The organism is Streptomyces lothianensis (assembly GCF_047779955.1).
Classification (GTDB): domain Bacteria; phylum Actinomycetota; class Actinomycetes; order Streptomycetales; family Streptomycetaceae; genus Streptomyces.
Map to the genome: position 1 here is coordinate 1 of NZ_JBLMKT010000055.1, position 56,103 is coordinate 56,103.

Sequence of the window (56,103 nt, forward strand, 5' to 3'; positions counted from 1 at the left end):
ACCGCACGGGTGACCAGCCGTCAGCCCCTACGACACCACGAGTTCAACCTCAGTAAGGGCAGCGCCGGGCCGAGTCACCATGCCACCGCCCACCGCCACCGCCCCCGCTACCCGCCGCCCACCGTGGAGCGGGCGGCGAACTCTGGGTAACGAAAACTTCACGCCGAGCAATGGGCGGGATCCAGCCACGCGGGCGCACCGGGCCCTGGCATGAGCCCGGCGGCGCTGCAACCCTGCGAACGCGCGCAGCGGCCAAGCACCTGGTTGCGTCGCTTCCCCCTCAGGAGCCCGGGCGGTCCCCCATGCCGCCCGGGCTCCACCTCGTACACCCGAGGCCAGTGGCACCGGACCAAGCTCCTGGGCAAGGCGAGCGGACGCGTACTCGCTGGGGCGAGGCTCGCACCGAGCTCCGCCGTGGAGCCGGCCGCCGCGGACTCGCCATGACCGACCGCCGCAAGGAACCGGGCCGAACGGATTCAGCCGATCCGCGCGGAGAGTTCACTCGCGGACCGGATTCCACCGGACGCGCAGGTCCGCCCACACGGCCTCACGGGGCAGTGCCCCGACGTCGACGCCCCACCGCTCCGACAGCACGGCCACGGTCATCAGCCAGGAGCCGGGCCAGCCGCACGCCCCTGCGAGTCGAGGAGAAGCACTGGGCGAAGGCGTGAGTGGAGGCATGGGTGAGGGTGTCGAGTCGGCGTGCATCCATGGGCCAAGCTTCCCGGCGGAAGACTCCGACAGCCGACGCCGAGCCGCGTACGCTGCGCGAGCGTACACGCACGCACTGTGGACAGTACGGACCGCGAGCCGTGCCCCTGGGTGACCGGAGGTGGTCACAGTGGACCCAGCACGTACGGAGTGCGGCGAACCCGAGCCGTCGGACGGCATGAAGGCGTTCGGCGCGGTGGTCCAGGCTTTACGGGAGCACGCGGGGCTCAGCCGCGAGGAGTTCGCGCTGCAGGTCGGCTACTCCAGACACACGGTGGCCTCCGTCGAACCGGGGCGCCGCATGCCGGACCGCGACCTCGTCGACCGAGCGGAGGCCGCGACCGGCAACACCGGGGCACTGCGCCGCTCGGCCCAGCACCTGTCCCGCCAACCGGGCCTTGCGGCGTGGTTCCGCCAGTGGGCCCGCATGGAACAGCAGGCGGTCAGCCTGTACACATACGAATGCCGCCTGGTCCCTGGCCTGTTGCAGACCGCCGCCTACGCCAGAACCCTGTTCGTGAACCAGCTCCCACCCCTGGGCGACGAACAGATCGAGGCCCAGCTCCAGGCCCGCCTCGGCCGGCAGCGCCTGCTACGGGAACGGCCGAACACCGCGTACAGCTTCATCCTCGAAGAGCAGGTCTTCGTCCGGCGGACGGGCGGCACGAAGGTGACCCGCGAACTCATCGACCACATCCTCGACCTCGCCGAACTGCGCAACATCGAGGTGCAGTTGATGCCGCAGGTGCGCGAGAGCCATGCCGGTCTCGCCGGACCGATGCAGCTCCTCGAGTCACCCGACAACCGGTGGTTCGCGTACATCGAGGGCCAGAAGACCGGCCAATTGATCTCGGACCGCAAAGAGGTCAGCACGCTCCAGATGCGGTTTGCCAGGATGCGCTCACAGGCCCTGACGCTGGAGGACTCCCTGGGCCTTCTGCGGCGGATGCGAGGAGCGCTATGACCGGCACCGGACTCACCTGGTTCAAGAGCAGTTACAGCGGCGGCGACGGCGACAGCTGCGTCGAGGTCGCCCCCTGCCCCACCGCCATCCACGTACGCGACTCCAAGGACACGACCCTGCCGAGCTTCCACGTGGCCCCAGCGGCTTGGCGCGCCTTCGTCTCAGCCATCCCGCCACAACCCGTGCGGGCGAAGGTCCGCTCGACTACCCACCGGTAGACGCCAGGACCAGTGCCATGGCGGGTGTTTCGTCGGGCGATTGCCCGGACGATGCGGTTCAGAATACCTTTCACCCTGACTTCGGCAAGGGTCAGGCTCAGGTGTGACCTACACCATGATCAGGCCTGCTACGGCGAGGCCTGCAGCCAGAGCGAGCGGGCCATCCACGGACCAGCTGCGGCGAACCCTGCGAGCGACTTTCACGCCCTTTCCATGAACGGTCGGGAGCTTTGTCGCTGCAAGTCCGCTTTGGATCTCTGACGCAGCACGGTCACTTGTTTTGAAGAGAAGGCTGTCCAGCAGCGAACCACCAAAGCCAAAAGGTCGAATTACTTCGCCATGGGACGTCTCGATCTCCAGCGCTCCTCCGGAGTTCGCCATCACGCCGCGCACAGCTTGCTTAGGAATCACGAACGTCATGATGAGACTGTCCACGCGAATAACCCCATCCGCCAGGACCACCTTGCAGCTTCCGATCCTCCGAAAGAGCGCCGTCACAGCCGAAATTACCGCCCCGATCAGGAAGGCGTTACGGTAGTCCTCACGCGCCAGTGCCGCAGCTAGGACTAGAAGGTATAGCCCCCAGAGGGATGCAATCCCTGCCCAACTGACGATGGGCCAGGACCGGCGGCGCAGAACGCGCCGCCGATCCATACTCTGCCTTGACATTAATCCTCAACATCCTCTGCCAGCAAACGCACTGGCGTTGCCAGCGCCACAGAATCCCCATGAGAGCTGCGAGTTCACACCGACGTTCAAGGCTGTCCTACTGCGGTCAACGACGTTGACCGACTGCGTGACCATCCCTTTCCGCCCGCCGCCAACTCCCGTGCCATATCCCATCTTCGTCCTGTACGCCGGAACCTTGACCGTGACTCGCTCGATCGCGTTCCCCGTGAATGCGGAACGCCAATTCCCGGCACCCATCGCGCGGGCTGCACTCACTGCCACGAGGCCACCCCCGACAGTCCAAGCAAGTGTCTTGCCGTATCCGGCCCAGTCCATCTCTCCAGTCTTGAGATAATCGCCAGCATATGCGGCCGTGGCTGCGGCAACCCCGACGACTGTGCACATTCCCGCTGAGACCACCAGGCACGCCCCGAACCCGACAATGGTCATGCCGAGCTTGATTCCCTCCCAGTGATCGCTTGTCCAATCCGCGACCCCTGACACTACCCTGCCGCCTGTACTATCCCATGCGCTCTTCAGGCCGTTACCGACGCTCTCCCAAAAGCCCGCTTCCTTCTTCTCTGCCTCTTGCCGGGCCTTTTCTGCTTCGTATGCGGCTCTGTCGGGCCTGCCCTGAGTTCCGTGGACGTCCGGTATGACCGGATGGCATCGGGGTGCCCGGTGCCGGGAAGGATCATGATGGGCGACAGGAATGAGCCCGGCAAGCGTTCGAGCGTCGTACGTACGGGAGCCGAGTTGACTCAGCGACAGGTACAGGACCAGGAGATCGCGGCAGCTGGTCGAGCGGGCTCGAAGTGAGGGCGTGAGCCTGGTCGGGCAGGACAGCCTGTTCAAGGGGTTGTTGAAGAGTGTGCTGGAAGGCGCGCTTGAGGCGGAGATGACGGAGCATCTCGGCTATGAGAAGGGTGATCCGGCCGGCCGCGGGACGGCGAACGCGCGCAACGGGACAGGCTCGAAACGGGTGCGCACCGACCTCGGCGAGGTGGAGATCGCTGTGCCCCGGGACCGGGAGGGTACGTTCGAGCCGCAGATCGTGGCCAAGCACCAGCGTCGGCTGGAGGGCTTCGACGAGGCCGTGCTCTCGCTCTATGCGAAGGGCCTCACCACGGGTGAGATCCAGCAGCACCTCGCGGAGATCTACGACATGGACGTCTCGCGCGGGCTGATCTCACGGGCCACCGACAAGATCAAGGACGAGGTCGATGCATGGCGGTCGCGTCCGCTGGACGAGATCTATGCAGTCCTGATGATCGATGCGATCGTCCTGAAGATCCGCGACGGGGCGGTCTCCAACCGGCCGGTCTACATTGCGGTCGGGATCAGTCTCGAGGGCGAACGTGACGTGCTGGGCATGTGGGTCGGCACTGGCGGCGAGGGCGCCAAGCAGTGGATGACATGGCTGGCAGAGCTCCGTAACCGGGGCGTCCAGGACGTGCTGATTTCCTGCTGTGACGGGCTGAAGGGACTGCCCGATTCACTCACGGCGATCTGGCCGCAGACCGACGTGCAGCTCTGTGTCGTGCACATGGTCCGCAACTCGCTCCGGTTCGCCTCCCGCGCCCACTGGCAGGCCATCACCAAGGAACTGCGGCAGATCTGCACCGCACCGACCGAAGAAGCGGCCAAGGCCCGGTTCGCCGAGTTCGAGGAGGGTGGGGCAGCCAGTATCCGGCGATGACCGGGCTGTGGCGCAAGAACTGGGTGCACTTCGCCGAGTTCCTGAAGTTCCCGCTCGGCGTCCGCAAGATCGTCTACACCACGAACATGATCGAGTCACTGAACTCGCGGTTCCGGCAGGCCAGTCGCCGCCGCGGGCACTTCCCCAGCGAGGACGCCGCCCTGAAAGTCCTCTACCTCGCGATCCGGCATCGCGAACCCAACCGCCCGAACCCGACCGGCCGGACCCACAACTGGAAAGCCGCCATCAACGTCCTCGTCGGCTACTACGGCGACCGCATCGACCTCGACGGATTCGGCCTGAACACCACCGAGTGATCAACCGCAACTAAACCAGCAACACGTCAAAGAAGCGGCATACACGGAAACCGAGACACGCCCAGGCCAGGAAGCCACAGCTCCCGGCTCCCCTGCCTGGCAACGGCAAGGGGCCGTCCTGTCGCGCGACAGGACGGCCCCTTGCTCAAAAGAACACTCAGGTGTTCACCGGACGTTCACGCCGACCGCCGCACCCGCGCCGCCTTGCGGGCCTCCGCCATCTCGCGGGCCTCGGCCGTGCGGCGGGACGGGGAGCCGGAGCGGGAGCCGCCTGCGCGGGAGCCGCCCGTGCGGCCGCCCGGCTGGCCCGCGCCGGAGCCGCCCGCCTGGCCGCGGCGGGTGCCGCGGCCGCGGAACGGGGCTCCGCCGCGGGGCTGCTTGGGGCGGTCGGCGGGCGGGGCCGCCGTGACGACCGGTATGCCGGAGGGGGTCTGGGCGCCGGTGACGCGGGTGAGTTCGGCGTCGCCGGAGCGGACCTCGGCGGTCTGCGGGCGGATGCCGGCATCGGTCATCAGGCGGCGCATCTCGCGGCGCTGGTTGGGCAGCACGAGGGTGACGACGCGGCCGGACTCGCCGGCCCGTGCGGTGCGGCCGCCTCGGTGCAGATAGTCCTTGTGGTCGCCCGGCGGGTCCACGTTGACCACGAGGTCGAGATCGTCGACGTGGATGCCGCGGGCCGCCACGTTCGTGGCGACGAGTGCGGTGACCTCGCCGTTCTTGAAGCGGTCGAGGGTGCGGGTGCGCTGCGGCTGGGACTTGCCGCCGTGCAGCGCCCCGGCCCGTACACCGCTGGCGAGCAGGTGCTTGACCAGCTTGTCCACGGAGTGCTTGGTGTCCAGGAACATGATCACGCGGCCGTCACGGGCGGCGATCTCCGTCGTCACCGCGTACTTGTCGGCGATCTGGATGTTGAGGAGGTGGTGCTCCATCGTCGAGACCGCGCCCGCGGACGGGTCGACGGAGTGGACGACCGGGTCGGTCAGATAACCGCGGACGAGTTTGTCGACATTGCGGTCGAGGGTGGCCGAGAACAGCATCCGCTGGCCCTCGGGGTGCACCTGGTCGAGCAGCTGGGTGACCTGCGGCAGAAAGCCCAGGTCGCACATCTGGTCGGCCTCGTCGAGGACGGTGATCGTCACCCGGTCGAGGCGGCAGTCACGGCGCTCGATGAGGTCCTTGAGGCGTCCGGGCGTCGCGACGACGATCTCCGCGCCGGAGCGCAGCGCACCGGCCTGGCGGCCGATCGACATTCCGCCGACAACGGTCGCCATCCGGAGGTTCACGGCTGTGGCGTACGGCGCGAGCGCGGCGGTGACCTGCTGGGCGAGCTCACGGGTGGGCACGAGCACCAGGCCGAGCGGCTGCTTGGGCTGGGCGCGGCGGCCCGCGGTGCGGGCGAGCAGGGCGAGGCCGAAGGCGAGGGTCTTACCGGAGCCGGTGCGGCCGCGGCCGAGCACGTCGCGGGCCGCGAGGGAGTTCGGCAGGGTGGCGGCCTGGATCGGGAAGGGGGCGGTGACGCCCTCGGCGGCCAGGGTCTTCAGGAGCGCGGCCGGCAGGTCGAGTTCCTGGAAGGACTCGACGGCGGGCAGCGCGGGTGTCACGGTCTCGGGGAGCGCGAATTCCGCGGGCGGCGTGCTGCGCTTGCGGCCGCGGGAGGCGTTGGGGCCTGCGGCGGCGTTACGGCCCCCGCTCCGGTTGCCTGAACGGTTCGAGCCGCCTGCGCGGCCCTGGCCGGGACCGCCTGCGCGGCCCTGGTTCGAACGCTGGAAACGGTTCATGGAGAACCTCCTCGATGGGGCACGCATCGAGGAATTCACAGCCGCTGGGTGAGCGCCGGGTGAATTGCAAGCACGAGCCGGTAGGTGAAGAAGTGAAGCAGAAACCACGACGCAGCCGGGAATCGTGAGAATCACGATTCCCGGCTGCGTCGCGCGGTGCCTGTGATCAGGCGGGGGTGATGTTCTCCGCCTGCGGACCCTTCGGGCCCTGCGTGACGTCGAAGTTCACCTTCTGGCCCTCGAGCAGCTCACGGAAGCCCTGGGCGTTGATGTTCGAGTAGTGGGCGAAGACGTCGGGGCCGCCACCGTCCTGCTCGATGAAGCCGAAGCCCTTTTCCGAGTTGAACCACTTCACGGTTCCAGTGGCCATGACAATCTCCTTCGATAAAAACAAAAAGGGCCTCGCGGCATCCAGCCGTCGAGGCACCTGAAGTCACTCACCAGGGTAACGCACTTTGCGCCCGTGTCACACCACCTTCTTGTCCGCGCCCTTACGGACCGGTAAGTAACGAAGCGCCGGATGGCCCGTCGACCGGCAGGGGAAGGCCCCGGAGGCGGTGGGAGGCACGGGCTGCACGGGCGGCACGAGCGGCACGGGCGGCCCGCGCTCCCACCGGAGGCCGTCCGCGCCTCAGCGCGAGGAGCCCTTCAGCTCCCCGAGCCCGGCCGGAAGCTCGCCCGTGTGCAGGACGGCCAGCGCACGGGTGGCCCTGGTCAGCGCCACGTACAGATCGCTCGTGCGGCACCGCGCGGGCTCCACGACGATCACGGCGTCGAATTCCAGGCCCTTCGACTGGACGGCGTCGAGCAGCACCACGCCGTGCGTGAGGTCAGGTTCCTCGCCCGCCGTGACGCCGTCGAGGTGCCCGGCGAGCGCGGGGTGCAGTTCGCGCGGTGCGATCACCGCGAGCCGCCCCTCCTGCGGGGTCATCTCGCGGGCGAGCTTCCCGGTCTCCGCCGCGAGCTCGGCGGCCGCGACCCTGGTGATCCGTGGCTCGACGCCCGTGGAACGCACCGAGCGCGGCGGCTCGAAGTCCGGGTTGCCGGCCCGGATGACCGCGGCCGCGAGTTCCATGATCTCGGCGGGCGTGCGGTAGTTGACGCCGAGCCGTACATGCTCGTATCGGTCGCCCACGTACGGCTGGAGGATCGAGGACCACGAGCCGAGCGCCGCCGCGTCGCCGGTCTGTGCCGGATCGCCCACCAGCGTCATCGACTTCGTGGGCGACCGGCGCATCAGGAGCCGCCAGGCCATCGCCGAAAGCTCCTGCGCCTCGTCCACGATGATGTGCCCGAAGGCCCAGGTGCGGTCGGCGGCCGCGCGTTCGGCGGCGGAGCGCAGATCGGCCTCCTCCTGGCGTTCGGCCATCCGCTCGGCGTCGATGATGTCGTGCGCCGAGAGCACCTCGGCGGCGTCTGCGCTGTCGTCGTACAGCTCCTCCTTGTCCTCGAACTCGTAGGTGCGCGAGGCGAAGGACAGATCGAGCACGCCCTGCGCGTATTCGATCCGGCGCTGCCGCTCGGCCTCCTGCCGGGCCCGCTCGGCCGAGTCGTCCACGCCGAGCAGTTCCGCGGCCTCGTCGAGCAGCGGTACGTCGGCACTGGTCCAGGGCCCGGAGGTGCGGCGGATGTGCTCGGCGTCCGCGTCCGGGAGATAGCCGGCCGGGTCGGCGAGGAGTTCCCGTACGAGCTGTTCGGGGCTCAGCTCCGGCCACAGCTCCGCGATCGCGGCGTGCACCTCCGCGCTGGTCGCGACGTCCTTACCGAGCTGTGCCTGGTCGTCGGGGCCGAGCAGGTTGGGGCCGCCGAACGGGTCCGCGCCGATGCGTTCCACGAGCTGCTCGGTGAGCGAGTCGATGATCCGGAAGGCGAAGTAGGGGCGGGCGAGGTTGTGCGGCAGATGCGTCTCGCGGGCCTCGGCGCGCGCCCGCTCGGCCATGTCCCGGTCGAGCAGCAGCGTGCCGTTGTCCTCGTGGTCGATCTCCAGTACCTCGTCGGGCACGGACTGCCGGTCCCGTACGAATTCGGCGAGCACCTCGGCCATCGCGGCCCGGCCCTTCACCTCGGCGGCGGCCCTGCTGTCCTCGCCCTTCGCCTCGACGCCCGGGTAGAGCTCGCCGACGGTCGCGAGGAGCACACCGGTCTCGCCGAGCGAGGGCAGTACCTCGCCGATGTAGCCGAGGAAGGCCGGGTTGGGGCCGACGATCAGGACGGCCCGCTTGGCGAGCAGTTCCCGCTGCGCGTAGAGCAGATACGCGGCCCGGTGCAGCGCCACCGCGGTCTTGCCGGTGCCGGGGCCGCCCTCCACGACCATGACGCCGCGGTGCGGGGCGCGGATGATGCGGTCCTGTTCGGCCTGGATGGTCTGCACGATGTCGCCCATGCGCCCGGTGCGCGCGGCGCCCAGTGCGGCGAGCAGCACCGCGTCGCCGCTCGGGTCCTCGAAGCCGGTGCGCTCCTCGTCGTTCAGGTCGAGGATCTCGTCGTGCAGCGCGAGGACCTCATGCCCCTTCATCGTGATGTGCCGGCGCCGCCGGAGCCCCATCGGGACATGGCTCGTGGCGAGATAGAAAGGCCGCGCGACATCGGCACGCCAGTCGATCAGGAGCGGGGTGCGCTCGCGGTCGTCGGCGCGGATTCCGATGCGTCCGATATGGAAACTGTCACGTTCCTCGATCAGGTCGTCCGGGTGGTTGAGATCGATCCGGCCGAAGACCAGACCGTTTTCCACCCCGTTCAGCTCGGCGACAAGGCGCCCCTTCTCAAGCACGGCGACATCCCGCTCCAGACGCGCCTGCCGCCCGGTCCCCACCTGGTCGAGGGCGCGTTCGGCCGCCCGCTCGGCGGCCTCCTGGAGCTGCCCCAGACGCGCATACACACGGGCGACGCATTCCTGCTCGCTCCGCAGCTCCTCGGACGTTGACAATTCGGCTCCTCGCGCGATATGGTGTCTTCGTTGGGCCTCTTCGAGAGGCCTTTTTTCTTGGGCACAGAAACCCCCAATATACGCGCGGAAATGCCCCGGCTGTCAAACAGCCGGGGCATTTCTCATGACGGACACGCCAAGGGGACCAAGACGCACGGGCCAGTGGGAACTCGGCGCCTCAGCCCGCCACATGCAGCCCGAACCCGCTGCGGCCCGCGGGCTCCAGGCCCTCCTTGAGCTGCAGTGAGGGGATGTCGTAGTCGCCGAAGTTCTGCCGCCGGTACGGGATCGGCTCCGTCGTCTCCAGGGTGAGGAGCCGATCCCGCCAGGCCTTGGCGACATCCGGGTAGGCATCCTCGGTCATCCGGTCGGTGCCGTAGAGGACGAACGGGGGCACGGCCTCGATGCCCGGGTAGAAGAGGATCCCGTGGTGGATCGGGAAGAGCAGGTCCTCGATGGGGCCGTTGATCCCGCGCGGCCCGTAGTGCGATTCGAGGCCGCCGATGGTCACCGAGAGCATCGCCTTCTTGCCGGCGAGGGTGCCCTCGCCGTAGCGCTCCCCGTACTTGACGTCGCTGTGCTCGCCCACCCCGTACGCGAAACGGTAGGTGAACACGCGGTCCACCCAGCCTTTGAGGATGGCCGGCATCGAGTACCACCACAGCGGGAACTGGAAGATGACGTGGTCCGCCCAGAGGAGCTTCTCCTGCTCGGCGCGCACATCCTCGGTGAGTTCGCCCGCGTGGAAGGCGCGGCCGGAGTCGGCGGCGACGCGCAGCGGGCTCGACGCGTGCGGCCCGTAGTCGGCGGCGTCCACGACCGGTTTCCAGTTCATCGCGTACAGGTCGCTGACCCGCACCTCGTGACCGGCCTCGGTGAGGGTGGAGACGGCGAGGTCCTTGAGCGAGCTGTTGAGGGAACGGGGCTCGGGATGGGCGTGGACGATCAGGGTCTTCATGGCAGCCGGCTCCTCGGATCGGTCGACCGGTCGTCGGTCGGTACGGTCTCGATCCTGGGGCCCGTTCGGCTCCCTGTTCAGGGGCGCCGGATCCGTAGGACCGGACTTCCTGGTACTGGCAGGACCACCCTCGTCCCGTACGGCACGGCCATACTCGAAGGCATGGAACGCGGTGACCGGAAGCGCGCACAGGACCGCCCACAGACACAGGACGACCTCGCCGGCTTTCTGCGGACCCGGCGTTCGCGGGTCGACCCGGCCGCCGTCGGTATCCCCACCGACAGCCGCCGGCGGGTCGCGGGGCTGCGCCGCGAGGAGGTCGCGCACCTGTCGGGGGTGAGCGTCGACTATTACGTACGCCTCGAACAGGGCCGCGCCACCCAGCCCTCCGAGCAGGTGCTCGACGCGCTCGCCCGCGTCCTCGGCCTGGACGGCACGGAACGCGAGCACCTCGACCGGCTCGCCCACCGGCCGCGCCGCCGCGCGAAGGCGCCGGGTGTGCGGGTACGGCCCGAACTGCTGCGCGTCCTCGACCTGGTCACCGACGCGCCCGCCCTGATCATGAACCACCGGCTCGACGTCCTCGCGGGCAACCGGCTCGCCGCGCTGCTGCACGGCCGCACCTCGCTGACCGGCCTCAACACGGCCCGGCACGTCTTCCTCGACGAGGACGAGCGCGGGCTGTACGACCAGTGGGAGACGTGCACGCTCGACGCGGTCGGTCATCTGCGCCTGGCCGCCGGCAAGTACCCCGACGACCCCCGGCTCGCCTCCCTCATCGGCGAGTTGGCCATGGGCAGCGAACGCTTCCGCCGCCTGTGGGCCCGCGCGGACGTCCGCGCCCGCACGCACGGCCGCAAGTGCTACCGCCACCCCCTGGTCGGCCTCCTCGAACTCCACCAGGAGAACTTCTCCCTCCCCGACGAGTCCGGCATGGAACTCATCGTCCTCTCCGCCCCGCCCGCGAGCGCGGCCGAGGACGGGCTGCGGCTCCTCGCGCGGATCGGCGAAGGGGAGGGATCACCTCGGCCGGACACCGCCAGAACGGACAGCAACTGAGACAGTCGCCCCCTCCCCCGGCCGGAACGCGGATCTCAAGCGATCTCAGAGGACCGCCTCGGCAAGTTCCGCGAGGAGCTTGCGCTTCGGGCGGGCGCCGACCACCTGCCAGACCGGCTCGCCGCCCCTGAACGCCATCAGCGTGGGCATCGACAGCACGCCGTACGCCGTCGTCGTGCCCGGGTTGGCGTCCACGTCCAGCTGGACCACCTTGAGGCGGTCGGCCTCCTCGCGGGCGATCTCGCTCAGCACCGGCGCCAGTTGGCGGCAGGGGCCGCACCAGTCGGCCGTGTACTCGACCAGTACGGGAAGCTCCGCCTTGAGCACCTCCTGCTCGAAGTCGGCATCGGTCACCTCGGCCACACCTTCGGCCTTCACCACGATCCTCACCCCTCGTCGTCCTGCCTTGTTGTTCTGCTGGTCGTCCTGCGCGGTCACCGTTGCTCTGCTGGTCGTTCTACGCGGTCACCGTTGCTCTGCTGGTCGTCCTGCGCGGTCACCGTTGCTCTGCTGGTCGTCCTACCCGGTCACCGTTGTTCTGCTGGTCGTCCTACGCGGTCATCGTTGCTCTGCTGGTCGTGGTGTCCGCACGCGGTCTCCGCGCCCGGTCGCCCTACGCAGTCGTCTCGCACAGCGGATCCGGCCCGCCGGGCCGCCCGGACTCGGCCGCGAGCCGGGCCCTCGCTTGCTCGGCGCGCTCCAGCTGGCCGCGCACCTTCGCGCGTACGGCGGCCAACTCGCCGATCAGCGTGTCGAGTTCGTCGAGCTTGCGGCGGTAGACGGCGAGCGAGGCGGGACAGGAGTCCCCCTCGGGATGCCCGGCCCGCAGACACTCCACGAACGGGCGGGTCTCCTCCAGGCCGAAGCCGAAGTCCTGCAGCAGCCTGATCTGACGGACCAGCCGCAGGTCGCTCTCGTCGTACGCCCGGTACCCGTTGCCGCCGCGCCGCGCGGGCAGCAGCCCGCGCTCCTCGTAGTACCGGAGCGCCCGCGTGGTGGTTCCGGCCCGCTCGGCCAATTCCCCGATCCGCATGCGTACGAAGGTAATCCTTGACGCCGACGTCAAGGAAAGCGCCGGGGCTCACCCGACCGGGGAGGCGGGCGGCCCGGTGCCTAGGCTGACCGGATGCACCGGATGCAGACGGATCGCGACCAGGAACTGATCGAGGCCGCCGCCGAGCTGGCGGAACGTGCCTGCGGGGGTGACAACCACACCGTCGCCTCGGCGGCCCGGGCCGCCGACGGGCGGATCTTCACCGGCGTCAACGTGTACCACTTCACCGGCGGGCCCTGCGCGGAGCTGGTCGCGATCGGGGCGGCCGCGACGGCAGGGGTGCGCGAGCTGAGTGCGATCGTGGCGGTGGGCGACCGCGGGCGCGGGGTGATCGCTCCCTGCGGGCGGTGCCGGCAGGTGCTGCTCGACTACTTCCCCGGAATCCGGGTGCTCGTGCCGGACGGTGCCGCGCTCGCCACCGTCCCCGTACCGGAACTGCTGCCGCACACGTACGTGTGGAGCGATCACCAGCTCGACGCACACGACGGCTGAACACGCCGGGGCCCGGCACGCGCGGGACCTTCTGGGACGAACAGCTGCCTCCCCGGGCAAGTCCGGCCCGTAGGTTCCTACGACCCGTGATCCTGGGGGAACACACCGTAGCCAGCGGGTCGGGGCGCACCTAGCGTGACGGCCGTGTCTGAGAACTCTCCCCCGTTCAACGCGCTCGCGGCCCGCCGGCTGCGGGAGGCGCTGGGCATGGCGCCCGGTCATGTGGCGTACGGCATCCGCGCCGGCTACGGACTGCCGTACATCACCCCGGACTCCGTCATCGCCTGGGAGCGCGGGCTCGCGGCGCCGAACAACAGCGAGCTGACCGCGCTCGCGGGCGCGTTGTGGTGCACGCCGGGCGAACTGCTCGGCGCGGCACGGACCCTGCGCGAGCACCGGCTCGCGCGCGGGCTCGCCACCGAGGACCTGGCGCGGGCCGTGGGGCTCGACCACCGGGCGTATCTGCGGATGGAGGAGCGTTCGGACTGGCGCGGCAATCCGCGGCAGTCGGCGGCGCTCGCCCAGGTGCTCGCCCTGACCCCCAAGGACTTCACCACGGTCATGGGCCGCGACGAACGGCTCAGGGAGCTCCTCACCAGCGCGGCGACGGCCCGTTGGCAGCCGTATGCGAAACCCGTCGCAAAGCTCGTACCCCTGGCCAACCGCCACATAGAAGGGGCCCTGGAATCCCTCCACGAGGAATACCAGGGCCGCATGGCCTCGACGCTGGCCTGGGGCGAGGGCGGTGACACGGGAGCGGACGGCCGCGAGTTCCTGTCGCGCATCCTGGACCACTTCTGGTCCCGGGTCTGAGACCGGATCAGCATTCCGGACGCACTCAGAACACCGACTCCGCCTCAGCCATCCGGTACTCCGGCACGGTCTTCAGCTCGGTGACCGCATCCGCAAGCGGCACCATCCGCACATCCGTGCCGATCAGCGCCGTGAACTTCCCGAAGTCCCCCCGGTGCGCCGCCTCCACCGCATGCCAGCCGAACCGCGTGGCGAGCACCCGGTCGTACGCGGTGGGCGTGCCGCCTCGCTGGACGTGGCCGAGGATGACCGGCTTGGCCTCCTTGCCGAGCCGGTGTTCCAGCTCGCGGGCGAGCGCCGTGCCGATGCCCTGGAAGCGTTCGTGCCCGTACTGGTCGATCTCCCCGGTGCCGTAGTCCATCGTGCCCTCGGCGGGGTGCGCGCCTTCTGCGACGCAGATGACGGCGAACTTCTTGCCTCGCGCGAACCGCTCCTCGATCATCTTCACGAGGTCCGCGGGGTCGAACGCCCGCTCGGGCAGACAGATCCCGTGTGCGCCGCCGGCCATCCCGGATTCGAGCGCGATCCAGCCCGCGTGCCGCCCCATGACCTCGACGACCATGACGCGCTGGTGCGATTCGGCGGTGGTCTTGAGGCGGTCCATCGCCTCGGTTGCCACGCCTACGGCGGTGTCGAAGCCGAAGGTGCGGTCCGTGGCGTTGATGTCGTTGTCGATCGTCTTCGGGACGCCCACCACCGGCATTCCCGCGTCCGAGAGCATCCGTGCCGCGGTGAGCGTACCCTCGCCGCCGATGGGAATGAGTACGTCGATCCCGAGCTGCTTGGCGAGTGCGGGCGCGTTGGCGACGGCGTCCTCCAGGCGGCCCTTCTCCAGGCGGGTGGAGCCGAGGATCGTGCCGCCGCGGGAGAGGATGCCGCTGACCGCGGTCAGGTCGAGGGGGCGGAAGTGGCCGTCGAGGAGGCCCTTGTAGCCGTCGTCGAAGCCGATGACCTGGTCCCCGTGCCCGGCGACGGCCCGGTGCACGACCGACCGGATCACTGCGTTCAGGCCGGGGCAGTCGCCGCCCGCCGTGAGAATTCCGATGCGCATCGTGCCGTGTCTCCTGCTCGCTAGTCGTACGCGTGGTCGCCCGCGTGAGCCGGGTCCGATTGTTCCATGGGCCCCTTTCCTCCGCTTCCTCCGCTTCCTTCGCCTACGCCGCTGTATCAGGGCTTTCGCCCCCTCGCCGGACCGACCTTCGGAGCTTGCTCCGACGGCACCTCCCCACCCGACAAGCGGGCCCCTATCCACCCGGCAAGGGTATTGTCAAGGGGGGCAAGCGCGCCATAAGAGGCATTTTTTCGGCCGTCGCGCCGCACCGGATGACCGTACAGACTGAAGAGCACACCATCCGAAGCGAAGAACAAAGAACAAAGAACGAAGAACGAGAAGCGAAGAACGGAGAGCACGCGTGACGCGCAGCGTGTACGTGACCGGGATCGACCGGGGGGACGGCCGCCAGGTCGTGGAGCTGGGGGTCATGGAGCTCCTGACCCGCCAGGTCGACCGGGTGGGCGTCTTCCGGCCGCTCGTCCACGACGGTCCCGACCGCATGTTCGAGCTGCTGCGGGCGCGCTACCGCCTGAGCCAGGACGCCTCGACCGTCTACGGCATGGACTACCAGGAGGCCTCCGCCCTGCAGGCCGAGAAGGGCACCGACGAGCTGGTCTCCGAGCTCGTGGACCGCTTCCACCGGGTGGCCCACGCGTACGAGGTGGTCCTGGTGCTCGGCACGGACTTCGCCGCCACCCAGCTCCCCGACGAGCTGGCGCTCAACGCACGCCTGGCGAACGAGTTCGGTGCATGGGTACTGCCCGTGGTCGGCGGCAAGGGCCAGGAGGCGGGTTCGGTGCGTTCCGAGGCGCGCAACGCCTATCGGGCCTACGAGGCGCTCGGCTGCGATGTGCTCGCGCTCGCCGTGAACCGGGTGGCGGCCGAGGACCGCGAGGCGATCGCCGAGAAGCTCGCCGTCCAACTGCCCGTACCCAGCTACGTACTTCCGGACGAGCCGGCCCTCGCCGCACCCACCGTCGCGCAGATCACCCATGCCCTCGGCGGCAAGGTGCTGCTCGGCGACGGCTCCGGGCTCTCGCGCGACGCCCTCGACTTCGTCTTCGGCGGGGCCATGCTGCCCAACCTCCTCAAGGCACTGACCCCGGGCTGCCTGGTGATCACGCCCGGCGACCGGGCCGATCTGGTGGTGGGCGCGCTCGCCGCGCACAACGCCGGAACGCCGCCGATCGCGGGCGTGCTGCTCACCCTCGACGAGCGGCCCGGCCCGGAGATCCTGCGGCTCGCCGAGCGGCTCGCGCCAGGCACCCCGGTGGTCTCCGTGGCCGAGAACTCCTTCCCGACGGCAGCCGAACTCTTCGCCCTGGAAGGCAAGCTGAACGCGGCGACCCCGCGCAAGGCGGAGACCGCGCTCGGCCTCTTCGAGCGCCACGTCGACGGCTCCGGGCTGCTCGCCCGCCTGGAGGTCTCGCGCAGCGGCAAGGTCACGCCGATGATGTTCGAGCACAAGCTGATCGAACAGGCCCGCTCGGACAAGCGCCGTGTCGTGCTCCCCGAGGGCAGCGAGGAGCGGGTGCTGCGCGCCGCCGACGTACTGCTTCGCCGCGGGGTCTGCGAGCTGACGCTGCTCGGCGATGCGGACGCCATCCGCAAGAAGGCCGCCGACCTCGGCATCAATCTCTCGGACGCGCAGATCATCGACCCGGCGACCTCGGAGCTGCGCGCCGTCTTCGCCGAGGACTACGCGAAGCTGCGTGCCCACAAGGGCATGACGGTGGAGCTGGCGAGCGATGTCGTCGTGGACGTCAACTACTTCGGCACCCTGATGGTGCGCAGCGGCCTCGCGGACGGCATGGTCTCCGGTTCGGTGCACTCCACGGCGGCCACGATCCGTCCGGCCTTCGAGATCATCAGAACCAAGCCGGAGGCGAAGATCGTCTCCTCGGTCTTCTTCATGTGCCTGGCCGACAGGGTCCTCGTCTACGGCGACTGCGCGGTCAACCCGGACCCGGACGCCGAGCAGCTCGCCGACATCGCGCTGCAGTCGGCGGCCACCGCCGCCCAGTTCGGTGTGGAGCCGCGGATCGCGATGCTCTCGTACTCCACCGGCACCTCCGGCAAGGGCGCCGATGTGGACAAGGTCCGCGAGGCCACGGAGCTGGCCCGGTCCCTCAACCCGGCGCTGAAGATCGAGGGCCCGATCCAGTACGACGCGGCGGTCGAGCCCTCGGTCGCGGCGACCAAGCTGCCGGACTCGGAGGTCGCCGGGCAGGCGAGCGTGCTGATCTTCCCGGACCTCAACACCGGCAACAACACCTACAAGGCCGTGCAGCGTTCGGCCGGCGCGATCGCCGTCGGGCCGGTGCTGCAGGGGCTGCGCAAGCCGGTGAACGACCTGTCCCGCGGCGCGCTGGTGCAGGACATCGTCAACACCGTCGCCATCACGGCGATCCAGGCGCAGACGCCTGCCACCTGACAGACCCCTCCCGCCCTGGGGGCCGAGCCCTTTTCAAGGCTATCGGCCCCCACTGACAACAAAGCAGAACCGCCCCCACCCAGAAAGCCTCCTTTCGTGACAGCGACCCGCGTACTCGTCCTCAACTCCGGCTCCTCGTCGGTGAAGTACCAGCTGCTCGACATGACCGACGCCTCGAGGCTCGCCGCCGGTCTGGTCGAGCGGATCGGCGAGCAGACCTCCCGGCTCAAGCACACCCCGCTGACCGGCGAGGAGGCCGAGCCCCGGATCACCGAGGGCCGGATCGCCGACCACAAGGCCGCGCTGGAGGCGGTCGCCGCCGAGCTGGACCGGGACGGCCTCGGCCTCGACTCCCCCGAGCTGGCCGCGATCGGCCACCGTGTGGTGCACGGCGGCACGCGCTTCACGCAGCCCACCGTCGTGGACTCCGAGGTGCTCGCCGAGCTGGAGAAGCTTGTGCCGCTCGCGCCGCTGCACAACCCGGCGAACATCACCGGCATCGAGGTGGCCCGTTCGATCCGCCCCGACCTGCCGCAGGTCGCGGTCTTCGACACGGCCTTCCACGCGACGATGCCGGAGGCCGCGTACCGTTACGCGATCGACCGGGAGATTGCCGACGCGCTCTCGATCCGCCGCTACGGCTTCCACGGCACCTCGCACGCGTATGTCTCGCGCGCGACGGCGAAGCTGCTCGGCAAGCGCCCCGAGGACACCAACGTCATCGTGCTCCACCTGGGCAACGGCGCCTCGGCCTCCGCGGTTCAGGGCGGGGTGTGCGTGGACACCTCGATGGGGCTGACCCCGCTCGAAGGCCTCGTCATGGGCACGCGTTCGGGCGATCTGGATCCGGCGGTGATCTTCCATCTGGCGCGGGTGGGCGGCAAGTCGGTGGACGAGATCGACGATCTCCTCAACAAGAGGAGCGGTCTGATCGGCCTGTGCGGCGACAACGACATGCGGGAAATCATGCGCCGCGCGAATGAAGGCGACGAAGCCGCACGCGGCGCCTTCGAGATTTACATCCACCGCCTGAAGAAGTACATCGGCGCTTATACGGCGGTGCTCGGCCGGGTGGACGCGGTGGCCTTCACGGCCGGGGTCGGCGAGAACGCCGCGCCGGTGCGCGAGGCCACCGTCCGCGGCCTGGAGGAGCTCGGCCTGGCGCTTGACGCGCAGAGCAATTCCGTACGAAATGATGAGCCGCGGTTGATTTCTGCCAATTACGCGCGAGTAGCCGTGGCCGTGGTACCGACCGACGAGGAACTGGAGATCGCCACACAGGCTTATGCCCTGGTGAATCCCGCCGCGCCTCCTCTGTGACCCCCCTCACTTGAGCACACATTCGCACATTTGGAGTTTCCACCAGACGGAATATTCCGCGCCGAAACAAAACGATAGGATCCGTCTCATGCGCCGTTCCAAAATCGTCTGCACTCTGGGCCCCGCCGTCGACTCGTATGAGCAGCTGAAGGCTCTCATCGAGGCCGGTATGAACGTGGCCCGCTTCAACTTCAGCCACGGATCCCACGCGGAACACCAGGAGCGTTACGACCGGGTCCGGCAGGCCGCCGCCGACACCGGCAAGGCCATCGGTGTGCTCGCCGACCTGCAGGGGCCGAAGATCCGCCTGGAGACCTTCGCCGAAGGCCCCGTAGAGCTGGTGCGCGGTGACGAGTTCACCATCACCACCGAGGACGTGCCCGGCGACAAGTCGATCTGCGGGACCACGTACAAGGGGCTGCCGGGCGATGTCGCCAAGGGCGACCAGGTCCTCATCAACGACGGCAACGTCGAGCTCAAGGTCGTCTCGGTCGACGGCCCGCGGGTGCGGACCGTCGTCATCGAGGGCGGCGTGATCTCGGACCACAAGGGCATCAACCTGCCCGGCGCCGCGGTCAACGTGCCCGCCCTGTCCGAGAAGGACGTCGAGGACCTCCGCTTCGCACTGCGCATGGGCTGCGACATCGTCGCCCTGTCCTTCGTCCGCGATGCCGCTGACGTCAAGGACGTCCACAAGATCATGGACGAGGAGGGCCGCCGGGTCCCCGTCATCGCCAAGGTCGAGAAGCCGCAGGCCGTCGCCAACATGGAGGGCGTCGTCGCCGCCTTCGACGGCGTGATGGTGGCCCGCGGCGACCTCGCCGTCGAGTACCCCCTCGAAAAGGTCCCGATGGTGCAGAAGCGCCTCGTGGAGCTCTGCCGCCGCAATGCCAAGCCGGTGATCGTCGCGACCCAGATGATGGAGTCGATGATCACCAACTCCCGCCCCACACGCGCCGAGGCCTCCGACGTGGCCAACGCGATCCTGGACGGCGCGGACGCGGTCATGCTCTCCGCCGAGTCCTCGGTCGGCGCCTACCCGATCGAGACGGTCAAGACCATGTCGAAGATCGTCAAGGCGGCCGAGGGGGAGCTGCTGTCCAAGGGGTTGCAGCCGCTCGTCCCGGGCAAGAAGCCGCGTACGCAGGGCGGTTCGGTGGCCCGCGCGGCCGCCGAGATCGCCGAGTTCCTGGACGCCAGGACGCTCGTCGCCTTCACGCACTCCGGCGACACCGCGCGCCGCCTCGCGCGCTACCGTCCCGTCCAGCCGATCCTCGCGTTCACCACGACCGAGGACACCCGCAACCAGCTGGCGCTCAGCTGGGGCGTGAACACCCAGATCGTGCCGCACGTCGACAACACCGACGACATGGTCGAGCTGGTCGACGCCGAGATGATGAAGATCAACGCCTGCAGCGAGGGCGACACCATCATCATCACGGCCGGCTCCCCGCCCGGGGTCCCCGGCACGACCAACATGGTCCGCGTGCACCACCTCGGCGGCGGCCGCCGGGACTGAGCATCGGCCTGTGCCCGTACGGCATCGAGGGCGCCCTCCGCTTGGAGGGCGCCCTCGGCGTTCGTACGGCTACGGGGCTCGGCTTCCGTTCCCCGGGACGGGTCCTACTGCTCGACGTAGTTCTCGAACCCGGGGATCGTCAGCGTGCCGCCGAACTGACCGGCGTTCAGCACGGTGACGTTGGTGAACATCGCGTAGGGGACGTCCAGCGGCGGCGGCGTCTCGGGCGTGAACTCGACGGGGATCAGTCCGAAGAGATTGCCCTTGAGCAGCTCGGTGTACATGGTCACCGTGCCGTTGCGGATCTTCGACGTGGAGCCCTTGGCGCCCTTGATGTGCGCGGCGGGCCCGCCCTTGGGGTCCTGGACGGTCTGGTGCAGGTCCTTGATGTCCACCGAGGTGGCCGTGAACTTCAGGACCGGTTTGACCGTACCGCTCGCCGTCTTGACGTTCACCACACCGTGGTAGTCGAGACCACGCAGCGTGAGCATGCTGGTGTTCAGCTTCCACGGGTAGTCCGGCAGCGCCGGGATCCCGGGCTCCAGATCCGCGGCGGCGAGGGCCGCCGGGTTCTCCTCGGCGCAGGGGAAGCGCGGCTTGCCGTCCTCGCCCAGCGGGAGGTCCTTGATGGCCTCGTCCAGGCTCGGCACGTCCGCGCTCAGGGCCTCGACCTCGACGCCCGCCTTCTCGGCCGCCTTCTCGATGTCGGCCTTGAGCTGGTCCGTGGCACCCTTCGCCCCGTCGGCGTCCTTCGCGGACGCCTTGGCGCCGGAATCCCCGCTCGCCTTGGCCGAGGTGTCCTCGGAACTGTCCTCGGCGGCCGGCTTCTCCGCGGTGGGCTTCTCCGCCGCGGGCTGCTCGGTCTCCTCGGCGGCGGGCTGCTCACTCGGAGTCGGGGCCGGCTCGGGGGCGGGCTCCTCCTTGTCGTCCGGCGTGAAGAAGTCCTTGACGTCCTCGCCGAACTGTTCGAGCTTCTCGCCGACACCCAGCGGATCCCACGGGTTCGTGGTCTCGCTCGCGGCGGGAGCGGGCTCCTGGGCCGCCGGTTCCTCGGCCGCCTTCTGCGTGGTGGCGGCCGCATCGCCGCTGCCCGCGTCCCCTGCGTACTTCGCGTCCTCCGTGGCCGGAGCGGGCTCCTCGGAGGGCTTCGCCTCGGGCTTCTCGGCGGTCCCGGACTTCTCCGTGTCCGCCGCCTTCTCCTCCTCCTCGGAGGCCGAGGGGCTGGGCGCCTGGGAGGCCTTCTGCTCTTCCTCCTCCTGGGCCGCCGCCACGTCCTCGCGGGTCACGCACGGGCCGGAGGAGAAAGGTATCTCGCCGTCGTCGGCGACCGCGGGCTTGGGCATGAGGCCCATGCCCACGAACACGGCGGTCGGCATCGCCGCGAGGGCCATGGCCTTGTTGGCGGGCAGGTGCAGCTTGGTCAGCAGGGTCTTACGTGGGGCCGCGTGTCGCGGACTCTTCCTGACCGCCGCGCCCTCGCCCTCCAGGGCCAGTCGCGTCTCGTCAGCCGGCACTGTGCCTCCCGCCGTTGGTCTCCAGTGTGGTGTCCGCGCCGCCGTGGTCGTCCTCGGCCTGCGGGGCGGAGTCGGGCTCCTCTGCGGGGCGCCCGTCCTTCTCCGGCTCCGGCTGCTCGCCCTTCACCAGGCTGGGCTGCTCACTCGTCGCCACGTCCGGCTGCTCGGCATGCGCCGGCTCCGACTGCGCGCCCGCCCTCGCGGGCTGCGCGCCTTCCGCTTCGGGCTGCTGCTCGGCCGACTCCCCCGGCGCCCAGGCGATGGCCAGACCGCCACCGATGAGCGAGAGGAGCAGACCCATGAAGAATCCGCCGAAGTTCGACAGCGGGAAGGAGACGAGGCCGAGGATGATCGCCGCGACACCCGCGAAGACGCGCACGATGTGGTGGAACCACATCGTCAGACCGAGCGTCACCAGCAGGACGCCGATGATCGCCGCGCTGGAGGCACCCGTCGTCTGCATGGCCAGGGTGAGGTTCCCCAGCTTGACGTGCGCGTAGGGGAAGTAGGCGATCGGCAGGCCACTGAGCATCGTGAACAGGCCGGCCCAGAACGGCCGGGTGCCACGCCAGTTCCGGAACCTGATCCGGAAGACCTTGAGGTAGTGCTCGTTCGGCCCCGGTGCAACGGCGCTCATGTGACAACAGCTCCTTGGAACCGGCAGTACGTGAAGTGGTGCGAAGTCTGTGCGGCGGGCGGGGAGGTGAGGCTCCCGCGCCCGCCGGGCCAGTCGCCCGACGGCCTGCCCCCTCGGTCAGGAGGCGCGGCCGCGGGGCTCAGCGAGTGCTCAGTAGCACTCGTTCTTGCCCATGTTGACCGACATGCCGAAGCCGCTCAGCTTGAACGTGCCCGCACTGGTCGCCCAGGCGGTCTGCTCCACGTTCGTGATGACTGCCTTGTCGGCACGCTGGGCGAAACCGTTCGGGTTCGCCTGCTCGCTGCCGCCCTTCATCGGGGGCACCTTGTCACCGGCCGAACCGGCGGCCACACCGATGTCCACGTTGGTGAACTCGGCGTTCGACGACTTCAGCTGCGCGACGTCGATGTAGATGTTCTCGGCCTCGACCGGCGTGCCGTTGCCACCCGCGGTGAGGCGCAGGGTGACATCACCGAGCAGCGGCACCTTGGTGACAACCGACTGGCACATGTTGTCGATCTCGGCGGTCTTGAAGGCGTTGATGGCCACCGGGTGAGCGGCCTTGTTGCCTTCCATGTCCGTGCCGACGTCGACGCCGCCGTACTGGAGCATGTCGTAGCCGCGGAGCTCATCGGCCTTGACCTTGAACGACTGCCCAGAAACGCTGAACGATGCCGCAAGCGCACCCTGCGAGAGGGCGACGCCGATCGCGGCAGTCGCCGCGACGCTCGGCACCATGACTACGGCGAACCGCTTCCAACGGGTACCGCCACGAGCCACGGATTCCATGACTTTCCTCCTTCTCGGACGTACATCTCCTGGCCCTGACTGCCGTCGAACGGCTCAGCCGGGCAGGGATGGGAGAAGTGCTACGTCCTCGGGAAGAAGAGCGCCTTGATCCGGACACAGCTGTGCACTGCGGCACGGAACACGGGCGTTCACCCCCGAGCGACAACCACATGGCCGCGCCTTGGCGCGACCGGATCGGACAGGCCCCGCCGGATTGGCGGAGACCCCCCTGTCCAGGCCGGCGGCGGGCTGCCTCCGGCCACTCGGTGGGGACCCAGGAACCGTTTCCCGATCTGGCTGTCGGGCTTACGTGATTGGACCGAGCGTGGCCGATCGTGGTGCATTCGGAGCGCCCGCACAAGGGGGTTCGTTACTCACTGGTAACGGCCACATAACCCCGCCACGACGGGGCGGCATCGGGCAGGCACACAGGGTGCACGCGCCGATGAGAGCAGACCGGGCGATCACTCACTAAAACGGGACAGAACAGCGCCCCTGATTTACTCCAAGTAACAGCGGCCGCGATTACCAAGATTTGGTAAAGCGCGGCCGCCGAGTCTCTCTGTCGTCAAATTTTCACAAGACCACTAGCCGGTCGCCGGTTTAACGACAGGCGCGGTGCGCGCCCCCGGCGTACGGGGCCACCGGGGTACTCACCGCCTGACAAAACCGGCACCTACTGCTCCGTATGTGCCCGGTTCGTGGTGATCGGTCGGGTCAGAACAGGGCGCGGGCCAGCGCCGTCCGGGCCTTGACCACGCGCGGGTCCTCGAGCCCGACCACCTCGAAAAGGCCGAGCAGATGCTTGCGTACGGCATCGCGGTCGTCCCCGAAGACCTTCTTGACCGTGTCGACGAGCCGCCCGAAGGCGTCCTCGACATGCCCGCCGACGAGATCCAGGTCGGCCGCGGCGATCTGCGCGGCCGGATCGGCGGGCTTCTCGGCCGCCTCCTTCCGCACCTGCTGTGCGTCGAGCCCCTGCACCCGCTGCAGCAGCTCCGCCTGGGCGAGGCCCAGTTTGGCCTCGGTGTTGGCCGGATCATCGGCGAGCACGTTCTTGTACGCCTGCACCGCACCGCCCAAGTCCCCGGCGTCCAAGGCCTGCACGGCGGCTTCGAGCAGCGCGTCGTACGGCCCGGCGGGCTCGGGGGCGGCCTCCCGCTCCTCACCCCCCTGCGCATCGGCGTCGACGACGAGCCCGGTCAGACCGAACCGCTCCTCGGCGACCTGCACCAGCTGATCGACGGTCTGCCGGATCTGCGCCTCGGGCGCGGCACCCTGGAAAAGGGGAAGAGCCTGCCCCGCGACAACCGCGAACACAGCGGGAATCCCCTGGATCCCGAACTGCTGCATCAGCATCTGGTTGGCATCGACGTCGACCTTCGCGAGGACGAAGCGCCCGTTGTACTCCAGAGTCAGTTTCTCGAGCAGCGGACCGAGCTGCTTGCACGGCTCGCACCACTCGGCCCAGAAGTCGATCACGACGGGCACTTCGGTGGAGCGCTGGATGACATCGCTCTCGAACGACGCCTCACTGACGTCGATCACCAGATCCGCGGGCGACACGGCCCCGCCGCCGCCCTGCCGCGCCGCTTCGGCGCGCGCCTGCTCGGCCTTGGCCTTGGCCTCCTGGGCCGCCTTCACCGCACCGAGGTCGACGACCCCGCTCATGGACATGTTCCGTGGCTGCATGCCCCTAGTCTCCCCCCTCGGGGCGCACGGACGAAAACAGTCGGCCGAACCTGCGGCCACGGCCTCCAACACTCGCCCGCGCCCTGCACTGAACGGTGCGCTCCGACGTGCCCGGCGGTGGCCCCGGCCGGGGTGCAGCCGGATCGCGATCCGCCCTTCCGCGCAAAGCCGGCCCGATCCGTGCCACAGCGACCGTGGCGCGATCACCGACGGGCCTGGCTGGTGGGGCGCCCGGCGAACGCAGGGGCTGTAACTTGAACGGTGAACTGATGCTGAATGCATGATTCAGGCCGTGCAGAAAATAGACAGCTTCACCCGCGATGGAAGACTGTTCAGTCAAGCCCTACCATAAGCACGGACTGCATATCCGCCGCATCTCCCCTGAGGAATTCGCCAGAATCGGAACTCTCCATAACATCCCAGCGGCGGACGCTGCAGCCACCTGGATACTGAAACCCGACGGAGGGCGTACAGATGACGCAGTTCGAAAAGGCAAACGGCACAGAGATATCCGAAAGGGAGAATCTAGCAGATGGGGTCGCAAGGGCGCTGACGATGGCGGGCCTTACCGCCATCGCCCGAGAAGCCGATCACGACCCGCATACAGGCGGCGCCCTGATTTTGGTCGATCCCGGCGCAGATACGCAAGGCGGGGTGTTTGTGCAATGGGAAGTCCACCCGTCCCTCAGTCGCGCGGCATCGGCGGGTGCAGCCAGGGGTGAAAATCAGTCGCCCGCTTTTCTCTATTTCAGCTCAATCATCCCACAAATGCAGACAGTACTGATTGCTATTCTTGGCGCCGCGGGATTCCGGGCCACCGACGCCAACGACGACATGAGCCCGTACACGATCCGTGTCGAGGGCGCGTGATTTCGTCCCGGAATTATTGACGAAGCGCCCGCCGCCCGCCGCGCGTGCGAACGCACGCACGCACGCGAAGATATCCTGATGCACAACTGTCTCAGACTCAGCAATGAGCCCATCGACGGCGCCCTCGCCCAATACCAGAGCGACCACGCCGGAATTATCGCCTACATTACATATCCCACCTAGGTCACTGATCAAGCCGGATAGGTAGTCTGCAGTCCAGTTGGACGCGATGGGCTGCCGCCGCAGTCAGTGGCGGCAGCCCACCTCCATGAATTGCATCCGTAAGAGGAGATCACTCTTGGCCAGGCAGGCCCAGGTGTACGTGTGGTACCACGAAGGCGACTTCGGGCTCAGCCTGCTCGCGGAGCTGTTGGCCGCCGAACCCCTGCCCGTCAGCCACGCCAGGTTCATGGATCTGGCTGCACGGGTCGCTGCTGTCTGCGAGGGGGAAGGAGCTGTGGAACTCGGTGTCGATGTGGCCTGCCTGCTCGACTCCGACGTGCCGGACGACGTGCTGCGCACGGTATGGCGCTGTGCGACGCACGGCCGCAGTGGCCTGTCCGACTCCGTCACGGGCGCACGAGGTTGGCTACAGCAGCTTGCCGCTGCCCACCCGGCGCGTCGCCGAGCCGAGGACCACAGCTCGAAGCACTGGCCGCGCCGCCAAACCGAGGAGGCGGACCTCAGCCGCGCGGCGCTGCTCGCGATGCGTGCCTGCTCTGCCGAGATCGCGCACGCGCTTCGTGACGAAGTTGCAGCGGGCTGTCCAACCTCGGAAGGCCTGCTGGAAGGGCTGGCCGCAATCGTCGAGCGGTGCGACGCGGAGCTGGGATTCCGCCTTTTCCTTCGGGTCCTCAAGGTGCATCAAGTAGCAATCAGCAGAGAACAGTACGCGCGGTTCGTCGCACTCGCCCACGAGTTGCGCTACCCGGCTCCCATGGTCCAGGAAGGCCTCGTCGTGCAGTGGCCGGGCATCGACACCACCCGGCGCGACACCACCATGGACTTCGGCCTCTCTGGCCTGGCCTGGTATTTCGAGGGCTATACGGGTGACGTCCCCATCCGCACCGAACTGCGCCGGGCCGTAGCCGCCGACGACGTCCTGCAGGCTCCGGGGTCCTGTGCCGCCAACCTGCTCGAAGACGCGAACCGTCTCGTGGGGTCCACGCTCTCCGCCGACATCCTCTCCACACTGTGGCGGGCCGCCACGGGCGGAACCATCAGGCCGCAGGCGCTCGGCCTGGACGGCCGCGACTGGCTCCTGCTGATCGCAGCGGAGTGCCGCGCTCACCTGGCTGAAGTCGCCCCGGCCTACCACCCTGCCGACACACCGATCCGGTCCGACCTCACAGATAGCGTCGTACGGGAGATCCGCGAGCTCACGCCACGACTGGAGCAGGTCGACATCAGCCCGCAGGCTGTACATGAGGTTGCCACCATGGTCGACCCCGACCTCGGCTACCGCCTTCTCCTCCGTGCGCTGCGGTCATTCCACATTCCACTCGAGAAAGACCGGTACATCCGCTTCACGCGGCTGTCCGAAGAGTTCGGCCACGGTGCGGAGTATCTGCGCCAGATGGTGCAGGAGCTCACAGAGGCCGGCTGATGCCCCTCCTCGCCGCGACGACCCGGCCGAACGCAAGGAGCGTCAACGCGCGTTGGAACCTATCCCCCTCAGCGCCCGTCGCGAGCCGGCCATGAGTCGTCGATGCCGAGGGGCTATGCCGCAGAGGTGGGTTTGTCGCTTCGCTGCGGCCACTCGAAGAGGATGACCTTCCAACGCCCGTCCGCGTGGATGAGCTTCACTGTCTCGCGCACGGTGTTCCCTTCCGCGTCGGATGCCGTGAGCAGGGCTTTGCCCAGGTAGTCACCCATCCGCTCGTACTCGACGGGAGCCTTCGTGATGGTGAGGCCCTTGCCACCCTTCGACTCGATGATCCGGTTCGCCTGCGTTCTCGACCAAGGCTCGTCGGGAGCGGCACCAACCGCGAGGAGAGCCTCCGGGTCGCGGTCGTTGAGGGCCTGGACGTAGTCCTTCACGGCTTCTGGCGCACCCGCGGGCACGCTCCCGGCAGATCCGGAGTCCGAGCCCCCGCAGCCCGATCCGCCGACCAGGGCTGCGGCCGCCAGTACGCCTGCGAGTACGTGCCGCCTACGCACGGCGGGTGCCCGGTGCACGCGTGCGCACGCTCAGCCTGCGTCGCGCACGTAGGCGACGAACGCCGACCACTCTCCTGTGCCAAACCCGAGGCGCGGCCCCGGCAGGTTCTTCGAGTCGCGTACGTGGACGGTGCCGGGGGAGGTCGCGACCTCGACGCACTCCGGGCCTTCGTTGCTGCTGTAGCTGCTCTTGAACCACTCCAGGTCGGCGGCCTCGTCGGCAGAGGGCTTGATACTCATGTCGCTCCCAGCACCTTCTCGATGAACTCCAGTGACTCCCGCGGCGTAAGAGCCTGTGCGCGAACGATCCCATACTGGGTCTCCAGGCGGCGGACTTCCTTCCTTTCGGAGATCACCCGGCTGTACCGCTGCGCCTCAACGTGCCCCACCTTGGGACCGTGATGCGGGTCAACCAACATGAACGAGCCACCGAGCGCCGCATGATCCTCTCGGTTCGTCGGCATGACCTGGAGGTCCGCGCGCCGCGAGTGCCCCACTTCCAGCAGCCGTTCGAGCTGGCCTCGCATCACCATCCTGCCACCGAGCGGCCGTCGCAGCGTGACCTCTTCCTGGACGAAGCTGAGCACGGGCACCGGATGCTGCTCGAAGATCGCCTGGCGGGCCATGCGGGCCGCGACGTACTGCTCGATGGTCTCCTCGTCCAGCATGGGACGCCGCATCTTGTACATCGCCCGTGCGTAGTCCTCAGTCTGCAACAGGCCGTGGATGTGGAGCGCGGCATACGCGCCCAGCTCAGCCGAGTCCGACTCCAGCCGGGCGAGATCCCGCACCTTCTTCGGATATCGAACCCGCTCCACATCCGCCTTGAACGCGGCGAGCATCCCCTCCGCGCCAAGCACTTCGTCGGCCGCGTCCAGAAACGCCGGCTTCGGAATCCTCTTCCCCCGCTCCACCGCCGAGACCTGGTGCTCCGTGTACCCGATCGCCGCCCCGAGCTCGGCCTGCGTCATCCCGGCCCGCTCGCGCCATCTCCGCAGGTGTCGGCCGACCATTTCCAGGATCTCAGACGTGCCCTCGTCCCAGTCCTGTTCCTCCGCCACTTCACCACCGTCACCGGCGTGCGCCTCCGCCATGCCGGTCACCTCCGCCCGTCGTGCTCGTACAGCCACCGGCCGCGCCGCGAGTGGGCCGCGCCCGACAACCCGTACAACTGCCCAACCCCGCCTGACAGTCACCCTCCGTACCAGCGCTGTCACTGTTCACGGTACGCCGAGACCACCACGCTGAGTGACATGAAGCAGCAAATCGCCGATCAGGCGAGCACTCGCCAACACGCCGAGGACGAAGGGAAGTTCGTGGCCCGCCTCGGCTCAAGCCGTACGGGAGCCCGGCTCGCCCGCCGGCTCGCCGTGCAGCAGCTCTCAGAATGGGGCGTGGCGCGCGGCAGCGATCTCTCCGAGCGCGTGGCGCTCGTCGTCGGCGAGCTGGCCGCCAATGCGGCGACGCACGGCCGCAGCCCGGGCCGGGATTTCCGGCTGACACTCATGTACACCGGAGCGCCGAGCGATACGCCGCTTCCGCGCACCCTGCGTATCGAGGTCACCGACACCCGCCCCGACCGTCGGCCGCCCGAACCGGATCGACTCTCCCCGCCCGACGGGCGGCAGGAAGGCGGCCGGGGCCTGCTCATCGTCGACGCGCTCGCCGACCACTGGGGCTGCACCGCCGACGGGACGCTCACCAAGACCGTGTGGGCCGAGGTCGCCGGCCCCGGCTTGGAGCGGGACGGGCGGTGAGTCATCACGGAGAGCGGCTCGACAAGGCCTGCCCAGTCCGGCGCGTGGCAGCGAGCAGCCCGATGGCGGGCCGGGCAGCCATGTGGGCGGGCCCGTGCCCCGTTCGGCGACCGTGAACCCGCCCGAAGGGCCCCGCCGGATTGCGGGGCGTACGGACCGGTCACGGCCGGGTGGGCCTGGTGCGGTGGCCCGGGCGGTCCCGTAGGACCGGGTGGCCCGAGGAGGGCCAGGTGGTCCGAGGAGGACCGGGGTGCGCGGGGTCCCCACCCCGCGCGATGTGGTTGCCGCTCGTGGTGAGTGTTTGAGGGGGGCACTGGCCCACCGGCTCACGTACGAGCTTTCGCTACGGGTCGTAGCGTATATCGTTTCGGGGGCGCCCGGCACGTGATCTCCCTCACGGGGGTAAGGCGATCGTGGGCCGGGCGCCCCGGACCGCGGCGGAACGGCCGGGGCGGGCCGCCGGACCGGGCCCCCGGACCGCTGCCGTACCAGCCGGTATGGTCACCGGCATGCAGAGCACGACCCCACACCCCGGCAGAACCGGGCGCCCCCGCAGCCCCGAGGCCGATGCCGCCATCCTCGCCGCCACCCGGGACGCCCTCGTGGAGCTCGGCTGGTCGAAGCTGACGCTGGGGGATGTCGCCACGCGCGCGGGCGTCGCGAAGACGACGCTGTACCGGCGGTGGGCCGGGAAGAACGAGCTCGTCGTGGACGCAGTGGCGGTGCTCTTCGACGAGCTGGAGCTGCCCGATCTCGGCAGCCTCGCCGCCGATGTCGAGGGCGTGGTGCTGCAGTTCGCCCGGCTGCTCGAGCGGCCCGAGACGCGGACGGCGTTGATGGCCGTCGTCGCCGAGTCCACGCGGGACGACGCACTGCGGGCGCGGATCCGGTCGTCGATCGTCGAGCGGCAGAAGCGGCTTGTGCTGGAAGGGCGCCAACGCGCCGAGGAGCGAGGTGAGTTGCCTGCGCAGAGCGACCCTCACACGGCCGACCACGCCACCGACCTCATCTTCGACGTGGTGGCCGGAGCCGTCGTCCACCGCTCCCTGGTGAGCGCCGAGCCGGTGGACGAGGACTGGGCGTCCTCGTTCGTGCAGCTTCTGCTGCACGGATTGACTCGGAGCTGAAGACGCGGCGTTCGGGCAGCAGGGTGGCGACCTGCCCGGATTCGACTACCCGCGATACGGGCAGGCAGCACTCCAAGTCTTCGCCAAGCCGCCCCCGACTGGTATCAGGCGCGATACCATCGATGCATGGCATGGACGATGCGACTTCCCGAGGACGAAGAGAAGGCACTCACTGAGCAGGCCGCCCGCGAAGGCCGGTCCAAGCACGAGCTCGTGCGCGACGCGACACGCGAATACGTCATGCGCCACCGCACGTGGGACGAGCCGATGGACTTCCCCGACCTGGACCTCACCCCCGACCTGTCGACCCGCGTGCACGAAGTCCTGCGCGGCGATGACCGCGAGGACGACGCCGCGTGATCCTGATCGCCGACACGTCCGCATTGATCGCCGCGGTCAACCCCAAGGACCCGCTCAGCACTCCGGCCCGCAGGGCCTTGTCCGCCGCGTCCTTGACCGTGATCTCGCCCCTGGTGCTGACCGAGCTGGACCACATGATCCGCCGGGACGCCAAGCACACCCACCAAGGGCGCGGCACCAAGCAGTTCGGCGCGCAGCGCTCGCGCACCGCGCTGGACTGGATCGGACGCGAGTGCGCCCGGATGCGCATGGCGGTCCCAGCCGTGGACGGCGACACCATCGCCCGCGCCCACCCCTTGATGAATCTGTACCAGCACCGTGCGCTCGACCTGGCCGACGCGGTGAGCGTGGTTCTGGCAGCCGAGTACGACACCGACGCGGTCCTCACCCTCGACCGGGGTGACTTCCAGGCCATGCGGCCGCTCACCGGCCACCAGGCCTTCCGGCTGTTCCCCGAAGAGCTGTAACCCCGCAGAGGCCGAGGCGCCTCGTGCCGGAGCCGACCGAACTGCGAGACGGGGCTGACCACGATGTGACCGACCGGTAGGGTCGGGTGCGTGTCCAAGCCGCTCAGTCTTCCCTTCGACCCCATCGCCCGAGCCGACGAACTCTGGAAGCAGCGCTGGGGAGCTGTGCCGTCCATGGCGGCCATCACCTCGATCATGCGCGCGCACCAGATCCTGCTCGGTGAGGTCGACGCGGTGGTCAAGCCGTACGGGCTGACGTTCGCGCGGTACGAGGCGCTGGTGCTGCTCACCTTCTCCAAGGCGGGCGAGCTGCCGATGTCGAAGATCGGCGAGCGGCTCATGGTGCATCCGACGTCGGTGACGAACACGGTCGACCGCCTTGTGAAGTCCGGGCTCGTCGCCAAGCGGCCCAACCCCAACGATGGCCGCGGCACCCTCGCGTCGATCACGGACAAGGGCCGCGAGGTGGTGGAGAGCGCCACCCGGGACCTGATGGCGATGGACTTCGGGCTCGGGGTGTACGACGCGGAGGAGTGCGGCGAGATCTTCGCGATGCTGCGGCCGCTGCGAGTGGCGGCGGAGGACTTCGACGAGCGCTGAGCCCTGCCGCCCCGGAGCGCCGAGCCCTGCCGCCCCGGAGCTCGCCCCCTGGACTCGCCCCGCGTAAAGATCACGCAAACCGGACGGCTACGCTCGACGTCATGAAACGCAGCGTCCTGACTCGCTACCGCGCCCTCGCGTACATCACGGGTGTCCTGCTCGTCCTGCTGACCTTCGGCATGATCGGCAAATACGCCCTGGACATGGACGCCGCCGCGGACTTCACCAAGGTCGTCAGCATCATGCACGGCTGGCTGTACGTCGTGTACCTGGTCATGGCCTTCGACCTGGGCTCCAAGGCGAAGTGGCCGGTCGGCAAGCAGCTGTGGGTACTGATCGCCGGCACGATCCCGACAGCCGCCTTCTTCGTCGAGCGCAAGGTCGCCCGCGAGGTCGAGCCCCTCATCGCCGAGGACTCCTCCGCCGCGGCCGCGAAGGCCTGAGGCCCGCTTCGGTAGCCGCCCGCAGACCCCGTGGCCCGCGCCACGGGGTCTGCCATCGACATTTAGTAGGACGTCCTAGTAAATTCGAAGCATGGACGCTGACGCGATCGAAGAGGGCCGCCTCCGCTGGCAGGCCAGGTATGACAAGGCCCGCAAGCGCGACGCCGACTTCAGCACGCTCTCCGGCGACCCGGTCGAGCCCGTCTACGGGCCGCGCCCGGGCGATACGTACGAGGGCTTCGAGCGCATCGGCTGGCCCGGCGAGTACCCGTACACCCGTGGTCTGCACCCGACGGGCTACCGCGGCCGCACCTGGACGATCCGCCAGTTCGCGGGCTTCGGCAACGCCGAGCAGACCAACGAGCGCTACAAGATGATCCTGGCGAACGGCGGCGGCGGTCTGTCCGTCGCCTTCGACATGCCGACCCTGATGGGCCGCGACTCCGACGAGTCCCGCTCGCTCGGCGAGGTCGGGCACTGCGGTGTGGCGATCGACTCGGCCGCCGACATGGAGGTCCTGTTCAAGGACATCCCGCTCGGCGACGTCACCACCTCGATGACCATCTCAGGACCCGCCGTCCCGGTCTTCTGCATGTACCTCGTCGCGGCCGAGCGCCAGGGCGTGGACCCGGCGGTCCTGAACGGCACGCTGCAGACGGACATCTTCAAGGAGTACATCGCCCAGAAGGAGTGGCTCTTCCAGCCGGAGCCGCATCTGCGCCTGATCGGCGACCTGATGGAGTACACCTCCAAGGGCATCCCGGCGTACAAACCGCTCTCCGTCTCCGGCTACCACATCCGCGAGGCGGGCGCGACGGCCGCGCAGGAGCTCGCCTACACCCTCGCCGACGGCTTCGGCTACGTGGAGCTGGGGCTGTCGCGCGGCCTCGACGTGGACGTCTTCGCGCCCGGCCTGTCCTTCTTCTTCGACGCGCATGTCGACTTCTTCGAGGAGATCGCCAAGTTCCGCGCCGCGCGACGGATCTGGGCGCGCTGGATGAAGGAGGTCTACGGGGCGAAGTCGGACAAGGCGCAGTGGTTGCGGTTCCACACGCAGACCGCCGGGGTCTCGCTGACCGCGCAGCAGCCGTACAACAACGTCGTGCGCACCGCGGTCGAGGCGCTCGCGGCGGTGCTCGGCGGCACCAACTCGCTGCACACCAACGCCCTGGACGAGACCCTCGCGCTGCCGAGCGAGCAGGCGGCGGAGATCGCGCTGCGCACCCAGCAGGTGCTGATGGAGGAGACCGGCGTCGCCAATGTGGCGGACCCGCTGGGCGGCTCCTGGTACATCGAGCAGCTCACGGACCGGATCGAGGCGGACGCCGAGAAGATCTTCGAGCAGATCAAGGAGCGCGGGCTGCGCGCCCACCCGGACGGGCAGCACCCGATCGGGCCCATCACCTCCGGCATTCTGCGCGGCATCGAGGACGGCTGGTTCACCGGCGAGATCGCCGAATCGGCCTTCCGCTACCAGCGCGCCCTGGAGAAGGACGAGAAGAAGGTCGTCGGCGTCAACTGCCACGAGGGCTCGGTCACCGGCGATCTGGAGATCCTGCGCGTCTCGCACGAGGTCGAGCGCGAGCAGGTGCGCATCCTCGGCGAGCGCAAGGCCGCGCGGGACGAGGCGAAGGTGCGTGCCACGCTCGACGCGATGATCGCAGCCGCGCGGGACGGCTCCAACATGATCGAGCCGATGGTCGAGGCGGTACGGGCCGAGGCCACGCTGGGCGAGATCTGCGGGGTGCTGCGCGACGAGTGGGGCGTGTACACGGAGCCTGCCGGCTTCTGAGCGACCGCTTCCGCCGTACGTGACCGGGGCGCCCTCCTGCCGGGAGGGCGCCTCCGTGCCGTTGGGCTCCGATGTGTGCTGTCGGGTGCTGTCGGGTGTCATTCGGGCCGCACAGGTGTCGTGACCTGCCGCTCTGTGACTGCTATGTCACGATTGGCCGGTCTCGTGCGCCGTTCACAAGGGGTCCGGATGACCGCCCGTACCGCCCGCACCGCCCACGTTCCCCGTACCACCGCCCGCACCACCCGCGGCACCCGCGGCACCCGCGGCACCCGCGGCAGACTGGCGCTCGCCACCGTCCTGCTCGCCTCGCTCGCCCTGGCCTCCGCCTGCTCGGGCGGGAACGCCGGGCCGTCCACCGGGCACCGCGAGGCGGCCTTCCTGCAGTCACCGCCGAAGCCGGCCCCCGCCGACCAGCCGTTCTGGGTCGATCCGGACAGCCCCGCGGCCCGGCAGGTGAGGCAGTGGGAGGCCGGGGGCCGCACCTCGGACGCGGAGGCGATGAAGCGGATCGCCGAGCAGCCGATCGCCCTGTGGCCGGCCGGGGACGAGCCCTCCCGGCAGATCCGCCAGGCCCGCGAGGGCGCGGAGCAGACCGGCACCACGATGGTGCTCACCGCCTACAACATCCCGCACCGCGACTGCGGACAGCACTCGGCGGGCGGCGCGCACAGCGCGGAGTTCTACCGGAGCTGGATCGGGAGCTTCGCCGAGAGCATCGGGGACCACGAGGCGATCGTCATCCTGGAGCCGGACGCGCTGCCGCACGTGGCCGACGGGTGTACTCCGGACGCGTATCACGCGGAGCGGTTCGCACTGATCGCCGGGGCGGTCGCGCGGCTCAAGGAGCAGCGGAACACGAAGGTCTACATCGACGCGGGGAACCCCGAGTGGATCACGGACCCGGGCAAGCTCGCCGAGCCGCTGCGGCGCTCGGGGATCGGGGAGGCGGACGGGTTCGCGCTCAACGTGTCGAACTTCCAGCCGACCGAGAAGAACATCGCGTACGGGCGCAGGCTTTCGGCGCTCGTCGGCGGCAAGCACTTCGTGATCGACACGAGCAGGAACGGGAACGGGCCGCTGCCCGGCCGGGGCCAGGACGCCTGGTGCAACCCGCCCGGCCGCGCACTCGGCCTGCCTCCGACGACGGACACGGGCGAGGCGCTGGCCGACGCGTTCCTGTGGATCAAGCGCCCGGGCGAATCGGACGGCCAGTGCAGGGGCGGCCCGTCGGCGGGCCAGTGGTGGCCGGAGTACGCACTCGGCCTGGCGCGCAACGGCGCGTAGCTCCGCCGGCTCCCGCCCACCACCTGCCCCCGGCGACTCCCGCCCACCACCTGTCCCTCAGCCGCTCCCTGACGTACTGCTGGACACCGTCGATCCCGTCGACACGGACGCCGGAGTGGGAGTCGGAGTGGGAGTGGGGGTGGGAGTCGGCGCCTGCGCCGCGGCCACCGTCGCCGAGGCGCGGACCGGCTCGGAAGCCAGCTCGGAAGCCAGCTCGGAAGCCATCTCGGGAGCAGGCTCCAGAATCCTGACCGCACGCCTGCGCCGCACCTCCCCCACGGCCCAGATCGTCACCGGCGCCAGCGAGACCGCGAGCGCGAGCACCGACCAGGTGCGCATCGCGATATGCGTATGGCCGAGGACGACCGAGGCGACGAGCGAGCTTGCAATCAGCGTGGCCCAGGCCAGATGGATACGGAACGTCAGCAGCCGGTCCGGCGAGGCACCGGCGCCCTTCGGGGTGACCACGAAGCGGCTGGGCCGCCGCAGGACCGCCTCGCCGAGTGACTTGGCGTAGATCGGCGCGGAGATCGCGGACATCGCCATGCCGGCGAGGCCTCCGGAGCCCTCGGGTTCGTGCGGGGAGACGTTGTGCCGGCGGTTCCACAGGTAGAGCCCGACCTGGAGCGCGGCCGCGTCGCTGTACAGCATCAGCCAGACGGAGGCCGCGACCTGGGTGCCGGAGGCGCCGAACCACAGGAACAGGGAGCAGCTGAGGATGCCGATGACCCAGTTGACCGCGGTCATGGGGTAGTAGACGAGCATCAGCGAGTAGTTGAAGAGCCGTCCGGGCGGCATCGTGAACGGCGCCCGCCAGTACTGCTTGATGATCGTCTCGTAGGTGCCGCGTGACCAGCGCATCTGCTGGGTGAAGAAGTCCGTCCAGGACTCGGGGCCTTCGCCGACGGCGAGCACGTCCGGGGTGTAGACGGAGCGCCAGTGCCGGCCGGTGCGCGGGTTCTTCCTGCGGTGCAGTTCGAAGCCGGTGGCCATGTCCTCGGTGATCGAGTCGTAGAGCCCGCCGATCTGCTTGACGGCGCTGATCCGTACGGCGTTGTTGGTGCCGACGAACATGGGGGCGCGGTAGCGGTTGCCCGCGCGCTGGATCAGGGCGTGGAAGAGGAACTGCTGGGATTCGGCGGCCTTGGTGACGGTGGGGTCGTAGTTGCCGTAGACCTGCGGTCCGACGACGAAGGCGATGTCCGGGTCGCGGAAGTAGCCGAGCATCCGCTCGAGAAAGTTGGGCATCGGGATGTGGTCGGTGTCGACGGAGGCGAAGAACTCGTAGTCGTCGCCGTGCATCGCGAGCCATGCGTTGTAGTTGCCGTGCTTGGTCTTGGCCTTGTGGACGCCGGTGGGACGGTTCCACTCGGGTATTCCCTTGCGGGTGAAGTGCTTGACGCCCAGTTCGGCGCAGAGCGCCTTGGCCTCGGGGTCGTCGCCCTCGTCGAGCAGCCAGATGTCCAGGTGTCCGTCGTGGCGCATCTCCACGGCGCCTTCGAGGGTGGCCCGGACCATGGATATGGGTTCCTTGCCGGGCACGTAGGTCGTGATGAACGCGACGCGGGTGCCGGGTTCGGGCCGTACGGGGACGGGATCGCGGGCGACGAGGGTCGCGTGGGCGATCGAGATCACGTTCATGAGCATGAACAGTTCGATCAGCCCGATCGCCACGAGCATCGTGACGTCGAGGGCTATCAGCCAGCTTTCGGCGCCCTCGCGTCTGGTCCAGTGGCTGGGCCAGACCAGGTAGAGGAGCAGGATGCCGGTGAGCACCGGTGCGAGCGTCATCAGGAGGACGGCGCGTATGCGGTGCGGTTCGCGTGCGAGGAGCTTGGTGTACTGCACTCGGTAGGCGGCCGGGTCGGGCTCGGTGAGCGGCCCGGCTATCCGGCTGTGGGTGTCGTAGTCGTAGCCCTCCGGCCGCACAGCGCCTCCTCGAGTGGGTCCGTATCGCCTCGATCGCACTGACCGAACGAGCCAATACCCCTACAAAAGAGGACAAATCCGGGCGTGTCGACCGGAGGGAGACCCCAGAGGGCCGTTCCGGGGATACGTGACCTCAGTCGCCTTGCGCCAGATACCGCTGGACGGTCTCGGCCTTCTTCGTCAGACCGTCCGTGTGGCCGGGCCTGATGTCCGCCTTCATGACGACGGACACCCGCGGCGCCCGCGCCTCGACGACGGCGACCGCACGCTTCACGACGTCCATGACCTCGTCCCACTCCCCCTCGACGGACGTGAACATGGCGTCGGTGCGGTACGGCAGGCCCGAGTCGCGGACCACGCGCACCGCCTCGGCCACGTACTCCCCCACCTCCTCGCCGACCCCCAGCGGCGTGACGGAGAAGGCGACGATCATGCGCCGACCACGCCTTCGCGGCGGGCGCGCGCGGCGATCACCTGGTCGCGCTCCTCGGCCCGCAGCATCTTCTCCGCGTAGAAGCCGCCGAACGGGACCACCGAGAGGAGGAAGAGGATCAGCGGGCGCTTGGCCTGCCACTTGGTGCGGTTCCAGGCGTCCGCGAGGAAGACGAGGAAGAGCACGACGAGCACGCCGTGCACCGCGCCCATCACGGGCACGGCGTTGAACTCGGTGGTGCGCTTGAGCACCGAGCACACGAGCAGCAGGAGGAACGACACCGCTTCCACGGCGGAGACGAGTCGCAGGCGTCGGATGGCGGAGGCGGTCTTGATGTCCACGGGGAGGGCACCTTCGGGAAGGGAAGTCGGCAATCTCAGGGCTCTCTCAGGGTACGGATCCGACTTCTGCCCCTGTCGGCGGGTATGCGCCTGCCGCTACCGTCGGCCCGTGGCAACGTTCCGACTCCAAGGCAGCAAGGTGCTCGCCGTAGACCTGTCCGGCGACGCCGTGAAGGCGAAGAACGGCTCGATGGTCGCCTACGACGGCCAGATGGCGTTCAAGAAGCTCACCGGGGGTGGCGAGGGCATCCGCGGGATGGTGACCCGGCGGCTGACCGGCGAGCAGATGGTGATGATGGAGGTGAAGGGGCAGGGGACCTGCTTCTTCGCCGACCGCGCCTGCGATATCAATCTCGTCGCCCTGAGAGGTGACAAGCTTCACGTCGAGTCCAGCAATCTGCTGTGCACGGACGGCGGGCTGCGCACCGGGACGACCTTCACGGGGCTGCGCGGCGCCTCGCAGGGCAATGGCCTGTTCACGACGACCGTCGAGGGCACGGGCCAGGCGGCACTGATGTCGGACGGCCCGGCCGTGGTGCTGCGGGTCTCGCCGCAGTACCCGCTGACCGTCGACCCGGGCGCGTACATCGCGCACCAGGGAAATGTGCAGCAGTCCTTCCAGTCCGGCGTGAGCTTCCGCACCTTCATGGGCGAGGGGGGCGGCGAGGCCTTCCAGATCCGCTTCGAAGGCGACGGGCTCGTGTACGTGCAGCCGAGCGAGCGGAACACCATCGGGGGTGATGTGTAGTGCCGTTCCGGGAGATCAACTCGAAGATGGTCGAGGCCACGGTGCAGCCGGGGCAGCGGATGTTCTCGCAGCGCGGTGCGATGCTCGCGTACAAGGGCGAGGTGTCCTTCACGCCCAACATCCAGGGCGGCCAGGGCGGTATCGGCTCGATGATCGGCCGGCGCATGGCCGGTGAGGCGACGCCGCTGATGACCGTCGAGGGCAGCGGGACCGTGATGTTCGGGCACGGCGGCCACCACATCCAGGTGATCACGCTGAGCGGCGACACGCTGTACGTGGAGGCGGACCGGCTGCTCGCCTTCGACGGGACGCTCGAGCAGGGCACGATGTTCATGGGCTCGCAGGGCGGGGTCATGGGCATGGTGCGCGGCCAGGTGACGGGCCAGGGCCTGTTCACGACCACGCTCAAGGGCCACGGTGCGGTGGCCGTGATGGCGCACGGCGGCGTCATCGAGATCCCGATCACCCCGCAGCGCCCGGTGCATGTCGACCCACAGGCGTACGTGGCCCACCACGGCGATGTCCGCAACAGGCTGTCCACGGCGCTCGGCTGGCGCGACATGGTGGGCCGCGGCTCCGGTGAGGCCTTCCAGCTGGAGCTGTCCGGCAGCGGCGCGGTGTACGTCCAGGCCTCGGAGGAGAAGCTTTGAGCACGCCCATGGGAGCGGGCCCCGTCATCCACGACCCGATGACGCTGCCGTCCGACGACAACGTCAACGCGTACACCTTCTGCGTGGAGCTGAAGGGGAGCCAGTGGTTCCTGCAGAAGGGCAAGATGATCGCCTACTACGGCTCGATCGAGTTCAACGGCATCGGGCACGGGCACTTCGACCGCCTGATCCGTACGTCCTTCCATTCGCCGCTGCACGCGAGCGACTGGGTGGTGGCGCAGGGCAGCGGCAAGATGCTGCTCGCCGACCGCTCCTTCGACGTGAACTCCTACGACCTCGACGACGGCAACCTCACCATCCGCTCCGGGAACCTGCTCGCCTACGAGCCGAGCCTGGCCCTGAAGCAGTCGATCGTGCCGGGGTTCCTCACACTGATCGGGACCGGCAAGTTCGTGGCCGCGTCCAACGGTGAGGTGGTCTTCATGGAGCCGCCGATCCGGGTCGATCCGCAGGCGCTGGTCGGCTGGGCCGACTGCCCCTCGCCCTGCCATCACTACGATCACGGGTACATGACGGGGGTGCTGGGCGGGGTGCGGGCGCTCACCGGGATCGGCGGGTCCTCCGGCGAGGAGCACCAGTTCGAGTTCGTGGGGGCCGGGACCGTCCTGCTGCAGTCGAGCGAGGCGCTGATGGCCGAGCAGGCCACGGGCCAGGTGCCGAACCAGGCCGGGGTGCCGGGCGGCCAGGGTCCCGGGCAGCCCAGACCGTCCGGGATGCCGCCGATGCCGGGTCAGCTCGGAAGTCTGCAGCGGCGCTTCGGGCTCTGAGCGTGAACGGTAGTCTGCACAGGGTGACGTCGAACGCCTGCGCCCATGCGCGCGGGCGTGCGCCCCGCACAAAGCCGGACTAATTGGTTCAGTTTTCAACTTCCTAGGTAGAATCGATTCATGGAGACCGATAACGCCACCCCCCGCTGGCTCACCGACGACGAACAGTGCGCCTGGCGTACCTACCTCGCCGTGAACCGGCTGCTCACCCATCAGCTGGAGAAGGACCTGCAGCCGTTCGGCCTGACCTACAACGACTACGAGATCCTGGTGAACCTCTCGGAGTCCGAAGGCCTGCGGATGCGGATGAGTGATCTGGCGACCTCGACCCTGCAGTCCAAGAGCCGGCTCTCGCACCAGATCACCCGGATGGAGCGCGCCGGTCTCGTCCGACGCGAGAACTGCGAATCGGACCGGCGCGGGCTGTACGCGGTGCTCACCGACGAGGGGCTCGCCACCATGCAGAAGGTCGCCCCGCACCACGTGGAATCGGTGCGCAGGCACTACATCGACCTGATGACGCCCGAGGCGCTCGCCGCGCTGCGGGTGACGCTCGGACCGATCGCCGAACACCTGCACGCGCAGAGGACCAAGCAGCCGTAGGGGGCCACGCAGCCCTAGAGACCAAGCAGCCCTAGAGGGCCAAGCAGCCGTAGAGGGCCAAGCAGTGCAGGGAGCCGGACAGCCGTAGGGGGCTCCGGGCTGATTCAGGCCTCCGTCAGCCCGGAGACCAGCTCGTCGGCCGCCGCGTACGGGTCAAGGGCCCCCGCCGCGACCCGCTCGGCCAGAGCGGACAGGCGGCGGTCTCCGTGCAGGTCCGCGATCCGTTCACGCAGGGCGGTGACCGCGATGGCCTCCACCTCGTGGGCGGCACGGGCCGTACGGCGCTCCGCGAGGACCCCGCGCTCCTCCATCCACGCCCGGTGCTTCTCCAGGGCCTCGACCACCTCGTCGACGCCTTCCGCGCGCGCCGCGACCGTCTTGACGATCGGCGGGCGCCAGTCACCGGCGGCGCGGGACTCGCCGAGCCCCAGCATGTGGTTGAGCTCGCGGACCGTAGCATCCGCGCCGTCCCGGTCCGCCTTGTTGACGACGTAGACGTCACCGATCTCCAGGATCCCGGCCTTCGCGGCCTGGATCCCGTCCCCCATCCCGGGGGCGAGCAGCACCACGGACGTGTCCGCCTGCGAGGCGATCTCCACCTCGGACTGGCCGACGCCGACCGTCTCGACGAGGACCACATCACAGCCCGCAGCGTCGAGCACCCGGATCGCCTGGGGTGCGGCCCAGGCGAGGCCGCCGAGGTGGCCGCGGGTGGCCATCGAGCGGATGTAGACACCGGGGTCCGAGGCGTGGTCCGCCATCCGGATCCGGTCGCCGAGGAGCGCACCGCCCGAGAAGGGCGAGGAGGGGTCCACCGCGAGCACGCCGACGCGCTTCCCGGCCCGCCGGTACGCGGAGACCAGCGCCGAGGTCGAGGTCGACTTGCCGACACCGGGCGATCCGGTGAGCCCCACCACGTAGGCGTGGCCGGTGAGCGGCGCGAGCGCCGCCATCACCTCGCGGAGCTGCGGCGACGCCCCCTCGACCAGCGAGATCAGCCGGGCCACGGCCCGCGGCCGGCCCTCCCGCGCCTGAGCCACCAGCGAGGGGACGTCGTGCATCTCAGCTCCAGTTCCTTCTCGTACGTACACGGCGCGGCGCGGACCGGAGGCCGGCGGCAGGACCCGCCGGGCACCCCTGCGGCGGTGCGCCGGGAGAACCCGGTGCGCCGGAACCGGCCCGGCGCACCGATGAGGGCCTCAGGCCTTGGGTACCCGCACGATCAGCGCGTCACCCTGACCGCCGCCACCGCACAGCGCGGCCGCGCCCGTACCGCCGCCGCGACGCTTGAGCTCCAGCGCCAGGTGCAGGACGAGACGCGCGCCGGACATGCCGATCGGGTGGCCGAGGGCGATCGCGCCGCCGTTGACGTTCACCTTTTCCGGGGTGACACCGAGGTCCTTCATTGACTGGACCGCGACCGCCGCGAAGGCCTCGTTGATCTCGATGAGGTCGAGGTCCTCGACCGAGATGCCCTCCTTCTTGACGGCGTGCTGGATGGCGTTGGACGGCTGCGACTGGAGCGAGTTGTCCGGGCCCGCGACATTGCCGTGCGCACCGATCTCGGCGATCCAGTCGAGGCCGAGCTCGATGGCCTTGGCCTTGCTCATGACGACGACCGCGGCGGCACCGTCGGAGATCTGCGAGGCGGTGCCCGCGGTGATGGTGCCGTCCTTGGCGAAGGCCGGGCGCAGCTTGCCGAGGGACTCCGCGGTGGTCTCGGGGCGGATGCCCTCGTCCTTCGCGAACACCACCGGCTCGCCCTTGCGCTGCGGGATCTCGACCGGGGTGATCTCGGCCTCGAAGAGGCCGCCCGCCTGCGCCGCGGCGGCGCGCTGGTGCGAGAGCGCACCGATCTCGTCCTGCTCGGCGCGCTTCAGGCCCAGCCGGGTGTTGTGCTTCTCCGTGGACTCGCCCATGGCGATGCCCTCGAAGGAGTCGGTCAGGCCGTCGTGCGCCATCGAGTCGAGCATCTCGATCGCGCCGTACTTGAAGCCCTCACGGGACTTCGGCAGCACGTGCGGGGCGTTGGTCATCGACTCCTGGCCGCCCGCGACCACGATGTCGAACTCACCCGCACGGATCAGCTGGTCGGCGAGCGCGATGGAGTCGAGGCCGGAGAGGCAGACCTTGTTGACGGTCAGCGCCGGGACGCTCATCGGGATGCCCGCCTTGACGGCGGCCTGACGTGCCGGGATCTGCCCTGCCCCGGCCTGAAGCACCTGGCCCATGATCACGTACTGGACCTGGTCACCGCCGATGCCGGCCCGTTCGAGGGCGGCCTTGATGGCGAAGCCGCCGAGGTCGGCTCCGGAGAAGGACTTCAGCGAACCGAGAAGCCGTCCCATGGGCGTACGGGCCCCGGAGACGATCACTGTGGTCGTGTTGTTCGTTCCAGACATGAGGGGTGGCCCCTAAACGCGAGAGGAGTGAACGAGGGTTTACTTGCAATGTACTGACCGGTACCCGTCCCGGTCACCGGCACGTGAGTGTGATCGCGCGCACGTTGCGTAATCGCGGTCGAAGGCGCTGCACTGGAGGAATGCTGACGCGCATCGACCACATCGGGATCGCCTGCCACGACCTGGACAAGACCGTGGAGTTCTACACCTCCACGTACGGCTTCGAGGTCTTCCACACCGAGGTCAACGAGGAGCAGGGCGTACGCGAAGCCATGCTCAAGATCAACGAGACCTCCGACGGCGGGGCCTCCTACCTGCAGCTCCTCGAGCCCACCCGCGAGGACTCCACCGTCGCGAAGTGGCTCGCGAAGAACGGGGAGGGGGTGCACCACATCGCGTTCGGCACGGCCGACGTGGACGCCGACGCCGCCGCCGTACGGGACAAGGGCGTACGGGTCCTCTACGACGAGCCGCGCACGGGCTCCATGGGCTCGCGGATCACCTTCCTGCACCCGAAGGACTGCCACGGCGTCCTGACCGAACTCGTCACTTCCGCACCGGCGGACTCCCAGGAGCACTGACCTCGCCTTATTTCGCCCGGTAGGGTTGGGGGGCGGTCGCGCGTGCGGGTGGTGCGACCGCTTGCCGGGGTCTCGATCCGGGCGTCGGGCGTCGGGGCAGCCGCCCCTGGCCCGCCGTTGATCTGACACCATTCCCCGGAGACCCCTGTTCGCCGATGGGCAGGGGCCGTTGGCGAGACTTGCGACCAGAAGTGGGGTATCCCCTGCTCTGGGGGCACCACCCGGCCGAAGGCCGGGTGGAGAAGCCGAGAGCTGGGGGAAGGACGGGACCGCGCAGTGCGGGGCTATGAAGGCCAGGACAGCGGGCGGCCGGCTGAGACCGACTCCCTCTCGCGGTTCGAAGCCGAGATGGAGCGGCTGAGGAAGGACCGTGAGAAGGCGGTCCAGCACGCCGAGGACCTCGGGTACCAGGTCGAGGTGTTGCGCGCCAAGCTCCACGAGGCGCGCCGCAGCCTCGCGAGCCGCCCTGCCTACGACGGCGCCGACATCGGCTACCAGGCCGAGCAGCTGCTCCGCAACGCCCAGACCCAGGCCGACCAGCTGCGCAGCGATGCCGAGCGCGAGCTGCGCGAGGCCCGCAACCAGACCCAGCGCATCCTCCAGGAGCATGCCGAGCAGCAGGCACGGCTGCAGTCCGAGCTGCACGCCGAGGCCGTCTCGCGCCGCCAGCAGCTCGACCAGGAGCTGGCCGAGCGCCGGCAGACCGTCGAGAACCACGTCAACGAGAACGTGGCCTGGGCCGAGCAGCTGCGCAGCCGCACCGAGCAGCAGGCCCGCCGCCTCCTCGACGACACCCGCGCCGAGGCCGACCAGGCGCTCGCCGCCGCTCGCGCCGAGGCCGAGCGGATCAACGCCGAGGCCCGCCAGCGCCTGACCGACGAGGCTCAGAGCGCGCGCAGCGAGGCGCAGGAGATCCTGCGCCGGGCCCGCGCCGATGCCGAACGGCTCCTGAGCGCGGCCTCCACCCAGGCCCAGGAGGCCACCGATCACGCCGAGCAGCTGCGTTCCGCCACGGCGGGCGAGGCCGAGGCGGCCCGGCGGCAGGCCACCGAGCTGAGCCGGGGCGCCGAGCAGCGGATGCAGGAGGCCGAGGCGGCGCTGCGCGAGGCGCGCAGCGAGGCCGAGAAGCTTGTCGCCGAGGCGAAGGAGGCCGCCGAGAAGCGGCTCGCCGGCGCCGAGGCGACCAACGAGCAGCGGACCCGCACCGCCAAGGAGCAGGTCGCCCGCCTCGTCGGCGAGGCCACCAAGGACGCCGAGGCCGCCAAGGCCGCCGCCGAGCAGGTGCTCGCCGATGCGAAGGCCGAGGCCGAGAAGCTCACCGCGGAGGCCGCCGAGAAGGCCCGCACGATCACCGCCGAGGAATCGGCCTCCCAGCTGTCGAAGGCGGCGAAGACCGCCGAGGACGTACTGAAGAAGGCCTCCGAGGACGCCGAGGCCACCACGAAGGCCGCACGGGACGAGGCCGAGCGGATCCGCGGCGAGGCCGAGGCGGAGGCCGAGCGGCTGCGCGGCCAGGCCGAGGAGGCCGCCGAGCAGCTCAAGGGCGCGGCCAAGGACGACATCAAGGAGTACCGCGCCAAGACCAAGGAGCTGCAGGAGGAGGCACGCCGGCTGCGCGGCGAGGCCGAGCAGCTGCGCTCCGAGGCGGTCGCCGAGGGCGAGCGGATCCGCGGCGAGGCGCGCCGCGAGGCGGTGCAGCAGATCGAGGAGGCGGCGAACTCCGCCGAGGAGCTGCTCACCAAGGCCCGTACGGACTCCGACGAGCTGCGTGCGGCGGCCGGCACGGAGGCCGAGCGGGTCCGCACGGAGGCCATCGAGCGGGCGACGACGCTGCGCAAGCAGGCCGAGGAAACGCTTGAGCGTACCCGCGCCGAGGCCGAGCGGCACCGCATCGAGGCCGAGGAGCGCGCCGAGACGCTCACCGCGGAGGCCGAACAGGCCGCGCGGAAGCTGCGCGAGGACGCCCAGCAGGCCGCGGAGCAGCGGCAGGCGGAGGCGGCCGAGGAACTGACCCGGCTGCACACCGAGGCCGAGCAGCGGATCACCGCCGCGGAGGCCGCGCTGGCCGATGCCCGCGCGGAGGCCGAGCGGCTGCGCAAGGAGGCCGCGGACGAGGCCGAGAAACAGCGGACGGAGTCCGCCGAGCGGATCCGTACGCTGCAGGAGCAGGCCGAGACCGAGGCGGAGCGGCTGCGCACCGAGGCCGCCGCGGATGCCTCGCAGAGCCGCGCCGACGCCGAGGCCGCAGCCGTACGGCTGCGGAGCGAGGCGAGCACGGAGGCCGAGCAGCTGAAGGCCGCGGCGCAGGAGAGCGCGGACCGGATCCGGGCCGAGGCGCAGGCCGCGGCCGAGCGGCTCGGCACGGAGGCCGCGGAGGCGCTGCGCGAGGCGCAGGAGGAGGCCGGCCGGCGCCGGCGCGAGGCCGAGGAGCTGCTCACCTCGGCGCGCGGCGAGGCCGACCAGGAGCGTGAGCGGGCCCGCGAGCAGAGCGAGGAGTTGCTCGCCAGTGCGCGCAAGCGGGTCGAGGAGGCGCAGGCCGAGTCCGTACGCCTGGTCGAGGAGGCCGACCGCCGTGCCACCGACCTGGTGGCCGCGGCCGAGCTGACGGCCCAGCAGGTGCGGGATTCCGTCGCCGATCTGCACGAGCAGGCCCAGGAGGAGATCACGGGCCTGCGCTCGGCCGCCGAGCACGCGGCGGAGCGCACGAGGACCGAGGCGCAGGAGGAGGCGGACCGGCTCCGCACCGACGCCCACGCGGAGCGGGAGCGGGCCGCCGAGGACGCCGCGCGGATGCGCAGCGAGGCGCAGGAGGAGACCGAGGCCGCCAAGGCGCTGGCCGAGCGCACCACGGCCGAGGCGATCGCGGAGGCCGACCGGCTCGCCACGGAGACCGCCGAGCACGCCCAGCGGCTGCGCACGGAGGCCTCGGACGCGGTCGCCTCCGCCGAGCAGGACGCGGCCCGTACCCGGGCGGAAGCCCGCGAGGACGCCAACCGGATCCGCAGCGACGCGGCCACGCAGGCCGACCAGCTGATCGGCGAGGCGACCGGTGAGGCCGAGCGGATGCGGGCCGAGGCGGCCGAGACGGTGAGCTCCGCGCAGGAGCACGCCGAGCGGACCCGCAGTGCCGCCGAGCAGATCAAGTCGGATGCGGCCGAGGAGGCAGAGCGCCTCCGCAGCGAGGCGCAGGAGGAGGCGGAGCGCACCCTCGACGAGGCGCGCCAGGCCGCCAACAAGCGGCGCAGCGAGGCCGCCGAGCAGGTCGACACACTCGTCACCGAGGCGGTCGCCGAGGCCGAGAAGCTGACCTCGGACGCCGCCGAGAAGGCGCTCAAGACCGCCACGGAGGCCGAGTCGCAGGCCGACACCATGGTGGGTGCGGCGCGAGGCGAGGCGGAGCGGCTGGTCTCCGAGGCGCGGATCGAGGGCAACGGCCTGGTGGAGCAGGCCCGTACGGACGCGGACGAACTGCTCGTCGGCGCGCGGCGCGACGCGACCGCCATAAGGGAGCGGGCCGAGGAGCTGCGCGAGAGGATCACCTCCGAAATCGAGGAGCTGCACGAGCGTGCCCGGCGCGAGTCGGCCGAGCAGATGAAGTCGGCGGGCGAGCGCTGCGACGCGCTCGTGAAGGCCGCCGAGGAGCAGCTCGCCGAGGCGACGGCCAAGGCGAAGGACCTGGTCTCGGAGGCCAACTCCGAGGCGGGCAAGGTGCGGATCGCGGCCGTGAAGAAGGCCGAGCAGCTGCTCAAGGAGGCCGAGCAGAAGAAGGCCGGGACGCTGCGCGAGGCCGAGAAGATCAAGAAGGAGGCGGAGGCCGAGGCCGAGCGTCTGGTCGGCGAGGGCAAGCACGAGCTTGATGTGCTGGCGCGCCGACGGGAGGACATCCAGGCCGAGATCTCCCGGGTGCAGGACGTGCTGGAGGCGCTGGAGTCGTTCGAGGCGCCGGCCGGGGGCGGCAAGGAGGGCGGCGTCAAGGCGGGGGCGAGCGTCGGCGCCCCTCGTTCGGGTGGTAAGTCCTCGGAGGGGTAGCGGGTGCCCGGCGGGTTCGTGCCCAGGTCAGCTGGGTGGGCCGGGTGAAGAAGGCGTGAACGGGAGCACGTTCGGGTGACGATCCGGCGGCATGTTCCGTGATGGTCTCCTTCGGGTGGCCTCCTCGCCGAGCGGTGGCGGACGGCTCAATCGCCGTACTACGCAGGAGCGTTCGGCCCCGGTACTGGCAAGCGATCCAGGGCTCAGCCACTCAAAAGGGTGGGCATTCTCCAGATCAAAACGCCATACGCTCGATGACACGCCGTCCGGACCCCTAGGATTCCCTCTATCACCTCACCGGTCTCATTCGACAGGAACCCCATGAGCGACACTTCCCCCTACGGCTTCGAGCTAGTGCGGCGTGGGTACGACCGCGCTCAGGTGGACGAACGGATTTCCAAGCTCGTCTCCGACCGTGACAGCGCGCTCGCGCGGATCACAGCCCTGGAGAAGCGCATCGAGGAGCTCCACCTCGAAACGCAGAACGCACAGGCCCAGGTAGCCGACGCCGAGCCGTCGTACGCCGGTCTCGGCGCGCGCGTCGAGAAGATCCTCCGCCTCGCCGAGGAGGAGGCCAAGGACCTGCGCGAGGAGGCCCGCCGCGCCGCCGAGCAGCACCGCGAGCTCGCCGAGTCGGCGGCCCAGCAGGTGCGCAATGACGCCGAGTCCTTCGCCGCCGACCGCAAGGCCAAGGCCGAGGACGAGGGCGTACGGATCGTCGAGAAGGCCAAGGGCGAGGCCGCCTCGCTGAAGGCCGAGGCGCAGAAGGACGCCCAGCAGAAGCGCGAGGAGGCCGACGCCCTCTTCGAGGAGACCCGCGCCAAGGCCGCGCAGGCCGCCGCGGACTTCGAGACGAACCTCGCCAAGCGCCGCGAGCAGTCCGAGCGCGATCTGGCCTCGCGTCAGGCCAAGGCCGAGAAGCGGCTCGCCGAGATCGAGCACCGGGCGGAGCAGCTGCGCCTGGAGGCCGAGAAGCTGCGTACGGACGCGGAGCGCCGCGCCCGTCAGACGGTGGAGACGGCGCAGCGCCAGGCCGAGGACATCGTGGCGGACGCCAATGCCAAGGCCGACCGGATCCGCAGCGAATCGGAGCGCGAGCTGGCGGCGCTCACCAACCGCCGCGACTCGATCAACGCGCAGCTGACCAACGTCCGCGAGATGCTCGCGACGCTGACGGGCGCGGCCGTGGCCGCGGCCGGTGCGCCGGAGGACGAGCAGGTCACGCGCGGGGTTCCGGCCCAGCAGTCGCGCTGACCTCAGAGCGTGTCGGCAAACCCCCCGTTTGCCGACACGCTCTCAGGCTCGGCAGCAGACCGTACTGGGCGAGGGCCCCTGTCACGTCAAGTGGCAGGGGCCCTCGCCCCGTTTTAGCGTGGGGCGCATGATCGAGCTCGAGGGGCTGACCAAGCGGTACGGCGAGAAGGTGGCCGTCAACGACCTCAGCTTCGCCGTGCGGCCCGGAATCGTCACCGGCTTCCTCGGGCCCAACGGCGCAGGCAAGTCCACGACCATGCGCATGATCCTCGGCCTCGACAATCCGACCGCGGGCGACGTACGCATCGACGGACGGCACTACGCGCAGATCCGGCATCCGCTGAAATACATCGGCGCCCTCCTCGATGCGAAGGCCATGCACGGCGGGCGCAGCGCCTACAACCATCTGCTCTGCCTCGCGCAGTCCAACGGGATCCCCGACAGCCGGGTACGCGAAGTGCTCGACACCGTCGGCCTGACCGCCGTCGCCAGGAAGAAGGCCAAGGGATTCTCGCTCGGCATGGGCCAGCGGCTCGGCATCGCGGGCGCGCTGCTCGGCGATCCGCAGATCCTGATGTTCGACGAGCCGGTCAACGGGCTCGACCCCGAGGGCATCCACTGGATCCGCAATCTGATGAAGGGCCTGGCTGCGCAGGGCCGTACGGTCTTCGTCTCCTCGCACCTGATGAGCGAGATGGCGCTGACCGCCGACCACCTCATCGTCATCGGACAGGGGCGGCTGCTCGCGGACACCTCGATGGCCGGTTTCATCCGCGAGAACTCACGCTCGTACGCGAGGATCCGCTCCCCGCAGCAGGAGCGGCTGCGCGATGTGCTGCACGCCGAGGGCATCACCGTCGTCGAGACCGGCGGTGTCCTCGAAGTCGACGACACCCCCGTCGAGCGGCTCGGCGAGCTCGCCGCCCGGCACCACCTCGTCCTGCATGAACTCAGCCCGCAGCAGGCCTCCCTGGAGGAGGCGTTCATGCGGCTCACCGCGGAGTCCGTGGAGTACCACGCGCACTCCGAGACCGGCGCACCCGACACCAACGGCTGGCAGCAGTCCAACCGGCAGTGGTCGCGGCAGCAGCAGTCGGACCAGCAGCGGTCGGAGCACCAGTGGTCGCCGCAGCAGTCGGGGCAGCAGTCGCGGCAGCAGAACAATCAGTCGTCGAAGAACGAGGAGCGGTGAGCTGATGTCCTCGACGCGGGTCCTGAAGTCGGAGTGGACCAAGATCAAGTCGGTGGCGTCGACACCGTGGACCCTGCTGCTCGCGATGGTCTTCACCATCGGCCTCGGCATGCTGATCTCGTACTTCGCCTCGAAGGACTTCGACAGACTCGACGCGAGGGACAAGCTGACCTTCGACTCCACCGCGATCAGCTTCGCGGGCATGGGACTCGGCCAGCTCGCGATGATCGTCTTCGGGGTGCTCGTGGTCTCCAACGAGTACAGCACCGGCATGATCCGCACCTCGCTCGCCGCGGTGCCCCAGCGCGCCCGCTTCCTGTTCAGCAAGGTGGCCGTGGCGACCGCGCTCGCACTGGCCGTCGGCATGGTCACCGCCTTCGTGGCCTTCTTCCTCGGCCAGTCGATGATGGGCGAACACAAGGTCTCGCTCGGCGACGACGGGGTGCTGCGCGCGGTGATCGGCGGCGGGCTCTACATGACGCTGATCGCGGTCTTCTCGATGGGTGTCGCCTCGATCCTGCGCAGTCCGATGCTCTCGCTCGGCATCCTGATGCCGCTGTTCTTCCTCGTCTCGCCGATCCTCGGTTCGGTCTCGGCGACGCAGAAGGTCGCGCGCTATCTGCCGGACCAGGCGGGCCAGAAGGTCATGCAGGTGATCGCGCCCTTCGACGACGACACCCCGTACGGTCCTTGGGGCGGGCTTGCGATCATGATCGCCTGGGTGGTCGTGGCGCTGGGGGTGGGCTATCTGCTCCTGAAGAAGCGGGACGCTTAGGGACGTTTCCGCCTTTCGCCGACCCCTGAACGCCCATCGGTGGCGGATGGCCGGAACCATGGAGCGCTGGTTATCCTCCTTAGCTCCGAGGGGGACGAGTTTTGCGTGTGCCCCGACGTACCGGTTCCTGACCTGTCGATGGGTGCAGCATGATCGAGGCAGTCGGCCTGACCAAGCGCTATGGCGCGAAGACGGCCGTGTACAACCTTTCCTTCCAGGTGCGGCCCGGCGCCGTCACCGGCTTCCTGGGGCCCAACGGCTCGGGCAAGTCGACGACGATGCGGATGATCCTCGGCCTCGACAACCCCACGTCCGGCCGGGTGACCATCGCCGGCCACCCCTACCGCCGTCTCCCCAACGCACCGCGCCAGGTCGGCGCGCTGCTCGATGCCAAGGCGGTGCACGGCGGGCGGCACGCCCGCAACCACCTGCTGTGCCTCGCCCAGCTCTCCGGCATCCCCGCGCGACGCGTGGACGAGGTGCTCGGGGTGGTCGGGCTGCAGGACGTCGCCAAGAAGCGCTCCAAGGGCTTCTCGCTCGGCATGGGCCAGCGGCTCGGCATCGCCGCGGCGCTGCTCGGCGACCCGCAGGTGCTGCTCTTCGACGAGCCGGTCAACGGGCTCGACCCCGAGGGCATCCTCTGGGTGCGCAATCTGATGAAGGCGCTGGCCGCCGAGGGCCGTACGGTTTTCGTCTCCTCGCACCTGATGAGCGAGATGGCGCTGACCGCCGACCACCTCATCGTCATCGGGCGCGGGCAGCTGCTCGCCGACATGAGCGTCAAGGACTTCATCTCGGCCAATTCCGCGGACTTCGCGCGGGTGCGCACCCCGGACACCGAGCCCGCCGCGCGCGAGAAGCTCTCGGCCGCGCTCACCGAGGCCGGCGGGCATGTGCTGCCCGAGACGGACGGTGCCCTGCGGGTCACCGGGCTGGCGCTGCCGCGGATCAGCGATCTCGCCCATGAGTCGGACGTACGGCTGTGGGAGCTCTCGCCCCACCAGGCCTCCCTCGAAGAGGCCTATATGCGGATGACGCAGGGCGCGGTCGACTACCGCTCCACGGCCGACCAGAAGGCCGGTCTGCAGCAGCAGCTTCCGCCGCAGCAGGGGCAGCTGCCCGGGCGGATGCAGCCGCCGCTGCCCGGCCAGGGCCAGCCCGGCTGGTACGCGCCTCCGCCGCCGCAGCAGGGCGGGCAGCCCTTCGCGATGCCGCAGGGAGCGCCCGGCGCACCGGCCGCCACTCCCCCGGCGCCGGACGCGGCACCCGCCGCTCCGGCCGCCGCACCCACGGCGCCCGCCGCGCCCGCCGCGCCCGCCGCCAACCTGACCAAGCCCGAGAACGACGAGAACGGGGCCGCCCGATGAGTACCCCCACTCCCCCGCAGGCCCCCGCCGCCGCACCCACCGAGCAGCAGCCTGCTCCGCAGTGGCAGGGCGGCGGCGCGCCCGTCTACACCTCGCCGATCCCCGTCCGCACCACCCACCTCGGACACGCGCTCGCCTCCGAGTGGACCAAGATCCGGACCGTGCGCTCCACGATGTGGACGCTCGGTGTGATGTTCGTGCTGGTCATCGGCATCGGCCTGATGACGGCTTCGGGGCTCTCCAGCTCCGAGTACACCCAGGTGCCGCTGCTCTCCGGCGGTCTGTTCGGGCTGATGCTCGGCCAGATCTGCATCGTGACCCTCGGCGTCCTGGTGATCACCTCCGAGTACGGCACCGGCATGATCCGTACGACGATGACCGCGTGCCCGGCCCGCGGCCGGGTGCTCGCCGCGAAGGCCATCGTGTACTTCCTGCTGTCGTTCACGATGACGCTGATCGCCACGACGCTCACCGCGCTGATCCAGTCGTCGATGCTGGGCGGCCGCCCCATCGGCGAGTACTCCACCCTGCCGACGGAGTCCCTCGTCGACGGCGTGGTCATCGCCACGAGCGGCGAATGGCTGGGCGCGACCGTGGGCGCCTCGCTCTACGTCGCGCTGCTCGGCCTGCTCGCACTCGCCGTCGGCGCGATGCTGCGCCACTCCGCGGGCGCGATCACCACGATGCTCGGCGTCATCCTGCTGCCGCTGCTGCTCGCCCTGTTCATGCAGATGGAGAGCCTGCGCGAGCTGCAGGAGTTCCTCGTCGAGTACTCGCCGCTGAACGGCCTCGCCACCCTGTTCGGGCTGCCCTTCATGGGCGAGGCGGGCACGGGCAACGGCTGGGGCCTGCTCGCGGGTCTCGCGGCCCTGACGGTCGTGGCACTCGGCGGCGCCTTCGCCCTCACCTACCAGCGGGACGTGTAGGTCCGCCGGGCCCTGGGACTCAGGAACTCCACTCCGCCCAGGGCCCTCGCCGACCTCAGTACCTCGGCGCGTTACGGGACCGCTGCACCCTGGAGGTGCGGCGGTCCCTCGCGTTCCAGCAGGCCTTGTGCCAGTGCCTGCGGTCGTCGACCCCGCCGTGCTGCGGCCAGGCGACCACATGCGCAACCCCCGAGGGGATCTGCTGGTCGCATCCCGGGCAGCGGTACGTCTTTCCGGCCGCGCTCGCGCCCGCCACCTGCCGTACGCAGTACTCCTCGCCCTGATGGTCCTCCAGGCGCTCGAAGCCGCCGTACCGCAGCGCCGGGGCCTCACTCCCCGCGTCGCCGCCTCGGCCGGACCGGCCCGCCCCCTTGGGACGGTTCTTACGCGGGGACACCAGAACACCTCACCGGCTGGTTCGCGGAGCCGTCCATAGCAGCACCGCACGGATACTGAACGCCGTCAAGCCTACGCGTCACCCGAGCGGGTACCCGCACCCGAGCAAGTCCTGCGATCACCTGTCGTCGGGCCCACAATGACGCATACGAAATCCCGCGTCTCCCCGGCAACTTCCCCGGGCATCCGGGCAGGCGTACCACAACGACCCGAACGAGCGCAGAACAAACCACATTCGGCCCGAGTCGCGCTCCACTCATCAGAAAATGGGCCAATCCTCATGCGGGACCGTGCCTTTGGCACGTGTCAGGCGTTAATGCCCTTGAGGAAACAGGGGGATACCGCGTCCGCGCCAAGGAGGCAGTCAGCGATGCGTGTGGGAAGTTTCGTCCTCGCGGCCCAGTTCCCGGGCCAGGGCCAGGGGGAGGCCCTGCACCGTGCGGTGCGCAGTGCCGAGGTGGCCGAGGAGGCCGGGCTCGACTCGGTCTGGCTGGCCGAGCACCACTTCGTGCCGTACGGAGTGTGCCCCTCGGCCACCACCCTGGCAGCCCTGCTGCTGGGCCGCACCCGGCGGATCCGGGTGGGCACCGCGGTCAGCGTGCTGCCCACCCAGCACCCGGTCGCCCTCGGCGAACAGGCCGCGCTGCTGCACCTCACCAGTGGCGGCCGCTTCAGTCTCGGGGTCGGCCGGGGCGGGCCCTGGGTGGATCTGGAGGTCTTCGGCGCCGGGATCGGCGCGTACGAGAAGGGGTTCGCGGAATCGCTCGACCTGCTGCACCGGTGGCTGACCCGGCCGAAGGTCTCCGCCGACTCAGAGCGCTACACCTTCCGCGAGGTCCCTGTCGTACCGCGCCCCGACGAGGCGCTGAGCGGGCCCGCCGGACCGGAACTGATCGTGGCCTGCACCTCACCGGCCAGCGTGCGCCTCGCCGCCGAACGCGGACTCGCGATGCTGCTCGGCATGCACATCGGGGACGAGCAGAAGGCCGAGATGATCGCGGCCTACCGCAAGGCGGCGCATGCGGCCGGGCGCAGCCCGCAGGAGGTGGCCGAGACACCGCATGTGGCGGCGGGCGTCGCCCAGGTCGCGGACCGCAGCGTCGAAGCGGCCGAGACGCTGCTCAAGGCGATGCCCGGCTGGCTCAAACAGGGCCTCGACGCGCATGTCACCGTCGACGGACGCGAGCGCGCGATGCGCGACCCCTTCGCGTATACCCGGCTGCTCTGCTCGATCCACCCGGTGGGCACGCCCAGGCTGTGCGCGGACCGGCTCGCGGCGACGGCGGAGCGTACGGGCATCACACGCTTCGCGCTGCTCACGGAGGGCTCGGGAGACCTTGCCTCGACCGAGGAGAACCTACGCCGGCTCGGCGCCGAAGTGCTGCCACAGCTGGCCTGAATTGGGGGGTGCCCGGCGGATCACGCCGCCGGACACCCCCTTATGCACAGCGAGGGGCTGCCGCCCCGGATACACCTCCCGCGTACGGAGCGGCAGCGACAGGCTCAGCAGTCCCGCAGCAAAGGTGACTGGTTCAGCAACTGGCCACGGATCGAAGTGAAGCGGGCCAGCCGCTCATCGGCCTCCGGGCCGTCGGGGAACACCGCGACACGGTGGCAGTTCTGGAAGGCCAGCCGTACTCCGAAGTGGCGCTGCAGAGCACCGCGTATCGCGTCACTTGCCAGGGCGCGCAGCAGCTGGCCGCGCTCCTGCTCACTGGCCGGCGGGGTCTGATTGTCGGCGAACTCTCCTCCGTCGACCTTCAGCTGAGCCACCAGTGAGCTGATCATCTCCCATGCGTACGGCAGGGATGTCCGGACGCAGTCGACGAATTCCGCTTCATCGACCTCGCCTCGCTCGGCCTGTGCCAACAAAGCCGGTGAGACGTCGAGCGACATGGGTACTCCTCTCGGACCCCCGGGGCGGGGGTTTACGGGCAGGGCCGGAAACCGCCTACGCAGCGTGCACGTTTCGCGACCTCCTGCTTACACGTTAGGGAAGTCATCGGTCACGCACCAGGAGAAGGCAGCCACAACCGGCCAATAATCAACCAAGGTTGAACGGGGGCAAGCCGGGAAATACCCCCGGACCCGGGTCCGCCTCGGGGACGACCAGGGGCCCGTCTCCGATTCGCCCCGGAGCCCGCCCCCGGGGCGAATCGCGCGAAGCGGGCCGCGTCGAGTAGCGTTGCCGACCATGCGTCTCGTCATC

The 56,103-nt window shown here is 69.6% G+C and carries 54 protein-coding genes and 1 pseudogene (1 of these 55 only partly in view); 32 read left to right on the forward strand and 23 right to left on the reverse strand.

The genetic code is table 11. From position 1 onward, the window contains the following. The first annotated feature begins 889 nt into the window (after positions 1-889). Together ACLF6P_RS18990 and ACLF6P_RS18995 are read left to right on the forward strand one after the other, a co-directional pair. On the forward strand, positions 890-1,675 hold the full coding sequence (locus ACLF6P_RS18990; RefSeq protein WP_415951815.1) for a helix-turn-helix domain-containing protein: 786 nt from the start codon (positions 890-892) through the stop codon (positions 1,673-1,675). After that, entirely contained in the window at positions 1,672-1,893 is a 222-nt protein-coding gene (locus ACLF6P_RS18995; protein WP_415951694.1) for a DUF397 domain-containing protein, read from the forward strand. The genes ACLF6P_RS18990 and ACLF6P_RS18995 overlap by 4 nt, the downstream gene beginning before the upstream one ends. Before the next feature lie 108 nt (positions 1,894-2,001). On the opposite strand, the gene ACLF6P_RS19000 is transcribed toward ACLF6P_RS18995, so the two are convergent. Together ACLF6P_RS19000 and ACLF6P_RS19005 are read right to left on the reverse strand one after the other, a co-directional pair. Next, entirely contained in the window at positions 2,002-2,313 is a 312-nt protein-coding gene (locus ACLF6P_RS19000; RefSeq protein ID WP_415951696.1) for a hypothetical protein, read from the reverse strand. A 255-nt stretch (positions 2,314-2,568) separates the two neighbouring features. Further along, positions 2,569-3,012: a hypothetical protein gene (locus ACLF6P_RS19005; RefSeq protein ID WP_415951697.1), complete on the reverse strand. Its 444-nt coding sequence runs from the start codon at positions 3,010-3,012 to the stop codon at positions 2,569-2,571. A gap of 421 nt (positions 3,013-3,433) precedes the next feature. Here ACLF6P_RS19005 and ACLF6P_RS19010 point away from each other — a divergent pair. Continuing rightward, positions 3,434-4,578 (forward strand): annotated as a pseudogene (locus ACLF6P_RS19010) (IS256 family transposase). A gap of 176 nt (positions 4,579-4,754) precedes the next feature. On the opposite strand, the gene ACLF6P_RS19015 reads toward ACLF6P_RS19010, so the two are convergent. From ACLF6P_RS19015 to ACLF6P_RS19030, 4 genes are all read right to left on the reverse strand, one after another. After that, complete coding sequence (locus tag ACLF6P_RS19015; RefSeq protein WP_415951699.1) at positions 4,755-6,356, reverse strand: DEAD/DEAH box helicase; 1,602 nt, start codon at positions 6,354-6,356, stop codon at positions 4,755-4,757. 166 nt (positions 6,357-6,522) lie between these two features. Further along, a complete protein-coding gene (locus ACLF6P_RS19020; RefSeq protein WP_415951700.1) occupies positions 6,523-6,726 on the reverse strand; it encodes a cold-shock protein in 204 nt (67 codons plus the stop codon). A 261-nt stretch (positions 6,727-6,987) separates the two neighbouring features. Beyond that, on the reverse strand, positions 6,988-9,264 hold the full coding sequence (locus ACLF6P_RS19025) for a HelD family protein (protein ID WP_415951816.1): 2,277 nt from the start codon (positions 9,262-9,264) through the stop codon (positions 6,988-6,990). A 196-nt stretch (positions 9,265-9,460) separates the two neighbouring features. Further along, the gene (locus ACLF6P_RS19030; protein ID WP_415951701.1) at positions 9,461-10,240 is read right to left on the reverse strand and encodes an NAD(P)H-dependent oxidoreductase; all 780 of its coding nucleotides are present in this window, start codon (positions 10,238-10,240) and stop codon (positions 9,461-9,463) included. Between the two features lie 162 nt (positions 10,241-10,402). Between ACLF6P_RS19030 and ACLF6P_RS19035 the strand changes: the two genes are divergently transcribed. Continuing rightward, a complete protein-coding gene (locus ACLF6P_RS19035) occupies positions 10,403-11,299 on the forward strand; it encodes a helix-turn-helix transcriptional regulator (protein ID WP_415951702.1) in 897 nt (298 codons plus the stop codon). Positions 11,300-11,344: 45 nt separating this feature from the next. Here ACLF6P_RS19035 and trxA read toward each other — a convergent pair whose 3' ends face one another. Both trxA and ACLF6P_RS19045 read right to left on the reverse strand, forming a co-directional pair. Beyond that, positions 11,345-11,680 carry a thioredoxin gene (gene trxA, locus ACLF6P_RS19040; RefSeq protein ID WP_415951817.1) on the reverse strand — a complete coding sequence of 112 codons (336 nt, stop codon included), beginning with the start codon at positions 11,678-11,680 and terminating at the stop codon, positions 11,345-11,347. A 232-nt stretch (positions 11,681-11,912) separates the two neighbouring features. After that, positions 11,913-12,332, reverse strand: a complete 420-nt coding sequence (locus tag ACLF6P_RS19045; RefSeq protein ID WP_415951703.1) for a MerR family transcriptional regulator — start codon at positions 12,330-12,332, stop codon at positions 11,913-11,915. A 93-nt stretch (positions 12,333-12,425) separates the two neighbouring features. Here ACLF6P_RS19045 and ACLF6P_RS19050 point away from each other — a divergent pair, with 93 nt between their 5' ends. Next, complete coding sequence (locus ACLF6P_RS19050) at positions 12,426-12,845, forward strand: cytidine deaminase family protein (protein ID WP_415951704.1); 420 nt, start codon at positions 12,426-12,428, stop codon at positions 12,843-12,845. A gap of 144 nt (positions 12,846-12,989) precedes the next feature. Then, on the forward strand, positions 12,990-13,658 hold the full coding sequence (locus ACLF6P_RS19055; RefSeq protein ID WP_415951705.1) for a helix-turn-helix domain-containing protein: 669 nt from the start codon (positions 12,990-12,992) through the stop codon (positions 13,656-13,658). Between the two features lie 25 nt (positions 13,659-13,683). Here the strand turns inward: ACLF6P_RS19055 and ACLF6P_RS19060 are convergent, their stop codons facing one another. Continuing rightward, a complete protein-coding gene (locus ACLF6P_RS19060) occupies positions 13,684-14,709 on the reverse strand; it encodes an ATP-dependent 6-phosphofructokinase (RefSeq protein WP_415951706.1) in 1,026 nt (341 codons plus the stop codon). Positions 14,710-15,070: 361 nt separating this feature from the next. Between ACLF6P_RS19060 and pta the strand changes: the two genes are divergently transcribed. The 3 genes from pta to pyk all read left to right on the forward strand — a co-directional run bounded on the left by pta (position 15,071) and on the right by pyk (position 19,985). Further along, positions 15,071-17,146: a phosphate acetyltransferase gene (gene pta, locus ACLF6P_RS19065; protein ID WP_415951707.1), complete on the forward strand. Its 2,076-nt coding sequence runs from the start codon at positions 15,071-15,073 to the stop codon at positions 17,144-17,146. Between the two features lie 96 nt (positions 17,147-17,242). After that, a complete protein-coding gene (locus ACLF6P_RS19070; protein ID WP_415951708.1) occupies positions 17,243-18,466 on the forward strand; it encodes an acetate kinase in 1,224 nt (407 codons plus the stop codon). An 88-nt stretch (positions 18,467-18,554) separates the two neighbouring features. Continuing rightward, complete coding sequence (gene pyk, locus ACLF6P_RS19075; RefSeq protein ID WP_415951710.1) at positions 18,555-19,985, forward strand: pyruvate kinase; 1,431 nt, start codon at positions 18,555-18,557, stop codon at positions 19,983-19,985. Between the two features lie 104 nt (positions 19,986-20,089). On the opposite strand, the gene ACLF6P_RS19080 is transcribed toward pyk, so the two are convergent. The 4 genes from ACLF6P_RS19080 to ACLF6P_RS19095 all read right to left on the reverse strand — a co-directional run bounded on the left by ACLF6P_RS19080 (position 20,090) and on the right by ACLF6P_RS19095 (position 24,617). Beyond that, positions 20,090-21,499 (reverse strand): hypothetical protein, encoded by a 1,410-nt coding sequence (locus tag ACLF6P_RS19080; RefSeq protein WP_415951712.1) that lies wholly within the window; start codon positions 21,497-21,499, stop codon positions 20,090-20,092. After that, positions 21,489-22,136, reverse strand: coding sequence for a DUF6114 domain-containing protein (locus ACLF6P_RS19085; RefSeq protein WP_415951714.1), 648 nt, complete (start codon positions 22,134-22,136; stop codon positions 21,489-21,491). Before ACLF6P_RS19085 ends, ACLF6P_RS19080 begins: the two co-directional genes overlap by 11 nt. 150 nt (positions 22,137-22,286) lie before the next feature. Beyond that, a complete protein-coding gene (locus tag ACLF6P_RS19090; RefSeq protein ID WP_415951715.1) occupies positions 22,287-22,925 on the reverse strand; it encodes a DUF6230 family protein in 639 nt (212 codons plus the stop codon). 717 nt (positions 22,926-23,642) lie between these two features. Beyond that, positions 23,643-24,617, reverse strand: a complete 975-nt coding sequence (locus tag ACLF6P_RS19095; RefSeq protein WP_415951716.1) for a tetratricopeptide repeat protein — start codon at positions 24,615-24,617, stop codon at positions 23,643-23,645. A gap of 474 nt (positions 24,618-25,091) precedes the next feature. Between ACLF6P_RS19095 and ACLF6P_RS19100 the strand changes: the two genes are divergently transcribed. Both ACLF6P_RS19100 and ACLF6P_RS19105 read left to right on the forward strand, forming a co-directional pair. Further along, the gene (locus tag ACLF6P_RS19100) at positions 25,092-25,487 is read left to right on the forward strand and encodes a hypothetical protein (protein ID WP_415951717.1); all 396 of its coding nucleotides are present in this window, start codon (positions 25,092-25,094) and stop codon (positions 25,485-25,487) included. Between the two features lie 298 nt (positions 25,488-25,785). After that, positions 25,786-27,093 (forward strand): hypothetical protein, encoded by a 1,308-nt coding sequence (locus tag ACLF6P_RS19105; RefSeq protein ID WP_415951718.1) that lies wholly within the window; start codon positions 25,786-25,788, stop codon positions 27,091-27,093. A 113-nt stretch (positions 27,094-27,206) separates the two neighbouring features. Here the strand turns inward: ACLF6P_RS19105 and ACLF6P_RS19110 are convergent, their stop codons facing one another. The 3 genes from ACLF6P_RS19110 to ACLF6P_RS19120 all read right to left on the reverse strand — a co-directional run bounded on the left by ACLF6P_RS19110 (position 27,207) and on the right by ACLF6P_RS19120 (position 28,741). Further along, positions 27,207-27,527 (reverse strand): hypothetical protein, encoded by a 321-nt coding sequence (locus ACLF6P_RS19110; RefSeq protein ID WP_415951719.1) that lies wholly within the window; start codon positions 27,525-27,527, stop codon positions 27,207-27,209. 150 nt (positions 27,528-27,677) lie between these two features. Beyond that, complete coding sequence (locus ACLF6P_RS19115) at positions 27,678-27,887, reverse strand: DUF397 domain-containing protein (protein WP_415951720.1); 210 nt, start codon at positions 27,885-27,887, stop codon at positions 27,678-27,680. Further along, entirely contained in the window at positions 27,884-28,741 is an 858-nt protein-coding gene (locus ACLF6P_RS19120; protein WP_415951721.1) for a helix-turn-helix domain-containing protein, read from the reverse strand. Before ACLF6P_RS19120 ends, ACLF6P_RS19115 begins: the two co-directional genes overlap by 4 nt. Before the next feature lie 159 nt (positions 28,742-28,900). Between ACLF6P_RS19120 and ACLF6P_RS19125 the strand changes: the two genes are divergently transcribed. From ACLF6P_RS19125 to ACLF6P_RS19160, 8 genes are all read left to right on the forward strand, one after another. Further along, positions 28,901-29,404: an ATP-binding protein gene (locus ACLF6P_RS19125; protein ID WP_415951722.1), complete on the forward strand. Its 504-nt coding sequence runs from the start codon at positions 28,901-28,903 to the stop codon at positions 29,402-29,404. A gap of 509 nt (positions 29,405-29,913) precedes the next feature. Then, on the forward strand, positions 29,914-30,531 hold the full coding sequence (locus tag ACLF6P_RS19130) for a TetR/AcrR family transcriptional regulator (protein ID WP_415951723.1): 618 nt from the start codon (positions 29,914-29,916) through the stop codon (positions 30,529-30,531). Between the two features lie 126 nt (positions 30,532-30,657). Further along, positions 30,658-30,891: a ribbon-helix-helix domain-containing protein gene (locus tag ACLF6P_RS19135; RefSeq protein WP_415951724.1), complete on the forward strand. Its 234-nt coding sequence runs from the start codon at positions 30,658-30,660 to the stop codon at positions 30,889-30,891. Further along, a complete protein-coding gene (locus ACLF6P_RS19140) occupies positions 30,888-31,358 on the forward strand; it encodes a PIN domain-containing protein (RefSeq protein ID WP_415951725.1) in 471 nt (156 codons plus the stop codon). The genes ACLF6P_RS19135 and ACLF6P_RS19140 overlap by 4 nt, the downstream gene beginning before the upstream one ends. 90 nt (positions 31,359-31,448) lie before the next feature. Further along, complete coding sequence (locus ACLF6P_RS19145) at positions 31,449-31,958, forward strand: MarR family winged helix-turn-helix transcriptional regulator (protein ID WP_415951726.1); 510 nt, start codon at positions 31,449-31,451, stop codon at positions 31,956-31,958. A gap of 101 nt (positions 31,959-32,059) precedes the next feature. Continuing rightward, entirely contained in the window at positions 32,060-32,401 is a 342-nt protein-coding gene (locus tag ACLF6P_RS19150; protein ID WP_415951727.1) for a DUF3817 domain-containing protein, read from the forward strand. Positions 32,402-32,492: 91 nt separating this feature from the next. After that, positions 32,493-34,193, forward strand: a complete 1,701-nt coding sequence (locus tag ACLF6P_RS19155; protein ID WP_415951728.1) for an acyl-CoA mutase large subunit family protein — start codon at positions 32,493-32,495, stop codon at positions 34,191-34,193. Positions 34,194-34,382: 189 nt separating this feature from the next. After that, complete coding sequence (locus tag ACLF6P_RS19160) at positions 34,383-35,480, forward strand: glycoside hydrolase family 6 protein (protein WP_415951729.1); 1,098 nt, start codon at positions 34,383-34,385, stop codon at positions 35,478-35,480. A gap of 57 nt (positions 35,481-35,537) precedes the next feature. On the opposite strand, the gene ACLF6P_RS19165 is transcribed toward ACLF6P_RS19160, so the two are convergent. From ACLF6P_RS19165 to ACLF6P_RS19175, 3 genes are all read right to left on the reverse strand, one after another. Continuing rightward, positions 35,538-37,409 (reverse strand): glycosyltransferase family 2 protein, encoded by a 1,872-nt coding sequence (locus ACLF6P_RS19165; RefSeq protein WP_415951730.1) that lies wholly within the window; start codon positions 37,407-37,409, stop codon positions 35,538-35,540. A 133-nt stretch (positions 37,410-37,542) separates the two neighbouring features. After that, positions 37,543-37,842 (reverse strand): MTH1187 family thiamine-binding protein, encoded by a 300-nt coding sequence (locus ACLF6P_RS19170; RefSeq protein ID WP_415951731.1) that lies wholly within the window; start codon positions 37,840-37,842, stop codon positions 37,543-37,545. Continuing rightward, positions 37,839-38,183, reverse strand: a complete 345-nt coding sequence (locus ACLF6P_RS19175; protein WP_415951732.1) for a DUF3817 domain-containing protein — start codon at positions 38,181-38,183, stop codon at positions 37,839-37,841. The genes ACLF6P_RS19170 and ACLF6P_RS19175 overlap by 4 nt, the downstream gene beginning before the upstream one ends. Before the next feature lie 109 nt (positions 38,184-38,292). Here ACLF6P_RS19175 and ACLF6P_RS19180 point away from each other — a divergent pair, with 109 nt between their 5' ends. The 4 genes from ACLF6P_RS19180 to ACLF6P_RS19195 all read left to right on the forward strand — a co-directional run bounded on the left by ACLF6P_RS19180 (position 38,293) and on the right by ACLF6P_RS19195 (position 40,972). Then, positions 38,293-38,931, forward strand: a complete 639-nt coding sequence (locus ACLF6P_RS19180; protein ID WP_415951733.1) for an AIM24 family protein — start codon at positions 38,293-38,295, stop codon at positions 38,929-38,931. Beyond that, positions 38,931-39,581, forward strand: a complete 651-nt coding sequence (locus tag ACLF6P_RS19185; RefSeq protein WP_415951734.1) for an AIM24 family protein — start codon at positions 38,931-38,933, stop codon at positions 39,579-39,581. The genes ACLF6P_RS19180 and ACLF6P_RS19185 overlap by 1 nt, the downstream gene beginning before the upstream one ends. After that, entirely contained in the window at positions 39,578-40,369 is a 792-nt protein-coding gene (locus ACLF6P_RS19190; protein WP_415951735.1) for an AIM24 family protein, read from the forward strand. The genes ACLF6P_RS19185 and ACLF6P_RS19190 overlap by 4 nt, the downstream gene beginning before the upstream one ends. A 120-nt stretch (positions 40,370-40,489) precedes the next feature. Next, positions 40,490-40,972 carry a MarR family winged helix-turn-helix transcriptional regulator gene (locus ACLF6P_RS19195; protein WP_415951736.1) on the forward strand — a complete coding sequence of 161 codons (483 nt, stop codon included), beginning with the start codon at positions 40,490-40,492 and terminating at the stop codon, positions 40,970-40,972. Between the two features lie 104 nt (positions 40,973-41,076). On the opposite strand, the gene meaB is transcribed toward ACLF6P_RS19195, so the two are convergent. Both meaB and ACLF6P_RS19205 read right to left on the reverse strand, forming a co-directional pair. Continuing rightward, positions 41,077-42,033 carry a methylmalonyl Co-A mutase-associated GTPase MeaB gene (meaB, locus tag ACLF6P_RS19200; protein WP_415951737.1) on the reverse strand — a complete coding sequence of 319 codons (957 nt, stop codon included), beginning with the start codon at positions 42,031-42,033 and terminating at the stop codon, positions 41,077-41,079. 138 nt (positions 42,034-42,171) lie between these two features. After that, the gene (locus tag ACLF6P_RS19205; RefSeq protein ID WP_415951738.1) at positions 42,172-43,374 is read right to left on the reverse strand and encodes an acetyl-CoA C-acetyltransferase; all 1,203 of its coding nucleotides are present in this window, start codon (positions 43,372-43,374) and stop codon (positions 42,172-42,174) included. A 140-nt stretch (positions 43,375-43,514) separates the two neighbouring features. Here ACLF6P_RS19205 and mce point away from each other — a divergent pair, with 140 nt between their 5' ends. From mce to ACLF6P_RS19240, 7 genes are all read left to right on the forward strand, one after another. Then, positions 43,515-43,955, forward strand: coding sequence for a methylmalonyl-CoA epimerase (gene mce, locus ACLF6P_RS19210; protein ID WP_415951739.1), 441 nt, complete (start codon positions 43,515-43,517; stop codon positions 43,953-43,955). Positions 43,956-44,231: 276 nt separating this feature from the next. Further along, a complete protein-coding gene (gene scy, locus ACLF6P_RS19215) occupies positions 44,232-47,984 on the forward strand; it encodes a polarized growth protein Scy (protein WP_415951740.1) in 3,753 nt (1,250 codons plus the stop codon). Positions 47,985-48,305: 321 nt separating this feature from the next. Next, entirely contained in the window at positions 48,306-49,238 is a 933-nt protein-coding gene (locus ACLF6P_RS19220) for a coiled-coil domain-containing protein (protein WP_415951741.1), read from the forward strand. A gap of 127 nt (positions 49,239-49,365) precedes the next feature. Then, positions 49,366-50,430, forward strand: a complete 1,065-nt coding sequence (locus ACLF6P_RS19225; protein ID WP_415951742.1) for an ABC transporter ATP-binding protein — start codon at positions 49,366-49,368, stop codon at positions 50,428-50,430. Positions 50,431-50,434: 4 nt separating this feature from the next. Then, entirely contained in the window at positions 50,435-51,205 is a 771-nt protein-coding gene (locus tag ACLF6P_RS19230) for an ABC transporter permease (RefSeq protein ID WP_415951743.1), read from the forward strand. A gap of 149 nt (positions 51,206-51,354) precedes the next feature. Continuing rightward, positions 51,355-52,572: an ABC transporter ATP-binding protein gene (locus ACLF6P_RS19235; protein WP_415951744.1), complete on the forward strand. Its 1,218-nt coding sequence runs from the start codon at positions 51,355-51,357 to the stop codon at positions 52,570-52,572. Further along, complete coding sequence (locus ACLF6P_RS19240; protein WP_415951745.1) at positions 52,569-53,498, forward strand: ABC transporter permease; 930 nt, start codon at positions 52,569-52,571, stop codon at positions 53,496-53,498. The genes ACLF6P_RS19235 and ACLF6P_RS19240 overlap by 4 nt, the downstream gene beginning before the upstream one ends. A 55-nt stretch (positions 53,499-53,553) precedes the next feature. Here the strand turns inward: ACLF6P_RS19240 and ACLF6P_RS19245 are convergent, their stop codons facing one another. Beyond that, positions 53,554-53,895, reverse strand: a complete 342-nt coding sequence (locus ACLF6P_RS19245; protein ID WP_415951746.1) for an ATP/GTP-binding protein — start codon at positions 53,893-53,895, stop codon at positions 53,554-53,556. A 369-nt stretch (positions 53,896-54,264) separates the two neighbouring features. Here ACLF6P_RS19245 and ACLF6P_RS19250 point away from each other — a divergent pair, with 369 nt between their 5' ends. Then, positions 54,265-55,293: an LLM class flavin-dependent oxidoreductase gene (locus ACLF6P_RS19250; protein ID WP_415951747.1), complete on the forward strand. Its 1,029-nt coding sequence runs from the start codon at positions 54,265-54,267 to the stop codon at positions 55,291-55,293. 104 nt (positions 55,294-55,397) lie between these two features. Here the strand turns inward: ACLF6P_RS19250 and ACLF6P_RS19255 are convergent, their stop codons facing one another. Continuing rightward, positions 55,398-55,790, reverse strand: coding sequence for an SCO5389 family protein (locus ACLF6P_RS19255; protein WP_415951748.1), 393 nt, complete (start codon positions 55,788-55,790; stop codon positions 55,398-55,400). Between the two features lie 298 nt (positions 55,791-56,088). On the opposite strand from ACLF6P_RS19255, the gene nucS reads away from it, so the two are divergent. Continuing rightward, positions 56,089-56,103, forward strand: partial view of an endonuclease NucS gene (gene nucS, locus ACLF6P_RS19260; RefSeq protein WP_415951750.1) — the beginning only. The gene runs 645 nt beyond the window's last position; only the first 15 of its 660 coding nucleotides appear in the window; it begins with the start codon at positions 56,089-56,091; the stop codon falls past the right edge of the window.

Coding starts and splice junctions, on each gene's coding strand:
- ACLF6P_RS19005 (WP_415951697.1), bottom strand. CDS start 3,012: ATGACCATTGTCGGGTTCGGGGCGTGCCTGGTGGTCTCAGCGGGAATG.
- ACLF6P_RS19020 (WP_415951700.1), bottom strand. CDS start 6,726: ATGGCCACTGGAACCGTGAAGTGGTTCAACTCGGAAAAGGGCTTCGGC.
- ACLF6P_RS19220 (WP_415951741.1), top strand. CDS start 48,306: ATGAGCGACACTTCCCCCTACGGCTTCGAGCTAGTGCGGCGTGGGTAC.
- mce (WP_415951739.1), top strand. CDS start 43,515: ATGCTGACGCGCATCGACCACATCGGGATCGCCTGCCACGACCTGGAC.
- ACLF6P_RS19155 (WP_415951728.1), top strand. CDS start 32,493: ATGGACGCTGACGCGATCGAAGAGGGCCGCCTCCGCTGGCAGGCCAGG.
- ACLF6P_RS19045 (WP_415951703.1), bottom strand. CDS start 12,332: ATGCGGATCGGGGAATTGGCCGAGCGGGCCGGAACCACCACGCGGGCG.
- ACLF6P_RS19240 (WP_415951745.1), top strand. CDS start 52,569: ATGAGTACCCCCACTCCCCCGCAGGCCCCCGCCGCCGCACCCACCGAG.
- ACLF6P_RS19035 (WP_415951702.1), top strand. CDS start 10,403: ATGGAACGCGGTGACCGGAAGCGCGCACAGGACCGCCCACAGACACAG.
- ACLF6P_RS19030 (WP_415951701.1), bottom strand. CDS start 10,240: ATGAAGACCCTGATCGTCCACGCCCATCCCGAGCCCCGTTCCCTCAAC.
- ACLF6P_RS19130 (WP_415951723.1), top strand. CDS start 29,914: ATGCAGAGCACGACCCCACACCCCGGCAGAACCGGGCGCCCCCGCAGC.
- ACLF6P_RS19085 (WP_415951714.1), bottom strand. CDS start 22,136: ATGAGCGCCGTTGCACCGGGGCCGAACGAGCACTACCTCAAGGTCTTC.
- meaB (WP_415951737.1), bottom strand. CDS start 42,033: ATGCACGACGTCCCCTCGCTGGTGGCTCAGGCGCGGGAGGGCCGGCCG.
- ACLF6P_RS19115 (WP_415951720.1), bottom strand. CDS start 27,887: ATGAGTATCAAGCCCTCTGCCGACGAGGCCGCCGACCTGGAGTGGTTC.
- ACLF6P_RS19195 (WP_415951736.1), top strand. CDS start 40,490: ATGGAGACCGATAACGCCACCCCCCGCTGGCTCACCGACGACGAACAG.
- ACLF6P_RS19015 (WP_415951699.1), bottom strand. CDS start 6,356: ATGAACCGTTTCCAGCGTTCGAACCAGGGCCGCGCAGGCGGTCCCGGC.
- ACLF6P_RS19100 (WP_415951717.1), top strand. CDS start 25,092: ATGACGCAGTTCGAAAAGGCAAACGGCACAGAGATATCCGAAAGGGAG.
- ACLF6P_RS19250 (WP_415951747.1), top strand. CDS start 54,265: ATGCGTGTGGGAAGTTTCGTCCTCGCGGCCCAGTTCCCGGGCCAGGGC.
- pyk (WP_415951710.1), top strand. CDS start 18,555: ATGCGCCGTTCCAAAATCGTCTGCACTCTGGGCCCCGCCGTCGACTCG.
- ACLF6P_RS18995 (WP_415951694.1), top strand. CDS start 1,672: ATGACCGGCACCGGACTCACCTGGTTCAAGAGCAGTTACAGCGGCGGC.
- ACLF6P_RS19160 (WP_415951729.1), top strand. CDS start 34,383: ATGACCGCCCGTACCGCCCGCACCGCCCACGTTCCCCGTACCACCGCC.
- ACLF6P_RS19205 (WP_415951738.1), bottom strand. CDS start 43,374: ATGTCTGGAACGAACAACACGACCACAGTGATCGTCTCCGGGGCCCGT.
- ACLF6P_RS18990 (WP_415951815.1), top strand. CDS start 890: ATGAAGGCGTTCGGCGCGGTGGTCCAGGCTTTACGGGAGCACGCGGGG.
- ACLF6P_RS19050 (WP_415951704.1), top strand. CDS start 12,426: ATGCACCGGATGCAGACGGATCGCGACCAGGAACTGATCGAGGCCGCC.
- ACLF6P_RS19230 (WP_415951743.1), top strand. CDS start 50,435: ATGTCCTCGACGCGGGTCCTGAAGTCGGAGTGGACCAAGATCAAGTCG.
- ACLF6P_RS19120 (WP_415951721.1), bottom strand. CDS start 28,741: ATGGCGGAGGCGCACGCCGGTGACGGTGGTGAAGTGGCGGAGGAACAG.
- ACLF6P_RS19255 (WP_415951748.1), bottom strand. CDS start 55,790: ATGTCGCTCGACGTCTCACCGGCTTTGTTGGCACAGGCCGAGCGAGGC.
- ACLF6P_RS19135 (WP_415951724.1), top strand. CDS start 30,658: ATGGCATGGACGATGCGACTTCCCGAGGACGAAGAGAAGGCACTCACT.
- ACLF6P_RS19170 (WP_415951731.1), bottom strand. CDS start 37,842: ATGATCGTCGCCTTCTCCGTCACGCCGCTGGGGGTCGGCGAGGAGGTG.
- ACLF6P_RS19225 (WP_415951742.1), top strand. CDS start 49,366: ATGATCGAGCTCGAGGGGCTGACCAAGCGGTACGGCGAGAAGGTGGCC.
- ACLF6P_RS19000 (WP_415951696.1), bottom strand. CDS start 2,313: ATGACGTTCGTGATTCCTAAGCAAGCTGTGCGCGGCGTGATGGCGAAC.
- ACLF6P_RS19235 (WP_415951744.1), top strand. CDS start 51,355: ATGATCGAGGCAGTCGGCCTGACCAAGCGCTATGGCGCGAAGACGGCC.
- ACLF6P_RS19090 (WP_415951715.1), bottom strand. CDS start 22,925: ATGGAATCCGTGGCTCGTGGCGGTACCCGTTGGAAGCGGTTCGCCGTA.
- ACLF6P_RS19150 (WP_415951727.1), top strand. CDS start 32,060: ATGAAACGCAGCGTCCTGACTCGCTACCGCGCCCTCGCGTACATCACG.
- ACLF6P_RS19125 (WP_415951722.1), top strand. CDS start 28,901: ATGAAGCAGCAAATCGCCGATCAGGCGAGCACTCGCCAACACGCCGAG.
- ACLF6P_RS19095 (WP_415951716.1), bottom strand. CDS start 24,617: ATGCAGCCACGGAACATGTCCATGAGCGGGGTCGTCGACCTCGGTGCG.
- ACLF6P_RS19060 (WP_415951706.1), bottom strand. CDS start 14,709: ATGCGCATCGGAATTCTCACGGCGGGCGGCGACTGCCCCGGCCTGAAC.